At 33.5% G+C, this 57,671-nt stretch carries 61 protein-coding genes, 1 pseudogene and 1 riboswitch (2 of these 63 cut by a window edge); of the genes and pseudogenes, 55 read left to right on the forward strand and 7 right to left on the reverse strand.

Going from position 1 to position 57,671, the window contains the following annotated elements; all coding sequences use genetic code 11:
* The 24 genes from NST10_RS12930 to fabZ form a co-directional block, all read left to right on the forward strand.
* Window positions 1-738, forward strand: the 3' portion of a protein-coding gene (locus NST10_RS12930) for an aldehyde dehydrogenase family protein (protein ID WP_303661679.1). It extends 690 nt beyond the left edge of the window; only the last 738 of its 1,428 coding nucleotides appear in the window; its start codon lies beyond the left edge, outside the window; the stop codon is at window positions 736-738.
* 246 nt (window positions 739-984) lie between these two features.
* On the forward strand, window positions 985-2,301 hold the full coding sequence (rho, locus tag NST10_RS12935; RefSeq protein ID WP_001115101.1) for a transcription termination factor Rho: 1,317 nt from the start codon (window positions 985-987) through the stop codon (window positions 2,299-2,301).
* A gap of 117 nt (window positions 2,302-2,418) precedes the next feature.
* A complete protein-coding gene (locus NST10_RS12940) occupies window positions 2,419-2,673 on the forward strand; it encodes a type B 50S ribosomal protein L31 (protein ID WP_000808968.1) in 255 nt (84 codons plus the stop codon).
* A gap of 346 nt (window positions 2,674-3,019) precedes the next feature.
* Window positions 3,020-3,619 (forward strand): thymidine kinase, encoded by a 600-nt coding sequence (locus tag NST10_RS12945; RefSeq protein ID WP_000273356.1) that lies wholly within the window; start codon window positions 3,020-3,022, stop codon window positions 3,617-3,619.
* The gene (gene prfA, locus NST10_RS12950; RefSeq protein ID WP_000460244.1) at window positions 3,620-4,696 is read left to right on the forward strand and encodes a peptide chain release factor 1; all 1,077 of its coding nucleotides are present in this window, start codon (window positions 3,620-3,622) and stop codon (window positions 4,694-4,696) included.
* Window positions 4,683-5,519, forward strand: coding sequence for a peptide chain release factor N(5)-glutamine methyltransferase (prmC, locus tag NST10_RS12955; RefSeq protein WP_000248730.1), 837 nt, complete (start codon window positions 4,683-4,685; stop codon window positions 5,517-5,519). Before prfA ends, prmC begins: the two co-directional genes overlap by 14 nt.
* Before the next feature lie 83 nt (window positions 5,520-5,602).
* Window positions 5,603-6,649, forward strand: a complete 1,047-nt coding sequence (locus tag NST10_RS12960) for an L-threonylcarbamoyladenylate synthase (RefSeq protein WP_000379892.1) — start codon at window positions 5,603-5,605, stop codon at window positions 6,647-6,649.
* On the forward strand, window positions 6,646-7,065 hold the full coding sequence (locus NST10_RS12965; RefSeq protein ID WP_000697334.1) for a low molecular weight protein arginine phosphatase: 420 nt from the start codon (window positions 6,646-6,648) through the stop codon (window positions 7,063-7,065). The genes NST10_RS12960 and NST10_RS12965 overlap by 4 nt, the downstream gene beginning before the upstream one ends.
* Window positions 7,066-7,171: 106 nt before the next feature.
* Window positions 7,172-7,696: a TIGR01440 family protein gene (locus NST10_RS12970; protein WP_000654191.1), complete on the forward strand. Its 525-nt coding sequence runs from the start codon at window positions 7,172-7,174 to the stop codon at window positions 7,694-7,696.
* 26 nt (window positions 7,697-7,722) lie between these two features.
* Complete coding sequence (gene glyA, locus NST10_RS12975; RefSeq protein ID WP_000120494.1) at window positions 7,723-8,961, forward strand: serine hydroxymethyltransferase; 1,239 nt, start codon at window positions 7,723-7,725, stop codon at window positions 8,959-8,961.
* Between the two features lie 27 nt (window positions 8,962-8,988).
* Window positions 8,989-9,618 (forward strand): uracil phosphoribosyltransferase, encoded by a 630-nt coding sequence (gene upp / locus NST10_RS12980; RefSeq protein WP_000048712.1) that lies wholly within the window; start codon window positions 8,989-8,991, stop codon window positions 9,616-9,618.
* Between the two features lie 23 nt (window positions 9,619-9,641).
* The gene (wecB, locus tag NST10_RS12985) at window positions 9,642-10,772 is read left to right on the forward strand and encodes a UDP-N-acetylglucosamine 2-epimerase (non-hydrolyzing) (protein WP_339212094.1); all 1,131 of its coding nucleotides are present in this window, start codon (window positions 9,642-9,644) and stop codon (window positions 10,770-10,772) included.
* A gap of 63 nt (window positions 10,773-10,835) precedes the next feature.
* A complete protein-coding gene (locus NST10_RS12990) occupies window positions 10,836-11,288 on the forward strand; it encodes an ATP synthase subunit I (protein ID WP_001801518.1) in 453 nt (150 codons plus the stop codon).
* Window positions 11,289-11,308: 20 nt separating this feature from the next.
* Entirely contained in the window at window positions 11,309-12,037 is a 729-nt protein-coding gene (gene atpB, locus NST10_RS12995) for a F0F1 ATP synthase subunit A (protein ID WP_000349655.1), read from the forward strand.
* A 42-nt stretch (window positions 12,038-12,079) separates the two neighbouring features.
* Window positions 12,080-12,292 (forward strand): F0F1 ATP synthase subunit C, encoded by a 213-nt coding sequence (atpE, locus tag NST10_RS13000; RefSeq protein ID WP_001048816.1) that lies wholly within the window; start codon window positions 12,080-12,082, stop codon window positions 12,290-12,292.
* Window positions 12,293-12,490: 198 nt separating this feature from the next.
* Window positions 12,491-13,012 (forward strand): F0F1 ATP synthase subunit B, encoded by a 522-nt coding sequence (locus tag NST10_RS13005; protein ID WP_000140675.1) that lies wholly within the window; start codon window positions 12,491-12,493, stop codon window positions 13,010-13,012.
* Window positions 13,012-13,551: a F0F1 ATP synthase subunit delta gene (locus tag NST10_RS13010; protein WP_000241346.1), complete on the forward strand. Its 540-nt coding sequence runs from the start codon at window positions 13,012-13,014 to the stop codon at window positions 13,549-13,551. Before NST10_RS13005 ends, NST10_RS13010 begins: the two co-directional genes overlap by 1 nt.
* A gap of 21 nt (window positions 13,552-13,572) precedes the next feature.
* On the forward strand, window positions 13,573-15,081 hold the full coding sequence (gene atpA, locus NST10_RS13015) for a F0F1 ATP synthase subunit alpha (RefSeq protein WP_000974881.1): 1,509 nt from the start codon (window positions 13,573-13,575) through the stop codon (window positions 15,079-15,081).
* Window positions 15,082-15,111: 30 nt separating this feature from the next.
* Complete coding sequence (atpG, locus tag NST10_RS13020; protein ID WP_000157603.1) at window positions 15,112-15,978, forward strand: ATP synthase F1 subunit gamma; 867 nt, start codon at window positions 15,112-15,114, stop codon at window positions 15,976-15,978.
* A gap of 21 nt (window positions 15,979-15,999) precedes the next feature.
* Window positions 16,000-17,412 (forward strand): F0F1 ATP synthase subunit beta, encoded by a 1,413-nt coding sequence (atpD, locus tag NST10_RS13025; RefSeq protein WP_000511135.1) that lies wholly within the window; start codon window positions 16,000-16,002, stop codon window positions 17,410-17,412.
* Between the two features lie 19 nt (window positions 17,413-17,431).
* Window positions 17,432-17,836 carry a F0F1 ATP synthase subunit epsilon gene (locus NST10_RS13030; protein ID WP_001094394.1) on the forward strand — a complete coding sequence of 135 codons (405 nt, stop codon included), beginning with the start codon at window positions 17,432-17,434 and terminating at the stop codon, window positions 17,834-17,836.
* 762 nt (window positions 17,837-18,598) lie between these two features.
* The gene (locus tag NST10_RS13035) at window positions 18,599-18,832 is read left to right on the forward strand and encodes a DUF1146 family protein (RefSeq protein ID WP_000384523.1); all 234 of its coding nucleotides are present in this window, start codon (window positions 18,599-18,601) and stop codon (window positions 18,830-18,832) included.
* A gap of 110 nt (window positions 18,833-18,942) precedes the next feature.
* Window positions 18,943-20,208, forward strand: a complete 1,266-nt coding sequence (murA, locus tag NST10_RS13040; RefSeq protein ID WP_000358009.1) for a UDP-N-acetylglucosamine 1-carboxyvinyltransferase — start codon at window positions 18,943-18,945, stop codon at window positions 20,206-20,208.
* Between the two features lie 33 nt (window positions 20,209-20,241).
* On the forward strand, window positions 20,242-20,682 hold the full coding sequence (gene fabZ, locus NST10_RS13045) for a 3-hydroxyacyl-ACP dehydratase FabZ (protein WP_000447678.1): 441 nt from the start codon (window positions 20,242-20,244) through the stop codon (window positions 20,680-20,682).
* Window positions 20,683-20,738: 56 nt separating this feature from the next.
* Here the strand turns inward: fabZ and NST10_RS13050 are convergent, their stop codons facing one another.
* Complete coding sequence (locus tag NST10_RS13050; RefSeq protein ID WP_000846746.1) at window positions 20,739-21,179, reverse strand: YwpF-like family protein; 441 nt, start codon at window positions 21,177-21,179, stop codon at window positions 20,739-20,741.
* A gap of 193 nt (window positions 21,180-21,372) precedes the next feature.
* Here NST10_RS13050 and NST10_RS13055 point away from each other — a divergent pair, with 193 nt between their 5' ends.
* The 7 genes from NST10_RS13055 (at window position 21,373) to yidC (ending at window position 27,265) form a co-directional block, all read left to right on the forward strand.
* Window positions 21,373-21,768 (forward strand): single-stranded DNA-binding protein, encoded by a 396-nt coding sequence (locus NST10_RS13055; RefSeq protein ID WP_000932696.1) that lies wholly within the window; start codon window positions 21,373-21,375, stop codon window positions 21,766-21,768.
* 388 nt (window positions 21,769-22,156) lie between these two features.
* On the forward strand, window positions 22,157-22,852 hold the full coding sequence (sceD, locus tag NST10_RS13060; protein ID WP_000752015.1) for a lytic transglycosylase SceD: 696 nt from the start codon (window positions 22,157-22,159) through the stop codon (window positions 22,850-22,852).
* A gap of 342 nt (window positions 22,853-23,194) precedes the next feature.
* Window positions 23,195-23,297, forward strand: a riboswitch (TPP riboswitch).
* A 79-nt stretch (window positions 23,298-23,376) separates the two neighbouring features.
* The gene (tenA, locus tag NST10_RS13065) at window positions 23,377-24,066 is read left to right on the forward strand and encodes a thiaminase II (RefSeq protein WP_000396068.1); all 690 of its coding nucleotides are present in this window, start codon (window positions 23,377-23,379) and stop codon (window positions 24,064-24,066) included.
* Window positions 24,059-24,889, forward strand: coding sequence for a bifunctional hydroxymethylpyrimidine kinase/phosphomethylpyrimidine kinase (gene thiD, locus NST10_RS13070; RefSeq protein ID WP_000594963.1), 831 nt, complete (start codon window positions 24,059-24,061; stop codon window positions 24,887-24,889). The genes tenA and thiD overlap by 8 nt, the downstream gene beginning before the upstream one ends.
* The gene (gene thiM, locus NST10_RS13075) at window positions 24,873-25,664 is read left to right on the forward strand and encodes a hydroxyethylthiazole kinase (RefSeq protein ID WP_001108496.1); all 792 of its coding nucleotides are present in this window, start codon (window positions 24,873-24,875) and stop codon (window positions 25,662-25,664) included. The genes thiD and thiM overlap by 17 nt, the downstream gene beginning before the upstream one ends.
* Before the next feature lies 1 nt (window position 25,665).
* Window positions 25,666-26,307 (forward strand): thiamine phosphate synthase, encoded by a 642-nt coding sequence (thiE, locus tag NST10_RS13080; protein ID WP_000483150.1) that lies wholly within the window; start codon window positions 25,666-25,668, stop codon window positions 26,305-26,307.
* Between the two features lie 85 nt (window positions 26,308-26,392).
* Complete coding sequence (yidC, locus tag NST10_RS13085; protein WP_000725802.1) at window positions 26,393-27,265, forward strand: membrane protein insertase YidC; 873 nt, start codon at window positions 26,393-26,395, stop codon at window positions 27,263-27,265.
* 156 nt (window positions 27,266-27,421) lie between these two features.
* On the opposite strand, the gene NST10_RS13090 is transcribed toward yidC, so the two are convergent.
* The 3 genes from NST10_RS13090 to cls form a co-directional block, all read right to left on the reverse strand.
* Window positions 27,422-27,721, reverse strand: a complete 300-nt coding sequence (locus NST10_RS13090) for a hypothetical protein (RefSeq protein ID WP_001793952.1) — start codon at window positions 27,719-27,721, stop codon at window positions 27,422-27,424.
* Between the two features lie 156 nt (window positions 27,722-27,877).
* Entirely contained in the window at window positions 27,878-28,525 is a 648-nt protein-coding gene (locus NST10_RS13095) for an HD domain-containing protein (protein ID WP_001187612.1), read from the reverse strand.
* A 27-nt stretch (window positions 28,526-28,552) separates the two neighbouring features.
* On the reverse strand, window positions 28,553-30,037 hold the full coding sequence (cls, locus tag NST10_RS13100) for a cardiolipin synthase (RefSeq protein WP_000571560.1): 1,485 nt from the start codon (window positions 30,035-30,037) through the stop codon (window positions 28,553-28,555).
* A gap of 165 nt (window positions 30,038-30,202) precedes the next feature.
* Between cls and csoR the strand changes: the two genes are divergently transcribed.
* The 4 genes and pseudogenes from csoR to NST10_RS13120 form a co-directional block, all read left to right on the forward strand.
* Window positions 30,203-30,496: a copper-sensing transcriptional repressor CsoR gene (csoR, locus tag NST10_RS13105; protein WP_339210306.1), complete on the forward strand. Its 294-nt coding sequence runs from the start codon at window positions 30,203-30,205 to the stop codon at window positions 30,494-30,496.
* Window positions 30,497-30,507: 11 nt separating this feature from the next.
* Entirely contained in the window at window positions 30,508-30,717 is a 210-nt protein-coding gene (locus tag NST10_RS13110) for a heavy metal-associated domain-containing protein (protein ID WP_000581791.1), read from the forward strand.
* A 127-nt stretch (window positions 30,718-30,844) separates the two neighbouring features.
* A complete protein-coding gene (locus NST10_RS13115; RefSeq protein WP_000828354.1) occupies window positions 30,845-30,982 on the forward strand; it encodes an Lmo0850 family protein in 138 nt (45 codons plus the stop codon).
* 411 nt (window positions 30,983-31,393) lie between these two features.
* Window positions 31,394-32,077, forward strand: a pseudogene (locus NST10_RS13120) (transposase); the annotation flags it as partial.
* Between the two features lie 160 nt (window positions 32,078-32,237).
* Here NST10_RS13120 and NST10_RS13125 read toward each other — a convergent pair.
* On the reverse strand, window positions 32,238-33,440 hold the full coding sequence (locus tag NST10_RS13125) for an FtsW/RodA/SpoVE family cell cycle protein (RefSeq protein ID WP_001109939.1): 1,203 nt from the start codon (window positions 33,438-33,440) through the stop codon (window positions 32,238-32,240).
* Between the two features lie 317 nt (window positions 33,441-33,757).
* Between NST10_RS13125 and NST10_RS13130 the strand changes: the two genes are divergently transcribed.
* From NST10_RS13130 to NST10_RS13145, 4 genes are all read left to right on the forward strand, one after another.
* Window positions 33,758-34,828, forward strand: coding sequence for a D-alanine--D-alanine ligase (locus NST10_RS13130; protein ID WP_339210317.1), 1,071 nt, complete (start codon window positions 33,758-33,760; stop codon window positions 34,826-34,828).
* Between the two features lie 14 nt (window positions 34,829-34,842).
* Window positions 34,843-36,201 carry a UDP-N-acetylmuramoyl-tripeptide--D-alanyl-D-alanine ligase gene (gene murF / locus NST10_RS13135; protein ID WP_000611456.1) on the forward strand — a complete coding sequence of 453 codons (1,359 nt, stop codon included), beginning with the start codon at window positions 34,843-34,845 and terminating at the stop codon, window positions 36,199-36,201.
* 516 nt (window positions 36,202-36,717) lie between these two features.
* Window positions 36,718-38,238, forward strand: a complete 1,521-nt coding sequence (locus tag NST10_RS13140) for a DEAD/DEAH box helicase (protein ID WP_001178940.1) — start codon at window positions 36,718-36,720, stop codon at window positions 38,236-38,238.
* A gap of 290 nt (window positions 38,239-38,528) precedes the next feature.
* Complete coding sequence (locus NST10_RS13145; protein ID WP_000277741.1) at window positions 38,529-40,175, forward strand: IS1182-like element ISSau3 family transposase; 1,647 nt, start codon at window positions 38,529-38,531, stop codon at window positions 40,173-40,175.
* Between the two features lie 333 nt (window positions 40,176-40,508).
* Here NST10_RS13145 and NST10_RS13150 read toward each other — a convergent pair whose 3' ends face one another.
* Window positions 40,509-41,204, reverse strand: a complete 696-nt coding sequence (locus NST10_RS13150) for a response regulator transcription factor (RefSeq protein WP_001190845.1) — start codon at window positions 41,202-41,204, stop codon at window positions 40,509-40,511.
* Window positions 41,204-43,861, reverse strand: a complete 2,658-nt coding sequence (locus NST10_RS13155) for a sensor histidine kinase KdpD (protein WP_000072295.1) — start codon at window positions 43,859-43,861, stop codon at window positions 41,204-41,206. Before NST10_RS13155 ends, NST10_RS13150 begins: the two co-directional genes overlap by 1 nt.
* A 137-nt stretch (window positions 43,862-43,998) precedes the next feature.
* Between NST10_RS13155 and kdpF the strand changes: the two genes are divergently transcribed.
* From kdpF to NST10_RS13235, 16 genes are all read left to right on the forward strand, one after another.
* The gene (kdpF, locus tag NST10_RS13160; protein ID WP_001789641.1) at window positions 43,999-44,109 is read left to right on the forward strand and encodes a K(+)-transporting ATPase subunit F; all 111 of its coding nucleotides are present in this window, start codon (window positions 43,999-44,001) and stop codon (window positions 44,107-44,109) included.
* A gap of 23 nt (window positions 44,110-44,132) precedes the next feature.
* Window positions 44,133-45,809: a potassium-transporting ATPase subunit KdpA gene (gene kdpA / locus NST10_RS13165; protein ID WP_000402645.1), complete on the forward strand. Its 1,677-nt coding sequence runs from the start codon at window positions 44,133-44,135 to the stop codon at window positions 45,807-45,809.
* An 18-nt stretch (window positions 45,810-45,827) separates the two neighbouring features.
* Window positions 45,828-47,855 carry a potassium-transporting ATPase subunit KdpB gene (gene kdpB, locus NST10_RS13170; protein ID WP_217801144.1) on the forward strand — a complete coding sequence of 676 codons (2,028 nt, stop codon included), beginning with the start codon at window positions 45,828-45,830 and terminating at the stop codon, window positions 47,853-47,855.
* A 19-nt stretch (window positions 47,856-47,874) separates the two neighbouring features.
* Window positions 47,875-48,435 carry a K(+)-transporting ATPase subunit C gene (locus tag NST10_RS13175; RefSeq protein WP_001092414.1) on the forward strand — a complete coding sequence of 187 codons (561 nt, stop codon included), beginning with the start codon at window positions 47,875-47,877 and terminating at the stop codon, window positions 48,433-48,435.
* A 208-nt stretch (window positions 48,436-48,643) separates the two neighbouring features.
* Window positions 48,644-49,123 (forward strand): PH domain-containing protein, encoded by a 480-nt coding sequence (locus tag NST10_RS13180; protein ID WP_001287082.1) that lies wholly within the window; start codon window positions 48,644-48,646, stop codon window positions 49,121-49,123.
* Window positions 49,116-50,693 carry a PH domain-containing protein gene (locus NST10_RS13185; protein ID WP_001294646.1) on the forward strand — a complete coding sequence of 526 codons (1,578 nt, stop codon included), beginning with the start codon at window positions 49,116-49,118 and terminating at the stop codon, window positions 50,691-50,693. The genes NST10_RS13180 and NST10_RS13185 overlap by 8 nt, the downstream gene beginning before the upstream one ends.
* Window positions 50,686-51,177 (forward strand): PH domain-containing protein, encoded by a 492-nt coding sequence (locus NST10_RS13190; protein ID WP_001286801.1) that lies wholly within the window; start codon window positions 50,686-50,688, stop codon window positions 51,175-51,177. Before NST10_RS13185 ends, NST10_RS13190 begins: the two co-directional genes overlap by 8 nt.
* A 3-nt stretch (window positions 51,178-51,180) precedes the next feature.
* Window positions 51,181-51,540, forward strand: coding sequence for a holo-ACP synthase (gene acpS, locus NST10_RS13195; protein WP_000581197.1), 360 nt, complete (start codon window positions 51,181-51,183; stop codon window positions 51,538-51,540).
* A 65-nt stretch (window positions 51,541-51,605) separates the two neighbouring features.
* Entirely contained in the window at window positions 51,606-52,754 is a 1,149-nt protein-coding gene (alr, locus tag NST10_RS13200) for an alanine racemase (protein ID WP_001281140.1), read from the forward strand.
* A gap of 84 nt (window positions 52,755-52,838) precedes the next feature.
* Window positions 52,839-53,009 (forward strand): type II toxin-antitoxin system antitoxin MazE, encoded by a 171-nt coding sequence (gene mazE / locus NST10_RS13205; protein WP_000948331.1) that lies wholly within the window; start codon window positions 52,839-52,841, stop codon window positions 53,007-53,009.
* Complete coding sequence (locus tag NST10_RS13210) at window positions 53,006-53,368, forward strand: type II toxin-antitoxin system PemK/MazF family toxin (RefSeq protein WP_000621176.1); 363 nt, start codon at window positions 53,006-53,008, stop codon at window positions 53,366-53,368. Before mazE ends, NST10_RS13210 begins: the two co-directional genes overlap by 4 nt.
* A gap of 349 nt (window positions 53,369-53,717) precedes the next feature.
* Complete coding sequence (locus NST10_RS13215) at window positions 53,718-54,719, forward strand: PP2C family protein-serine/threonine phosphatase (RefSeq protein ID WP_000390829.1); 1,002 nt, start codon at window positions 53,718-53,720, stop codon at window positions 54,717-54,719.
* Window positions 54,720-54,837: 118 nt separating this feature from the next.
* Window positions 54,838-55,164 carry an anti-sigma factor antagonist gene (locus NST10_RS13220; protein ID WP_001052491.1) on the forward strand — a complete coding sequence of 109 codons (327 nt, stop codon included), beginning with the start codon at window positions 54,838-54,840 and terminating at the stop codon, window positions 55,162-55,164.
* A 1-nt stretch (window position 55,165) separates the two neighbouring features.
* Window positions 55,166-55,645 (forward strand): anti-sigma B factor RsbW, encoded by a 480-nt coding sequence (rsbW, locus tag NST10_RS13225; RefSeq protein WP_001190825.1) that lies wholly within the window; start codon window positions 55,166-55,168, stop codon window positions 55,643-55,645.
* Window positions 55,620-56,390 carry an RNA polymerase sigma factor SigB gene (gene sigB, locus NST10_RS13230; protein WP_001041107.1) on the forward strand — a complete coding sequence of 257 codons (771 nt, stop codon included), beginning with the start codon at window positions 55,620-55,622 and terminating at the stop codon, window positions 56,388-56,390. Before rsbW ends, sigB begins: the two co-directional genes overlap by 26 nt.
* A 434-nt stretch (window positions 56,391-56,824) precedes the next feature.
* On the forward strand, window positions 56,825-57,671 hold the 5' portion of the coding sequence (locus tag NST10_RS13235) for a Tex family protein (RefSeq protein WP_339210344.1). Its footprint extends 1,304 nt past the window's final position; the window shows 847 of its 2,151 coding nt (coding positions 1-847); its start codon is at window positions 56,825-56,827; its stop codon lies beyond the right edge, outside the window.

Raw genomic sequence — 57,671 nt, forward strand, 5'->3', positions numbered from 1 at the left:
ATTATGGAAAAAGCTGCTAAAGATTTTAAAAAGGTATCATTAGAGCTTGGTGGCAAATCACCATACATCGTCCTAGATGACGTAGATATTAAAGAAGCGGCTAAAGCAACAACAGGCAAAGTTGTTAATAATACTGGTCAAGTATGTACAGCTGGTACACGTGTTTTAGTGCCTAACAAAATTAAAGATGCATTCTTAGCTGAATTAAAAGAACAATTTAGCCAAGTGCGTGTCGGTAATCCAAGAGAAGATGGTACACAAGTAGGCCCTATCATTAGTAAAAAACAATTTGATCAAGTACAAAATTATATTAATAAAGGTATTGAAGAAGGTGCTGAATTATTTTATGGTGGTCCTGGTAAACCAGAAGGACTTGAAAAAGGATACTTTGCACGTCCGACAATTTTTATTAATGTAGATAATCAAATGACGATAGCACAAGAAGAAATTTTTGGGCCAGTAATGTCAGTTATCACTTATAACGATTTAGATGAAGCGATTCAAATTGCAAATGATACAAAATATGGTTTAGCAGGATATGTTATTGGTAAGGACAAAGAAACATTGCATAAAGTAGCTCGTTCTATTGAAGCAGGTACAGTAGAAATAAACGAAGCAGGTAGAAAGCCAGACTTACCATTTGGTGGCTATAAACAATCTGGTTTAGGTCGTGAATGGGGCGATTATGGTATTGAAGAGTTCTTAGAAGTGAAATCTATAGCTGGCTATTTTAAATAAATTTGATTTTTGAATTAAAAATCGCAATAAAACAGTGCACATGACTAATTAAGTTTTGTGTACTGTTTTAATTTTGCAATTTTTATAAATAGATTTTGTAATTAAAATAAAAATTTGCTATAGTTATTCATGTATTTAAAAGGTTGGGGATTAGCATAATGGGATTGTGCTAGCACAGTTATTTATGCATTGTCATGCCTATCTATTACTTACTAACTAAAAAATAATGAAATGGGTGTAAACTATATGCCTGAAAGAGAACGTACATCTCCTCAGTATGAATCATTCCACGAATTGTACAAGAACTATACTACCAAGGAACTCACTCAAAAAGCTAAAACTCTTAAGTTGACGAACTATAGTAAATTAAATAAAAAAGAACTTGTTCTAGCTATTATGGAAGCACAAATGGAAAAAGATGGTAACTATTATATGGAAGGTATCTTAGATGATATACAACCGGATGGTTATGGTTTTTTAAGAACAGTGAACTATTCTAAAGGGGAAAAAGATATTTATATATCTGCTAGCCAAATTCGTCGTTTTGAAATTAAACGTGGGGATAAAGTAACTGGGAAAGTTAGAAAACCTAAAGATAACGAAAAATATTATGGCTTATTACAAGTTGACTTTGTCAATGACCATAACGCAGAAGAAGTGAAGAAACGACCGCATTTCCAAGCTTTGACACCACTTTATCCAGATGAGCGTATTAAATTAGAGACAGAAACACAAAATTATTCAACGCGCATCATGGATTTAGTAACACCGATTGGTTTAGGTCAACGTGGTTTAATAGTGGCGCCACCTAAAGCAGGTAAAACATCGTTATTAAAAGAAATAGCGAATGCAATCAGTACGAACAAACCAGATGCAAAGCTATTTATTTTGTTAGTTGGCGAGCGTCCTGAAGAGGTAACGGATTTAGAACGCTCAGTAGAAGCTGCTGAAGTCGTTCATTCAACGTTTGACGAACCACCAGAACACCATGTTAAAGTAGCTGAATTATTACTTGAGCGTGCAAAGCGTTTAGTAGAAATTGGGGAAGATGTCATTATTTTAATGGATTCTATAACGAGATTAGCACGCGCTTATAACTTAGTTATTCCACCAAGTGGTCGCACATTATCAGGTGGTTTAGATCCTGCATCTTTACACAAACCAAAAGCATTCTTCGGTGCAGCGAGAAATATTGAAGCGGGTGGAAGTTTAACAATACTTGCAACTGCATTAGTTGATACGGGTTCACGTATGGACGATATGATTTACGAAGAATTTAAAGGAACAGGTAACATGGAGTTACATTTAGATCGTAAATTGTCTGAACGTCGTATCTTCCCTGCAATTGATATTGGCAGAAGTTCAACGCGTAAAGAAGAATTGTTGATAAGTAAATCTGAATTAGACACATTATGGCAATTAAGAAATCTATTCACTGACTCAACAGACTTTACTGAAAGATTTATTCGCAAACTTAAAAGGTCTAAGAATAATGAAGATTTCTTCAAGCAGCTACAAAAGTCTGCAGAAGAAAGTACTAAAACGGGTCGACCTATAATTTAATAAACATTATATAGGGGCTTGCGTTTTGAATTAATTACCTTTATAATTACACAGTATTGGGTAAAAACTCACAAATAACTCTGTTCCAGATGGTTCAGGGCAAAGGAGCTGAAAATAATGAAACAAGGAATTCATCCTGAGTATCACCAAGTAATCTTTTTAGATACTACTACAAACTTCAAATTCTTAAGCGGTTCTACAAAAACATCTTCAGAAATGATGGAGTGGGAAGATGGAAAAGAATACCCAGTTATTCGTTTAGATATTTCATCTGATTCACATCCATTCTACACTGGACGTCAAAAATTCGCTGCTGCGGATGGACGTGTGGAACGTTTCAACAAAAAGTTTGGTCTTAAATCAAACAACTAATATAGTAATCGTTAAGCTGTCTGCTTCCTATAATGGAATTGTAGACAGCTTTTTTATTTATAAGTGTAGTAAGGGTATTTACTTACGACTGTGTTCAAAGAAGTGACTCAATAACATGTTGTTAATACATAATGATAAATTTTCCCCTTTATTAAAGTTTGTATTGAGTAGAAACATCGCACGAATAAGAAGCAACAAAATAGAATGGCTGTATATAAATATGCAAGACAAATTTATAAAATAATTGTTCATGTACAATATCGATATAATTATGAAAAAGACATTTATGAATATTTGAAATATGATATAATAAAGCGATTATGTTTTGAAAAAGGTGGAACTCTCAATGTATGAAACTTACCATTCCGGTTGGATAGAATGTATTACAGGTAGTATGTTTAGCGGTAAATCCGAAGAACTTATAAGACGTTTAAGAAGGGGCATATACGCTAAACAAAAAGTCGTTGTATTTAAACCGGCGATTGATGATCGATATCATAAAGAAAAAGTGGTCTCTCATAATGGTAATGCCATTGAAGCGATTAATATTTCTAAAGCAAGTGAAATTATGACGCACGACTTAACTAATGTTGATGTTATAGGAATAGACGAAGTACAATTTTTTGACGATGAAATTGTAAGTATAGTAGAAAAACTATCAGCAGATGGACACCGTGTTATTGTTGCTGGATTAGATATGGATTTTAGGGGCGAACCGTTCGAACCAATGCCTAAATTGATGGCTGTCAGTGAACAAGTAACGAAACTTCAAGCAGTTTGTGCTGTTTGTGGTTCTTCATCTAGTAGAACGCAACGATTAATAAATGGTAAACCAGCTAAAATCGATGATCCGATTATCTTAGTAGGTGCCAATGAAAGTTATGAGCCACGTTGTCGCGCGCACCATATCGTAGCACCTAGTGATAATAATAAGGAGGAATTATAAGTGTTTGATCAATTAGATATTGTAGAAGAAAGATACGAACAGTTAAATGAACTGTTAAGTGACCCAGATGTTGTAAATGATTCAGATAAATTACGTAAATATTCTAAAGAGCAAGCTGATTTACAAAAAACTGTAGATGTTTATCGTAACTATAAAGCTAAAAAAGAAGAATTAGCTGATATTGAAGAAATGTTAAGTGAAACTGATGATAAAGAAGAAGTAGAAATGTTAAAAGAGGAAAGTAGTGGTATTAAAGCTGAACTTCCAAATCTTGAAGAAGAGCTTAAAATATTATTGATTCCTAAAGATCCTAATGATGACAAAGACGTTATTGTAGAAATAAGAGCAGCAGCTGGTGGTGATGAGGCTGCGATTTTTGCTGGTGATTTAATGCGCATGTATTCAAAGTATGCAGAATCACAAGGATTCAAAACTGAAATAGTAGAAGCGTCTGAAAGTGACCATGGTGGTTACAAAGAAATTAGTTTCTCAGTTTCTGGTAATGGCGCGTATAGTAAATTGAAATTTGAAAATGGTGCGCACCGCGTTCAACGTGTGCCTGAAACAGAATCAGGTGGACGTATTCATACTTCAACAGCTACAGTGGCAGTTTTACCAGAAGTTGAAGATGTAGAAATTGAAATTAGAAATGAAGATTTAAAAATCGATACGTATCGTTCAAGTGGTGCAGGTGGTCAGCACGTAAACACAACTGACTCTGCAGTACGTATTACCCATTTACCAACTGGTGTCATTGCAACATCTTCTGAGAAGTCTCAAATTCAAAACCGTGAAAAAGCAATGAAAGTGTTAAAAGCACGTTTATACGATATGAAAGTTCAAGAAGAACAACAAAAGTATGCGTCACAACGTAAATCAGCAGTCGGTACTGGTGATCGTTCAGAACGTATTCGAACTTATAATTATCCACAAAGCCGTGTAACAGACCACCGTATAGGTCTAACGCTTCAAAAATTAGGGCAAATTATGGAAGGCCATTTAGAAGAAATTATAGATGCACTGACTTTATCAGAGCAGACAGATAAATTGAAAGAACTTAATAATGGTGAATTATAAAGAAAAGTTAGATGAAGCAATTCATTTAACACAACAAAAAGGGTTTGAACAAACACGAGCTGAATGGTTAATGTTAGATGTATTTCAATGGACGCGTACGGACTTTGTAGTCCACATGCATGATGATATGCCGAAAGCGATGATTATGAAGTTCGACTTAGCCTTACAACGTATGTTATTAGGAGAGCCTATACAGTATATAGTTGGCTTTGCCTCATTTTATGGTAGAACGTTTGATGTAAACTCAAATTGTTTGATACCAAGACCTGAAACTGAAGAAGTAATGTTGCATTTCTTACAACAGTTAGAAGATGATGCAACAATCGTAGATATCGGAACGGGTAGTGGTGTACTTGCAATTACTTTGAAATGTGAAAAGCCGGATTTAAATGTTATTGCTACTGATATTTCACTTGAAGCAATGAATATGGCTCGTAATAATGCTGAGAAGCATCAATCACAAATACAGTTTTTAACAGGGGATGCATTAAAGCCCTTAATTAAAGAAGGTATCAAGTTGAACGGCTTGATATCTAATCCACCTTATATAGATGAAAAAGATATGGTTACGATGTCTCCAACGGTTACGAGATTCGAACCACATCAGGCATTGTTTGCAGATAACCATGGATATGCTATTTATGAATCAATCATTGAAGATTTACCTCACGTTATGGAAAAAGGCAGCCCAGTTGTTTTTGAAATTGGTTACAATCAAGGTGAGGCACTTAAATCAATAATTTTAAATAAATTTCCTGACAAAAAAATCGACATTATTAAAGATATAAATGGCCACGATCGAATCGTCTCATTTAAATGGTAATTAAAAGTTATGCCTTTGCTATGATTAGTTAAGTGCATAGCTTTTTGCTTTGTATTATGATAAATAAGAAAGGCGTGATTAAGTTGGATACTAAAATTTGGGATGTTAGAGAATATAATGAAGATTTACAGCAATATCCTAAAATTAATGAAATAAAAGACATTGTTTTAAACGGTGGTTTAATAGGTTTACCAACTGAAACAGTTTATGGACTTGCAGCAAATGCGACAGATGAAGAAGCTGTAGCTAAAATATATGAAGCTAAAGGCCGTCCATCTGACAATCCGCTTATTGTTCATATACACAGTAAAGGTCAATTAAAAGATTTTACATATACTTTGGATCCACGCGTAGAAAAGTTAATGCAGGCATTCTGGCCGGGCCCTATTTCGTTTATATTGCCGTTAAAGCCAGGCTATCTATGTCGAAAAGTTTCTGGAGGTTTATCATCAGTTGCTGTTAGAATGCCAAGCCATTCTGTAGGTAGACAATTATTACAAATCATAAATGAACCTCTAGCTGCTCCAAGTGCTAATTTAAGTGGTAGACCTTCACCAACAACTTTCAATCATGTATATCAAGATTTGAATGGACGTATCGATGGTATTGTTCAAGCTGAACAAAGTGAAGAAGGATTAGAAAGTACGGTTTTAGATTGCACATCTTTTCCTTATAAAATTGCAAGACCTGGTTCTATAACAGCAGCAATGATAACAGAAATACTTCCGAATAGTATCGCCCATGCTGATTATAATGATACTGAACAGCCAATTGCACCAGGTATGAAGTATAAGCATTACTCACCCAATACACCACTTACAATTATTACAGATATCGAGAGCAAAATTGGAAATGACGGTAAAGATTGGTCTTCTATAGCTTTTATTGTGCCGAGTAATAAGGTGGCGTTTATACCAAGTGAAGCGCAATTCATTCAATTATGTCAGGATGACAATGATGTTAAACAAGCAAGTCATAATCTTTATGATGTGTTACATTCACTTGATGAAAATGAAAATATTTCAGCGGCGTATATATACGGCTTTGAGCTGAATGATAATACAGAAGCAATTATGAATCGCATGTTAAAAGCTGCAGGTAATCACATTATTAAAGGATGTGAACTATGAAGATTTTATTCGTTTGTACAGGTAACACATGTCGTAGCCCATTAGCGGAAAGTATTGCAAAAGAGGTTATGCCAAATCATCAATTTGAATCAAGAGGTATATTCGCTGTGAACAATCAAGGTGTTTCGAATTATGTTGAAGACTTAGTTGAAGAACATCATTTAGCTGAAACGACCTTATCGCAACAATTTACTGAAGCAGATTTGAAAGCAGATATTATTTTGACTATGTCGTATTCGCACAAAGAATTAATAGAGGCACACTTTGGTTTGCAAAATCATGTTTTCACATTGCATGAATATGTAAAAGAAGCAGGAGAAGTTATAGATCCATACGGCGGTACAAAAGAAATGTATGTACATACCTATGAAGAACTTGTAAGTTTAATTTTAAAATTAAAAGATATTATTTGCTAGTAGGAATTCTGTATAATTAGTATATGTTAACAGTTAAATAAGTTATAATAGAGGAGTGTAGCACTTTGCTATATTCCTTTTTTATTTTTAGGAAGGGTGGGCTTTTATGAAAGATTTGACAATGTTATTACACGAATTAAAAGATATGTCCTTTTTTAATAAAGGAGATATATGTTTAATTGGATGTTCAACATCGGAAGTCATTGGCGAAAAAATAGGGACTGTCGGTTCGATGGAAGTTGCAGAAACTATTTTTAATGCATTAGATGTTGTGAGTAAAGAGACAGGCGTTACTTTTGCTTTTCAAGGATGTGAACATATCAACAGAGCGATAACAATAGAAAAATCTCAGTTTAATCCATTAACAATGGAAGAAGTTTCCGTCGTTCCAGATGTACATGCTGGAGGGAGTTTGGCAACATACGCTTTTCAGCATATGAAGGATCCAATCGTGGTCGAACATATTACTGTTCCTTGTGGAATTGATATTGGTCAAACGTTAATAGGCATGCATATTAAACATGTATGTGTACCTGTAAGGACTTCAGTAAAGCAAGTAGGACAGGCAATTGTAACTATTGCCACATCTAGGCCGAAAAAGATTGGTGGCGAACGTGCTAAATACCAATAAGTTTTTTTGAAAGAAGGGGAGATTTTATGTCTTATATCACCAAGCAAGATAAAGTTATCGCAGAAGCAATCGAGAGAGAATTTCAGAGACAAAATAGCAACATAGAGTTAATCGCATCGGAAAATTTTGTATCGGAAGCGGTTATGGAAGCACAAGGTTCAGTGTTGACTAATAAGTATGCTGAAGGCTATCCAGGACGCCGATATTATGGTGGCTGTGAGTTTGTAGATGTTACTGAAAGCATCGCAATTGATCGTGCTAAAGCGTTGTTTGGAGCTGAACATGTCAATGTTCAACCACATTCAGGTTCACAAGCGAACATGGCTGTTTACTTAGTTGCATTAGAAATGGGCGACACAGTTTTAGGTATGAATTTGAGTCATGGTGGTCACTTGACACATGGAGCGCCTGTTAATTTTAGTGGTAAATTCTACAATTTCGTTGAATATGGAGTAGATAAAGACACAGAACGAATCAATTATGATGAAGTTCGTAAATTAGCGTTAGAGCATAAGCCTAAGCTTATTGTGGCAGGAGCATCAGCATATTCAAGAACAATTGATTTCAAAAAGTTTAAAGAAATCGCAGATGAAGTAAACGCTAAGTTAATGGTAGACATGGCACATATTGCAGGATTAGTAGCGGCAGGTTTACATCCAAATCCAGTAGAATATGCTGATTTTGTAACAACTACAACACACAAAACATTACGCGGACCACGTGGTGGTATGATTTTATGTAAGGAAGAATATAAAAAAGACATAGATAAAACAATTTTCCCTGGTATTCAAGGTGGACCTCTTGAGCATGTTATTGCAGCAAAAGCAGTTGCTTTTGGAGAAGCGTTAGAAAATAATTTCAAAACGTATCAACAACAAGTGGTTAAAAACGCAAAAGTTCTTGCAGAAGCATTAATTAATGAAGGATTTAGAATTGTTTCTGGTGGTACAGATAATCACTTAGTAGCTGTTGATGTAAAAGGGTCTATAGGACTTACTGGTAAAGAAGCTGAAGAGACTTTAGATTCAGTTGGTATCACATGTAACAAAAATACCATTCCGTTCGATCAAGAAAAACCTTTTGTAACGAGTGGTATACGTTTAGGTACACCTGCTGCAACAACGCGTGGATTTGATGAAAAGGCTTTTGAGGAAGTTGCAAAAATCATCAGTTTAGCATTGAAAAATAGTAAAGATGAAGAAAAATTACAACAAGCTAAAGAACGCGTTGCGAAATTAACAGCTGAATATCCTCTATATCAATAAACATACACAAAGATAGGAGTAATTTTTATGAGTAAAGTACACGTTTTCGATCATCCATTAATTCAACACAAACTAAGCTATATTAGAGACGTAAATACAGGTACTAAAGAATTTAGAGAACTTGTAGACGAAGTTGGTATGTTGATGGCATATGAAGTAACTAGAGACTTAGAGCTTCAGGATGTTGATATTGAAACGCCTGTAACTAAAATGACGGCTAAACGATTAGCTGGTAAAAAATTAGCTATCGTTCCAATTTTAAGAGCTGGTTTAGGTATGACTGATGGTATTTTAAGTTTAGTACCTGCAGCGAGAGTTGGACATATCGGTTTGTATCGAGATCCCGAAACATTAAAGGCTGTAGAGTATTTTGCTAAGTTACCTCAAGATATTACTGAAAGACAAATCATTGTTGTTGATCCTATGTTAGCAACAGGCGCATCAGCAATTGAAGCTATTACTTCATTGAAGAAACGTGGCGCTAAAAATATTCGCTTCATGTGTTTAATTGCAGCACCAGAAGGCGTAGAAAAGATGCATGAAGCACATCCAGATGTAGATATTTATATTGCTGCACTTGATGAAAAGCTAAATGACAAAGCATATATCACACCAGGGTTAGGTGACGCTGGAGATAGATTGTTTGGTACTAAATAGAAGAATCGGAGATAAGTAGTTTGATGAAAAAGATTATGACCATATTTGGAACAAGACCCGAAGCCATAAAGATGGCTCCTTTAGTTAAAGCTTTGGAACAAGAAAAAATGCTCGAGCCAATTGTTGTTGTTACAGCACAGCATAGAGAAATGCTTGATTCAGTATTAAGTACCTTTGAAATCAAACCAAAATACGATTTGAATATTATGAAATCAGGACAGACACTTTCTGAGATAACTTCTAAATCAATCACTCAATTAGAACAAGTGATTCAATTAGAAAAACCAGACATGGTACTTGTACATGGTGATACGATGACGACATTTGCAGGTGGTTTAGCGGCATTTTATAACCAAGTGCCGATTGGACACGTTGAAGCAGGGCTTAGAAGTTATGATAAATATTCACCTTTTCCAGAAGAGGTGAATAGACAATTAGTTGGTGTATTAGCTGACTTACATTTTGCACCTACTAAAAATGCTGCATCGCATTTGTTAAATGAAGGGAAATATTCAGAAAGTGTTGTTGTCACTGGTAATACAGCGATTGATGCTATGAAATATACAGTTGATGACAATTATAAATCTAACATCATGGATAAATACCATGACAAAAAGTTCATTCTTATGACAGCACACCGTCGTGAAAATTTAGGTCAACCTATGGAAAATATATTTAAAGCAGTTAGACGCTTGATAGATGAGTACACCGATTTAGCGTTAGTATATCCAATGCATAAAAATCCAAAAGTCCGAGATGTGGCTCATAAGATTTTAGGGGGGCATGACAGAATTGAATTGATTGAACCCTTAGATGTAATAGACTTCCATAATTTTGCTAAACAATCCTATTTTATTTTGACGGATTCGGGAGGCATACAGGAAGAGGCGCCATCTTTTAATAAGCCTGTCCTAGTATTGCGAAGCGTTACAGAACGACCTGAAGGTGTTGATGCTGGTACGTTGAAAGTTGTTGATACGCATGAACAAGACGTATATCAAGCTGCAAAAGAATTAATCGATGATGAGAGATTATATCATCAAATGTCTGAAGCATCTAATCCTTACGGTGATGGATTTGCTTCAGAAAGAATAGTTAATCATATTAAGTATTATTTGAATTTAATCACTGAAAAACCAAGCGATTTCAATTAAAAAAGACTTTTTGTCTAAATGTGTCTAAATTGTGTCTGAACATGCTTATTTTTTTACAACAATTTGAATAGAATTGACACCACAAATCGCCTATATTATCATTTAGTTTGTATGAGTGGAACGGTTTTCATGATTGATATCAGTCACACGGAGGCATATAAAATGAGTCGTTTCTACAACATTTTTAAACAGTACATTCAATATTATTTGTATTTATTAATAATATTGGGAGGATTATACCTTTTTACACACCATGCATTTATCTTAGGATTAATCATTGGTGTTACTGGTTCTGCAATCAATACTGTTATATTTGAGAGCTACTTAGCCAAAGCTAAAAGACCAGACACTATGCATATTTCAACTGGAAATATGTGGCGATACTTAGTTGCAATTATTGCCTGTATGATTTGGTACTTTAATAAATCGCATGTAAGTATAATCGGTATAATTATTGGTTTAATGATTTCATATGTTGTAGTTATCATACGTCCTTTACTAAAGGTGAGCAAATAAATTAAGAAAGAGGTGAGATTATGGATCACAAATCCCCGCTCGTGAGTTGGAATTTATTCGGTTTTGATATCGTTTTCAATTTATCAAGTATATTGATGATACTTGTTACGGCGTTTCTTGTTTTTCTACTTGCTATCATTTGTACGCGTAATTTGAAAAAAAGACCAACTGGCAAACAAAATTTCGTTGAATGGATTTTTGATTTCGTGAGGGGAATCATTGAAGGTAACATGGCTTGGAAAAAAGGTGGTCAATTCCACTTCTTAGCAGTAACGCTGATTCTGTACATTTTTATAGCTAATATGTTAGGTCTTCCGTTTTCAATAGTAACGAAAGATCACACATTGTGGTGGAAATCACCAACAGCTGATGCAACAGTGACTTTAACGTTGTCTACAACGATAATACTGTTAACTCACTTTTATGGAATTAAAATGCGTGGTACGAAACAATATCTTAAAGGTTATGTACAGCCGTTTTGGCCATTGGCAATTATTAATGTTTTTGAAGAGTTCACTTCAACATTAACGCTTGGTCTGCGTTTGTACGGTAACATATTTGCAGGTGAGATACTATTAACATTACTTGCTGGCTTATTCTTTAACGAACCAGCATGGGGTTGGATTATTAGTATCCCAGGATTAATTGTTTGGCAAGCATTTTCAATATTTGTAGGAACAATCCAAGCATATATCTTTATTATGCTTTCGATGGTTTATATGTCACATAAAGTGGCAGATGAACACTAAAAATTTCAATAATTATATACAATCACAGGAGGAAATTAAATTATGAATTTAATCGCAGCAGCAATCGCAATTGGTTTATCAGCATTAGGAGCAGGTATCGGTAACGGTTTAATCGTTTCAAGAACAGTTGAAGGTGTAGCACGTCAACCAGAAGCACGTGGTCAATTAATGGGTATCATGTTCATTGGTGTAGGTTTAGTTGAGGCATTACCTATCATCGGTGTAGTAATTGCATTCATGACATTTGCTGGATAATTAACAGATAAAAGAGGTCGGGACAAAGCGCATAGGACATAATTCATGATGCCATATATAGTAATATCTTTGAACTTTATTAAATAGTTGAGATATGAACGCACCATGCCTATCGCATAAATTCAGTAGGTCCTAACCTCGTCGTTTTTTTCTATATAACACTAGCGATTATTTTAATGAAAGGAGTGTCATGAACCCGTGACTGAAACAGCTAACTTATTCTTTCTTGGTGCAGCTGGAGGCGTTGAGTGGGGTACTGTGATTGTACAGGTCCTAACTTTCATCGTATTACTTGCGTTACTTAAAAAGTTCGCATGGGGTCCATTGAAAGATGTAATGGATAAACGTGAAAGAGATATTAACAGAGATATCGATGACGCAGAACAAGCTAAGTTAAATGCACAGAAACTTGAAGAAGAAAATAAACAAAAACTTAAAGAAACACAAGAAGAAGTTCAAAAGATTTTAGAAGATGCTAAGGTTCAAGCACGTCAACAGCAAGAACAAATTATTCATGAAGCAAACGTACGTGCAAACGGTATGATTGAAACAGCACAAAGTGAAATCAATAGCCAAAAAGAACGTGCCATTGCAGATATTAATAATCAAGTATCTGAACTATCAGTGTTAATTGCTTCTAAAGTTCTTAGAAAAGAAATTTCTGAACAAGACCAAAAAGCATTGGTTGACAAGTATCTAAAAGAGGCAGGCGATAAATAATGGTAAAAGTAGCTAACAAGTATGCTAAAGCATTATTTGACGTGTCATTAGATACAAATAATTTAGAAACTATTAATGAAGAATTAACAGTTATAAACGAAGCAGTAAAAGATAAAATTGAGCAATTGAAAATGGTTGACAGTAATCCAACTCAAACAGCAGAACAACGTCGTGAGTTGATTAATGGTGTATTTACTGACATTAATCCATACATTAAAAATATGATGTACGTGTTAGCAGATAATAGACATATCTCATTAATAGCTGACGTATTCAAGGCGTTCCAAAGCTTATATAACGGACACTACAATCAAGATTTTGCAACAATTGAGTCAACATATGAATTGAGTCAAGAAGAGTTAGTTAAGATTGTCAAACTAGTAACTCAACAAACGAAGTTATCTAAAGTTATTGTAGATACAAAAATTAATCCAGATTTAATTGGTGGATTTAGAGTTAAAGTCGGCACAACTGTATTAGATGGTAGTGTTAGAAATGATCTTGTCCAATTACAAAGAAAATTTAGAAGAGTTAATTAATTATAAAGAGGAGTGACATAGATGGCCATAAAAGCTGAAGAAATCAGTGCATTACTTCGCTCACAAATTGAAAATTATGAGTCAGAAATGTCCGTAACTGATGTAGGTACTGTATTACAAATTGGTGATGGTATTGCATTAATTCACGGATTAAATGACGTTATGGCTGGTGAGCTAGTAGAATTCCATAACGGCGTACTTGGTTTAGCCCAAAACCTTGAAGAGTCAAACGTGGGTGTGGTTATTTTAGGACCATACACAGGTATTACTGAAGGTGACGAAGTTAAACGTACTGGTCGTATCATGGAAGTACCAGTAGGTGAAGAACTAATCGGAAGAGTTGTTAATCCATTAGGACAACCTATTGATGGACAAGGACCGATTAACACAACTAAAACACGTCCAGTAGAGAAAAAAGCTACTGGTGTAATGGATCGTAAATCAGTAGATGAGCCATTACAAACAGGTATCAAAGCAATTGATGCTTTAGTACCAATTGGTAGAGGTCAACGTGAGTTAATCATCGGTGACCGTCAAACAGGTAAAACAACAATTGCAATTGACACAATTTTGAACCAAAAAGATCAAGGTACGATTTGTATCTATGTTGCTATTGGTCAAAAAGATTCAACAGTAAGAGCAAATGTTGAAAAGTTAAGACAAGCAGGCGCTTTAGACTACACTATTGTTGTAGCAGCATCAGCTTCTGAACCTTCTCCATTATTATATATTGCACCATATTCAGGTGTAACAATGGGTGAAGAATTCATGTTTAACGGTAAACACGTTTTAATCGTATATGATGATTTAACTAAACAAGCAGCAGCTTATCGTGAGTTATCATTATTATTACGTAGACCTCCAGGTCGTGAAGCATACCCAGGTGACGTATTCTACTTACATAGTAGATTATTAGAAAGAGCAGCAAAATTAAACGATGACTTAGGTGGCGGTTCAATTACTGCATTACCAATTATCGAAACACAAGCGGGTGATATTTCAGCTTATGTACCAACAAACGTTATTTCAATTACAGATGGACAAATCTTCTTACAATCTGATTTATTCTTCTCAGGTGTAAGACCAGCGATTAATGCCGGACAATCTGTATCTCGTGTTGGTGGATCTGCACAAATTAAAGCAATGAAGAAAGTTGCTGGTACGTTACGTCTTGACTTAGCGTCATATAGAGAACTTGAATCATTTGCACAATTCGGTTCAGACCTTGATGAATTTACTGCAAGTAAATTAGAACGTGGTAAACGTACTGTTGAAGTCTTAAAACAAGATCAAAACAAACCATTACCAGTTGAACACCAAGTGTTGATTATTTATGCATTAACAAAAGGATATTTAGATGATATTCCAGTTGTAGATATCACACGTTTTGAAGACGAGTTAAACCACTGGGCAGAATCAAATGCTACTGAACTGTTAAATGAAATCAGAGAAACTGGTGGCTTACCAGATGCTGAGAAGTTTGACACAGCAATTAACGAATTCAAAAAAAGCTTTAGCAAATCTGAATAATAAACAAGTTTAGTATAAGGTGGTGAGATAGTGGCTTCTCTTAAAGAAATAGATACTCGAATAAAATCAACCAAAAAAATGAAGCAGATTACGAAAGCGATGAACATGGTATCAAGTTCAAAACTTCGTAGAGCTGAAAAAAATACAAAACAATTCACACCATATATGGATAAAATGCAAGATGCAATTACTGCAGTTGCAGGGGCAAGTAGCAATACAAACCATCCAATGCTAAGACCTCGTAAAATTACTAGAAGTGGATATTTAGTTATCACGAGTGATAAAGGTTTAGCAGGTGCATATAGTGCAAACGTGCTTAAAAAATTGATTACTGATATTGAAGCGAAACATCAAGATAGTAGCGAATACAGTATTGTAGTTTTAGGGCAACAAGGTGTTGATTTCCTAAAAAATAGAGGTTATGACATTGAGTATTCTCAAGTAGACGTACCTGATCAACCTTCTTTCAAATCTGTTCAAGCACTAGCTAACCATGCTATAGACTTATACAGTGAAGAAGAAATTGATGAATTAAATATATACTATAGTCATTATGTCAGCGTTCTTGAAAACAAGCCTACATCTAGACAAGTATTACCATTATCTCAAGAGGATTCTAGTAAGGGACATGGTCATTTGTCTTCTTATGAATTTGAGCCAGATAAAGAATCTATCTTAAGTGTAATCTTGCCTCAATATGTTGAGAGTTTGATTTACGGAACAATATTAGACGCAAAAGCAAGTGAGCATGCAACACGTATGACTGCGATGAAAAATGCCACTGATAATGCAACTGAACTTATTGATGACTTATCATTAGAATATAACAGAGCGAGACAAGCAGAAATTACGCAACAAATTACTGAAATTGTTGGTGGTTCCGCAGCGCTTGAATAATATTTAAAGGAGGAAAATAGCATGGGAATTGGCCGTGTAACTCAAGTTATGGGTCCTGTAATTGATGTTCGATTTGAACATAACGAAGTTCCTAAAATTAATAACGCCTTGGTTATTGATGTGCCTAAAGAAGAAGGTACAATACAACTAACATTAGAAGTTGCGCTGCAATTAGGTGACGACGTTGTTCGTACAATTGCGATGGATTCAACTGATGGTGTCCAAAGAGGCATGGATGTAAAAGATACAGGCAAAGAAATTAGTGTACCTGTTGGTGATGAAACATTAGGTCGTGTATTTAATGTACTAGGTGAAACAATTGACCTTAAAGAAGAAATTAGTGATTCTGTTCGCCGCGATCCTATCCATCGTCAAGCACCAGCATTCGATGAACTTTCAACAGAAGTTCAAATTTTAGAAACAGGTATTAAAGTAGTAGATTTACTAGCACCTTATATTAAAGGTGGTAAAATCGGATTGTTCGGTGGTGCCGGTGTAGGTAAAACAGTATTAATCCAAGAATTAATTAACAACATCGCTCAAGAGCACGGTGGTATTTCTGTATTCGCCGGTGTAGGTGAACGTACTCGTGAAGGTAACGATTTATACTTCGAAATGAGTGATAGTGGTGTAATTAAGAAAACAGCCATGGTATTCGGGCAAATGAATGAGCCACCTGGTGCACGTATGCGTGTTGCATTATCTGGTTTAACAATGGCTGAATATTTCCGTGACGAACAAGGTCAAGACGTATTATTATTCATCGATAACATTTTCAGATTTACACAAGCTGGTTCTGAGGTATCTGCATTATTAGGTCGTATGCCTTCTGCAGTAGGTTACCAACCAACACTTGCTACTGAAATGGGACAATTACAAGAACGTATTACGTCTACAACAAAAGGATCAGTAACTTCTATTCAAGCGGTATTCGTACCTGCCGATGACTATACTGACCCAGCGCCAGCGACAGCGTTTGCCCATTTAGATGCAACTACAAACTTAGAACGTAAATTAACTGAAATGGGTATTTATCCAGCCGTGGATCCATTAGCGTCTACATCAAGAGCATTGGAACCATCAATTGTAGGTCAAGAACATTATGAAGTAGCTCGTGATGTACAATCAACACTTCAAAAATACCGTGAATTACAAGATATCATTGCTATCTTAGGTATGGACGAATTATCTGATGAAGATAAACAAACAGTTGAACGCGCACGTAGAATTCAATTCTTCTTATCTCAAAACTTCCACGTAGCGGAACAATTTACTGGTCAAAAAGGTTCTTATGTACCTGTTAAGACAACAGTTGCAAACTTTAAAGATATCTTAGATGGTAAATATGACCATATTCCAGAAGATGCATTCCGTTTAGTTGGTAGCATGGATGATGTTATTGCAAAAGCTAAAGATATGGGTGTTGAAGTATAACAATTAGGAGGAATGGATAATGAATACATTAAACCTAGATATTGTCACTCCTAATGGTTCTGTTTACAATCGTGATAATGTTGAACTCGTTGTTATGCAAACAACAGCTGGTGAGATAGGTGTCATGAGTGGACATATTCCAACTGTAGCTGCTTTAAAAACAGGCTTTGTAAAAGTGAAATTTCACGATGGAACTGAATATATTGCTGTAAGCGATGGCTTTGTTGAAGTTAGAAAAGATAAAGTTTCAATCATTGTTCAGACTGCAGAAACTGCAAGAGAAATTGATGTTGAAAGAGCTAAATTAGCTAAAGCAAGAGCAGAGTCTCACTTGGAAAATGATGACGACAATACTGATATTCATAGAGCCGAAAGAGCTTTAGAGAGAGCAAATAACCGTTTGCGTGTGGCTGAATTAAAATAGTAAATAAAGGGTCGAAGATGTGATTTCATATCTTCGACCCTTTTTTGAATTATATTAATTTAAAGATACAAAACATGAGAGTGGGGAAGGAATTGATAAAGAACCATTAAAGATTTATGATGTAGTGGTTCTTTATCATTAAACACAGCTAATGTGTATTTAAAAATAGGAATGGGAGTGGGACAGAAATGATATTTTCGCAAAATTTATTTCGTCGTCCCACCCCAACTTACATTGTCTCTAGAAATTGGGAATACAATTTCTCTTTGTTGGGGCCCCACCGGCAAGGTTGACTAGAATTGAAAAAAGCTTGTTACAAGCGCATTTTCGTTCAGTCAACTACTGCCAATATAACTTCGTAGAGCATAGAACATTGATTTATGTCCCAGCCTGATAAGAAATACTAATTTCTAAAGAAAAAGTATTTCTTTATGTTGGGGCCCCGTCAACTACTGCCAAATATAACACTATAGAGTCTAGACATCGATTTATGTTCGACTCCCAAGAATAGTTTTACTTTTTACAATCATTAATAGATTGCTAAAATCAAAATTTCCTTTCACCACTATCTACAGTCGACGTTTCTTTTTTTGAAAGTAGCTACATTTTTCCATGCCAAGATACTTTATAGTTATGATATTTATGTAAAAAGAATTATATAGTAAGTTAGCTTAAACTTTACTAAAAACGGGTATTAAACTTTGTATCATTATTTAAATTTTTCATGTACAATGTAATACAGTAATCTTATGAGGTGATAAAATGGATTATATCGGACAATATGCAGTTATCCATTTAGTGTTACATGTTGTATGTATTTGTATTGCCTATTGGGCTTTACAATCAATTAGATTAGATCAATTTTTTAAAAAAGGATATGCCACTCAATTACAAGTGTGTATGATATTTGTTGCTATTTTATTAGGCACTGCAGTAAGCAATTTTATTGTAGATTTGTTACAATACTCGACGCAGGTAAAATATTTAATAAAATAAGTCTAACTCTATGATTTGTAATCAAAACTAGATATAATTAAATAATGACTTAAAATAATTTTAAAATAGGGAAATGTAAAGTAATAGGAGTTCTAAGTGGAGGATTTACGATGGATAAAATAGTAATCAAAGGTGGAAATAAATTAACGGGTGAAGTTAAAGTAGAAGGTGCTAAAAATGCAGTATTACCTATATTAACAGCATCTTTATTAGCTTCTGATAAACCGAGCAAATTAGTTAATGTTCCAGCTTTAAGTGATGTAGAAACAATAAATAATGTATTAACAACCTTAAATGCTGACGTTACATACAAAAAGGACGAAAATGCTGTTGTCGTTGATGCAACAAAGACTCTAAATGAAGAGGCACCATATGAATATGTTAGTAAAATGCGTGCAAGTATTTTAGTTATGGGACCTCTTTTAGCAAGACTAGGACATGCTATTGTTGCATTGCCTGGTGGTTGTGCAATTGGAAGTAGACCGATTGAGCAACACATTAAAGGTTTTGAAGCTTTAGGCGCAGAAATTCATCTTGAAAATGGTAATATTTATGCTAATGCTAAAGATGGATTAAAAGGTACATCAATTCATTTAGATTTTCCAAGTGTAGGAGCAACACAAAATATTATTATGGCAGCATCATTAGCTAAGGGTAAGACTTTAATTGAAAATGCAGCTAAAGAACCTGAAATTGTTGATTTAGCAAACTACATTAATGAAATGGGCGGTAGAATTACTGGTGCTGGTACAGACACAATTACAATCAATGGTGTAGAATCATTACATGGTGTAGAACATGCTATCATTCCAGATAGAATTGAAGCAGGCACATTACTGATCGCTGGTGCCATTACTCGTGGCGATATTTTTGTACGTGGTGCAATCAAAGAACATATGGCTAGTTTAGTGTATAAATTAGAAGAAATGGGCGTTGAATTGGAATATCAAGAAGATGGTATTCGTGTACGTGCTGAAGGAGATTTACAGCCTGTTGACATCAAAACATTACCGCATCCTGGTTTTCCAACCGATATGCAGTCACAAATGATGGCATTATTATTAACAGCAAACGGACATAAAGTAGTAACTGAAACTGTATTTGAAAATCGTTTTATGCATGTTGCAGAGTTCAAACGTATGAATGCTAATATCAATGTAGAAGGTCGTAGTGCTAAACTTGAAGGTAAAAGTCAATTGCAAGGTGCACAAGTTAAAGCGACTGATTTAAGAGCAGCAGCAGCCTTAATTTTAGCTGGATTAGTTGCTGATGGTAAAACAAGCGTTACTGAATTAACGCACCTAGATAGAGGCTATGTTGACTTACACGGTAAATTGAAGCAATTAGGTGCAGACATTGAACGTATTAACGATTAATTCAGTAAATTAATATAATGGAGGATTTCAACCATGGAAACAATTTTTGATTATAACCAAATTAAACAAATTATACCTCACAGACAGCCATTTTTATTAATTGATAAAGTTGTTGAATATGAAGAAGGTCAACGTTGCGTGGCTATTAAACAAGTATCAGGAAACGAACCATTCTTTCAAGGGCATTTTCCTGAGTATGCGGTAATGCCAGGCGTATTAATAACTGAAGCGTTAGCTCAAACAGGTGCGGTAGCTATTTTAAATAGTGAAGAAAATAAAGGTAAAATCGCTTTATTTGCTGGTATTGATAAATGTCGTTTTAAACGTCAAGTAGTACCTGGTGATACTTTAACGTTGGAAGTAGAAATCACTAAAATTAAAGGACCAATCGGTAAAGGTAATGCTAAAGCTACTGTCGATGGTCAACTTGCTTGTAGTTGTGAACTTACATTTGCAATTCAAGATGTAAAATAAAACAAAAAACATTCAAAGATTTAATGTGTTGGCATAATCTTTGAATGTTTTTTATTTTACTCTTCTAATTTTTCATCCTTTAACTTTGGTTTAGACTGCATCATTCGATTAAATGATTTTTTTAATTCTTCACCAGATAATCCATCATCAATAAGTTGTTCTAATAAACTTTCAGCATACTGTTGACGTAAAGTGTAAATATGACATTCAAATACGATAGACATTGTTGTTTTAAAATTTTTAATACTTTTCACAGTAGATTCAAATAAAGCTGGATCATTGGCTGGACGCGTGATGACGACACGAATATCCAATAACTGTTCATTGTCTTGATATTCCTTAAATGTTTCATAATGCTCATTAGAAATGACAATTTCAAGCAGCCAACCCGTGCCACTTTCCTCTTTATTAATTATTACGCCATCTTCTAATTCATATTCTATAATTCTGCCGTGTTCATTCACAATTTGAAACCTTACTGCTTTAAAAGTTTTCATATTCCCACATCCCATTAGTTTAATATTTATGATTTTTGAATTATTTAGAAGATTTAAGGTCATTTCATGACTAATTTCTTTAAATATAACAAATAACGAGATGCTATAGCTATTAATTATATAAAATTTGCCATTTTGACCATTTTTAAGCTAGTAATTAAGATATAGGCATAGGAGGTGAATCACACACTACATGCTAAATAAAATCGTAATTGTCGGGAGACTGACGAAAGACGCACAAATATTTGAAAAGGAGGATAGAAAAATTGCAACGTTTTGTGTTGCAACGCACCGAAATTATAAAGATGAAAATGGAGAAATCGTCTGTGATTACTTATTCTGTAAAGCATTTGGCAAGTTAGCTTCTAATATAGAAAGATACACTAATCAAGGTACATTGGTTGGTATAACTGGTCAAATGAGATCAAGAAAGTATGATAAAGACGGACAAACACACTTTGTCACTGAATTATATGTTGAAACAATAAAATTTATGTCCCCTAAATCCCAAAATAATGAAATTCTCTCAGATAGTATTTTAGATATTGACTCTCAAAATATAGATAATCATGACTTATTAGAAATTTAAATCCAATTATCCTAAACATCCTTAATATACATTTAATCCATCCTAAATTTTTTATAGATCTAATTAACTTGAAATATACTCACTTAAAAACGACTTACATGACTAGTACTGTTGTGTAGGTCGTCTTTTTGTGTAGTTTTTCTAATAGAAAATAGACATAGATTGCAAAACGATTACATAAAAAATTGCAAATTAAAAACATTTTTACTGTCATGACAATTCTCGATAGAATCATATCTGAAATTATGGAGGATTCCGTTGTAATCACTGTGTAAAAAACAAGGCTATTTTTTTATTTTGTTGTAACCTGCACGGATTTTACAGATGTTACAGTAGTCTCTGTAAAACTTTTAGAGAAACAAATTACTTGTAGGAGGATTTTAAGATTATGAAGAAAACATTACTCGCATCATCATTAGCAGTAGGTTTAGGAATCGTAGCAGGAAATGCAGGTCACGAAGCCCAAGCAAGTGAAGCGGACTTAAATAAAGCATCTTTAGCGCAAATGGCGCAATCAAATGATCAAACATTAAATCAAAAACCAATTGAAGCTGGCGCTTATAATTATACATTTGACTATGAAGGGTTTACTTATCACTTTGAATCAGATGGTACACACTTTGCTTGGAATTACCATGCAACAGGTGCTAATGGAGCAGACATGAGTGCACAAGCACCTGCAACTAATAATGTTGCACCATCAGCTGATCAATCTAATCAAGTACAATCACAAGAAGTTGAAGCACCACAAAATGCTCAAACTCAACAACCACAAGCATCAACATCAAACAATTCACAAGTTACTGCAACACCAACTGAATCAAAAGCATCAGAAGGTTCATCAGTAAATGTGAATGATCATCTAAAACAAATTGCTCAACGTGAATCAGGTGGCAATATTCATGCTGTAAATCCAACATCAGGTGCAGCTGGTAAGTATCAATTCTTACAATCAACTTGGGATTCAGTAGCACCTGCTAAATATAAAGGTGTATCACCAGCAAATGCTCCTGAAAGTGTTCAAGATGCCGCAGCAGTAAAACTATATAACACTGGTGGCGCTGGACATTGGGTTACTGCATAAGCCATTTATGCATAGCTAACCAATAGTTATATAAGTAACTTTTAGATTGGAATATATCGGGGAATTCTCGATATGTTCCGGTCTTTTTTATTTCGCAAATATATATAATTGTACAGGCTGGGACATAAATCAATGTTCTATGCTCTACGAAGTTATATTGGCAGTAGTTGACTGAACGAAAATGCGCTTGTAACAAGCTTTTTTCAATTCTAGTCAACCTTGCCGGGGTGGGACGACGAAATAAATTTTGCGAAAAAATCATTTCTGTCCCACTCCCAACTGAGCAACAATAATTGAAAATGTTGAAACCGTTTGCTAAGATTAATTTGCAATTGAATACTAAGGAACTACTAGGGGAGCCTAATGATATGGCTGAGATGAACTGTTCAGACCCTTATGACCTGATTTGGTTAGTACCAACGTAGGAAAGTAGTTATTGAAGTGATGGGGCTAGTATAGCAACATTGCCATCAAACTACTTTCATGTTGGAAGTAGTTTTTTTATTTAGGGAGGATTTTTTACAATGGAATTTTCACAAAAATTGTACCAAGCTGCAAAGCCAATCATTAATGATATTTATGAGGATGACTTTATTCAAAAAATGTTATTAGGCAATATACAAGCTGATGCATTACGTCATTATTTACAAGCTGATGCAGCTTATTTAAAAGAATTTACAAACTTATATGCTTTGTTAATTCCAAAAATGAATAGCATGAATGACGTAAAATTTTTAGTAGAGCAAATAGAATTTATGGTTGAAGGTGAAGTACTTGCGCATGATATTTTAGCGCAAATTGTTGGTGAATCATACGAAGAAATCATTAAAACAAAAGTTTGGCCTCCAAGTGGCGACCATTACATAAAACATATGTATTTCCAAGCGCATAGTCGTGAAAATGCTATTTATACAATTGCTGCAATGGCACCTTGTCCATATATTTATGCAGAATTAGCTAAGCGCTCTCAAAGTGATCATAAGCTTAATAGAGAAAAAGATACGGCAAAATGGTTTGATTTTTATAGTACTGAAATGGATGACATAATTAACGTATTTGAGTCATTAATGAATAAATTAGCCGAATCAATGTCTGACAAGGAATTGGAACAAGTAAAGCAAGTATTTTTAGAAAGTTGCATACATGAGCGTCGATTTTTCAATATGGCTATGACACTAGAACAATGGGAATTTGGAGGAAAAGTAAATGATTAAACCTAAAATAGCATTAACCATTGCAGGTACTGATCCAACAGGTGGTGCCGGCGTAATGGCTGATTTAAAATCATTTCATTCATGTGGTGTATATGGTATGGGCGTCGTTACAAGTATTGTTGCTCAAAATACATTGGGCGTACAACATATTCATAATTTAAATCATCAATGGGTAGATGAACAACTTGATAGTGTCTTCAATGATACCTTACCGCATGCTATTAAAACGGGGATGATTGCTACAGCAGATACTATGGAAACGATTCGTCATTATTTAATGCAACATGAATCTATTCCGTATGTAATTGATCCTGTTATGTTGGCGAAAAGCGGTGATTCATTAATGGATAATAACACAAAGCAAAACTTGCAACATACGTTATTGCCATTAGCTGATGTAGTAACACCGAATTTACCAGAAGCTGAAGAAATAACGGGACTAACCATTGATAGTGAAGAAAAAATTATGCAGGCTGGCCGCATCTTTATTAATGAGATTGGTAGTAAAGGTGTCATCATTAAAGGCGGTCATTCAAATGATGCTGATATAGCAAAAGATTATTTATTTACTAAAGAAGGTGTTCAAACATTTGAAAATGAACGATTTAAAACAAAACATACGCATGGAACAGGGTGTACATTTTCAGCAGTTATAACGGCAGAACTTGCAAAAGGTAGACCATTATTTGAGGCTGTACACAAGGCTAAAAAGTTTATTTCAATGAGTATACAATATACGCCTGAAATCGGCCGTGGTAGAGGTCCAGTGAATCATTTTGCATATTTAAAGAAAGAGGGATTAGACGATGAATTATCTAAATAACATACGTATTGAAAACCCATTAACAATTTGTTATACAAACGATGTAGTTAAAAATTTTACAGCGAATGGTTTATTAAGTATTGGTGCGAGCCCTGCAATGAGTGAAGCTCCCGAAGAAGCTGAAGAATTTTACAAAGTTGCACAAGCGCTATTAATCAATATCGGTACTTTAACAGCCCAAAATGAACAAGATATTATTGCGATTGCTCAAACGGCAAATGAGGCAGGCTTACCTATTGTATTTGACCCTGTAGCTGTTGGTGCTTCTACATATCGAAAGCAATTTTGTAAATTATTATTGAAATCAGCGAAAGTATCAGTAATTAAAGGCAATGCATCTGAAATATTAGCGTTGATTGATGATACAGCAACTATGAAAGGTACAGATAGTGATGCTAATCTTGATGCGGTTACAATAGCGAAAAAGGCTTACGCAATATATAAAACTGCAATAGTAATCACAGGTAAAGAGGACGTTATTGTTCAAGGTGATAAAGCAATCGTATTAGCTAATGGATCTCCATTATTAGCACGAGTAACTGGAGCTGGTTGTTTATTAGGAGGCATTATTGCTGGATTTTTATTTAGAGAAACAGAACCAGACATAGAAGCGTTAATTGAAGCGGTAAGCGTATTTAATATTGCTGCTGAGGTAGCTGCTGAAAATGAAAATTGTGGTGGTCCTGGTACGTTTTCACCATTGTTGCTTGATACGTTATATCATTTAAATGAAACAACCTATCAACAACGGATTCGCATTCAAGAGGTGGAATAATATGTTTAACCAATCGTATCTAAATGTGTATTTTATTTGTGGAACCTCCGATGTTCCGAGTCATCGAACTATTCATGAAGTATTAGAAGCAGCATTAAAGGCAGGGATTACACTTTTCCAATTTCGAGAAAAGGGTGAATCAGCTTTAAAAGGAAACGATAAACTTGTATTAGCTAAAGAATTACAGCATCTCTGTCATCAATATGATGTGCCTTTTATCGTTAATGATGATGTATCCTTGGCAAAAGAAATTAACGCGGATGGTATACATGTCGGTCAAGATGATGCGAAAGTCAAAGAGATAGCACAATATTTCACTGATAAAATTATTGGATTTAGTATTAGTGATTTAGATGAGTATGCAAAATCTGATTTAACTCATGTTGATTATATAGGTGTTGGACCAATCTATCCTACGCCGTCGAAGCATGACGCGCATACACCAGTAGGTCCAGAAATGATTGCAACATTTAAAGAAATGAATCCGCAACTACCGATTGTAGCCATTGGCGGTATAAATACTAGTAACGTGGCGCCGATTGTAGAAGCAGGTGCCAATGGAATTTCAGTCATTTCAGCCATTTCTAAAAGTGAAAATATTGAAAAGACTGTTAATCGATTCAAAGATTTTTTTAATAATTAGTTAAATTTTTCCACTTATTGTTTCATACGTACTCATTAATGTGATAGAATAAATCCTATGTGAATATAATGATAGAGGTGGAAAAATGAAGAAAAAAGCGTTACTACCATTATTTTTAGGTATTATGGTCTTTTTGGCTGGTTGTGACTATTCTAAACCTGAAAAACGTAGTGGGTTTTTCTACAATACATTCGTAGATCCAATGAAAAATGTATTGGATTGGTTGGGAAATAACTTATTAAACGACAATTATGGTTTAGCTATTATTATTCTTGTATTGGTAATTCGTATTATTTTATTACCATTCATGTTGTCAAACTATAAAAATAGTCATATGATGCGTCAAAAAATGAAAGTTGCAAAGCCAGAAGTTGAGAAAATTCAAGAAAAAGTGAAGCGTGCGCGTACACAAGAAGAAAAAATGGCTGCAAACCAAGAATTAATGCAAGTATATAAAAAGTATGACATGAACCCGATTAAGAGTATGTTGGGTTGTTTACCAATGCTAATCCAATTGCCAATCATCATGGGATTATACTTTGTACTTAAAGACCAACTTGTAGATGGTTTGTTTAAATATCCACACTTCTTATGGTTCGATTTAGGACGTCCTGATATTTGGATTACAATTATTGCCGGTGTTTTATACTTTATCCAAGCATATGTATCAAGTAAAACGATGCCAGACGAACAACGTCAAATGGGTTACATGATGATGGTCATTTCACCAATTATGATTATCTGGATTTCATTAAGCTCAGCATCAGCACTTGGTTTGTACTGGTCAGTCAGCGCGGCGTTCCTTGTAGTTCAAACACACTTTGCGAACATTTATTATGAAAAAGTCGCTAAAAAAGAAGTACAGCCTTTCATTGAAGCGTATGAAAGAGAGCACAACGGCGGCAGCAATAAAAAAGGCAAAAACACACAAGTAGTGTCTAAAAAGAAAAAGAAATAACCTTAGCAAGTCCAAATAATGTGCCCCCTAAAAGTTGAAGATAATTTTAACTTTATAGGGAGCACATTATTTTTCGCTTCAATAGCGAAACTTAGTGTCACATTATACAATATGTGATAAATAGAAACAGCACTAAGATGATTTCAAATGTGAAAGTCATCCTACTGCTGTTTTTATTTGAAATAATATTAACGAGATTTCACCATGTAAAAAGTGGTTAATAACAGAGTTGCTATTCTTCATTGCAATGTCATCTTGACACAATGATTCATCAGTGTAGCAGTATATGTCGCAACATTTCCACAGCAATTCACAAATACATGTAACAGTGTGAAATAATAACGTCACAACGGCATAATACACATTGCAACGTCCCAACGACATATCATAGAATTGTAACGGCATGGCATCAATACCACGGGCTATGCCACCCATAACACCGCAACGCCACATCATAGCACTACATCAAGACGCATCGTGGTACTAGCACATCAAAGTAGCATGGCATCAACACCAAGCTCCCACAACAACACATCAAAGTAACATGGCATGACACCAAGCTTCCACAACAACACGCTATTACATCGCATCATCATACTACAACTCCAATGTCTAGTCGTGATAATTCCATTCCGTTAAAAACTGTTTCAAGTACATCATCATAAAGTCGTGACGTTCTTTAGCAATCATCTTCGCCGTATCTGTATGCATTAAAGATTCTAACTTAAGTAATTTTTCAAAGAAATGTTTAATTGCAGATGGTGGCAACTGTTCAACTAAATCATCATTAATCTTATCTAGTGACATTTGTTCTGTCCACATAGGTTCACCAAAGTGTCCTGCAAATTGAAATGTTCGTGCAACACCTATAGCGCCTATAGCATCAAGACGATCTGCATCCCTGACAATTTGACCTTCTAAAGATAAAGTGACATGATCGTTTTTACCATTGCGATAGCTCATATTATTAATAATAAATAAAATGTGCTCTTGATCTTCGGTTGATAGTGATAAAGAAGATAAAAATGACTTCAATTCAACATATTGTTTGTTAGCATCTACAACTTTTTCGTCAACGGTATCATGAAGTAAACATGCGAGTTCAATGACTAAAGTATCATTAACACCTTCATTTTCAGCGATTGATTTAGCTAAAGCAGTGACACGATATACATGCGCAATATCATGGCCTGTAAAATCATTTTGATGAATAGATTCCATATATTTTTTGGCTGCACTAATGATGTCTGATTGTTGCATTAAAGTTACACTCCTCATATTTCTATTTTATAAGATAGGTGACAATAATTGTGAAATACCTTCTTTAAATTTAATCCAAAGACTTCGCTTAGCATAACGTGCTTTTGTTAATTCAGAAGATACTGCTAAATCATCTATAAAAGCTTGTTTTAATTTTTTGGCAATTTGTTGGTCATAAATAAAGGCGTTGACTTCGAAATTCAACGTGAAACTGCGATGGTCCATATTAGCTGTTCCAACACTTGCAATTTCATCATCTATAACAAGTGTTTTTGAGTGTAAAAAGCCATTGTCGTAGTGAAATACTTTAACACCGGCATCTAATAAGGATGCTGCATTTTTTAAAGTAGCCCAAAAAACAAACGGATGGTCAGGTTTATTAGGAATCATGATATTGACATCAACACCACCTAATGCCGCAATTTTAATAGAATCTAAAAAGGCTTGATCAGGTATGAAATAGGGAGATTGAATATAAATCGATTTTTTAGCAGATGAAATCATTTTCAAGTAACCATATTTAATCTGTTCCCATTCTTCGTCAGGACCACTAGAAGCTATTTGTACGCCAATCGTTCCGCCAGAATTTACATCTGGGAAATAACGATCATCATAGGAGATGTGGTCACGTGTGGCTTGTGAATTCCAATCTAGAATAAATCGTAATTGCAATGCATTCACTGCATCCCCGACAATTCGTAAATGCGTATCTCGCCAATAGCCGAATTTTTTTGATTTACCTAAGTACTCATCACCAACATTAAAACCACCAACATATCCAATTTGTCCATCTATTACAACAATTTTTCGATGGTTTCGATTGTTCATACGCAAGTTAATTAAAGGTAATTTTGATGGGAAAAATGCTTCAGCATGTCCACCTTTATTGCGAAACGGGTGTAAGCCTTTTTTACGCAGTCCACGAGAACCCATGTCATCATAAAGAATTTTAACTTCTACACCTTGTTCCGCTTTTTTTCCAAGTTCATTTAAAATGGTACGACCTAATTCATCATTTTGAATAATATAGTACTGAAAATGAATATAATCAGTAGCATTACGGATGTCTTGTATTAAGTCATCAAATTTTTCTTGGCCGTCTGTGTATACTTTTAAATCGTTGTCTGTTGTTAAAAATGCTGCGTTATTATATAACAACATTTGAATCATTTCTTTAAATTTTACAATTTGATAATTGGAATTTGAAAAGTTTTCATTTTTTAAAGCGGCTAATTGCTCATCAACGATTAACTCTAATCCTTTTTTATCTTCCTTATCAATTTTGAAAATTTGGTCGCGTTGAATTTGTCGTCCTAATAGTAAGTATAAAATGAAGCCGAATAAAGGCAAGAAAACTAAGACTAGTAACCAAGCCCAGATAGAATTGGCAGAACGTCTTTCCATGAAAATAATGGTAAAGGCGAATAATAAGTTTAAAATAAATGCACCAATAAATATGGAATTTAAAATAATATTAGAATGCTTGAGTGCAATGGATAATAACTCTATCATTTGAAACCTCCCATCGAAAATCTTAAACGAGTAGTATATCTTATTAATTGTATCATGAAGCAATTTAAATATCATGACAATTTAGTTTGAAAAACACACTTTGTGTTGACGTTGTGTTTTATGGGATATAGTATAGTAAGGAATGTAAATGAAGGAGTGAATGCTATGACTGAACAAGATAATGCACATCATTCTGAACAAATAAAAACGAATCTTAAATCACGTTTAAATCGAATTGAAGGACGAGTGAGAGCGATTAATCGCATGATTGAAGAAGATGTCTATTGTGATGATGTCCTTACGCAAATAAGAGCGACACGTTCGGCGTTAAACAGTGTTGCGACAAAGTTATTAGAACAACATATGAAAAGTTGTATTATGAATAAAGTTAATCAAGGTGCTCAGGAAGAGGCAATGGAAGAGTTATTAGTGACTTTTCAAAAATTGATTAAAGACTAAAGGAGTTTAAGATGATACATCAAAATACGATTTACACAGCGGGAATTGAAACAGAAGAACAAGTAAGTCAATTGACAGAACGCATTTCAAATATGATAGGTGTTCATCAAGTGATTATTAATATAATAGACGGTCAGGTAACTGTAGCGTATGAGACACCAGCAAATTTGAATAGTATTGAAAAAGAAATCTATGATGAAGGATACAAAATTGTATTTTAGGGTATAATGTAGAGTGCGCTATAGATTTTAATTTTGAAAATAAATTAAAAATTTTGTAAATGATGTAGTAAAGGTATGTCGAATAGGGTAAGATAATATTGAAAGCGATCCAAACGAGGTGATAATAATGAAACGTCCTGAAAAGATTCAAAATGTAGTCAAACTATTGTCATCATTAGGTGTGAATATTAAAAAAACTAAATCTCGTTTAGACATTATTAATACTTTGCCAGCATCTAATAAAGTAAGTCACGAATTAAAATAATTGACTGTGATTGTGAATCACACACCGTTAAAGCTATCGTCGGACTATTCGATGATAGCTTTTTTGACTGGATTTACTAAAATGAAAGCAAGTAGTATATAACAAAATCCCTCTATAGAGAGGCTGGGACATAAATCCCTAAAAAAACAGCAGTAAGATATTTTTCAATTAAAAAATATCTTACTGCTGTTCTCTATTTATACAATACTTCGTATTGAATGGCTTCGCTTTCCTAGGGTGCCGTCTCAGCCACCCCAACCGGCACATTGTTGTAAGCTGACTATATGTCAGCTTCTGTGTTGGGGCCCCTGTCTTCGACTGGCACTGCTCCCTCAGGAGTCTCGCCATTAATACTACGTATTAACATGTAATTTTACTTTTAAATACTTTAAAAAAATAAGACACTTTGCCCAACTTAAGTCAGGATACAATTTACAAATAGCGACAAATTCTCAATTTGTTTTATCCTATGACCTATTTCAAAACCCAACAGATACTAGAACATTAATTCCGTTTTTAACAATGATTCAAAATCCCTTCGTTATTTACCAGAGTATATTGTAGTTGATGCAGGTTATGGTAGTGAGCAAAACTATATGGCTATTATAGATGATTTTAATAAAACGCCACTTATTACGTATGGCATGTTTATTTAAGATAAAACTAGAAAGTTTAAAAGTGACATTTTCAACACTCAAAATTGGAAATATGACGAACTTAATGATGAATTTATATGTCCTAATAACAAAAGAATAGGTTTTAAAAGATATGCATACCGTAATGATAGATATGGTTTTAAACGAGACTTCAAACTATATGAATGTGATGACTGTTCATCATATTCTTTGAGACATCAATGCATGAAGCCAAATTCGAAATCCAATAAGAAAAATTGATGTAGAGCCTGTTTTTGGATTTATGAAAGCTATTTTGGGTTTCATTCGTATGTCAGTTCGAGGAATAAATAAAGTTAAACGAGAGCTAGGTTTTGTATTAATGGCACTTAATATAAGGAAAATAGCAGCTCAACGAGCTGTACATTATAAAATACATATCAAAAAAGCTAATTTCTATCAAATAATTAATAGAAATTAGCTTTTTTACATTGCCTAAGAACTTAATGTCTCAAGCACTTCAAAGAGGGATTGTTATTATCGAGTAATATCTATATATGACATTTTAAATCGACGACGCAAATAGACTATATAACGTCATCTTGAAAAGTTATGATATTTGAAACTCAAAATAGTTTAAATTAATTACTTTTTGGATGGTATAAATCTACATATCGTTTTGGTTCATGATAATAAATTGATAAGACTATACCTATTCCAGTCATCATACTCCATAGCGCACTACCACCATAACTAATAAATGGTAATGGAATACCAGTGATTGGTAACAACTGAATTGTCATACCAATATTTTGTAAAATATGGAACACAAGTAAAGTGACGAAACCAACGATAAAGATTTTGTTAAATTGATCTTCAATTTTCGCAGCTAATCTTATTAGATGGAAGATTAAAAATAAAAATATTAAGATCAATATGACAGAACCGATAAAACCAAGTTCCTCTCCAATCACTGAAAAGATAAAGTCAGTATGATTTTCAGGTATATAAACCTCACCGTGATTGTATCCTTTACCTAGTAACTGTCCTGAACCGATAGCTTTAAGTGATTCAGTTAAATGATAGCCATCACCACTACTATATGTATAGGGGTCAAGCCATGAATTGATTCGTCCCATTTGATACAGTTGGACACCTAATAAATTTTCAATTAATGCGGGTGCATATAGAATACCTAAAATGACTGTCATTGCACCAACAATACCTGTAATAAAGATAGGTGCTAAGATACGCCATGTTATACCACTTACTAACATCACACCTGCAATAATTGCTGCTAATACTAATGTAGTTCCTAGGTCATTTTGCAGTAATATTAAAATACTTGGTACTAACGAGACACCAATAATTTTGAAAAATAATAACAAATCACTTTGGAATGATTTATTAAATGTGAATTGATTATGTCTAGAAACGACACGCGCTAATGCTAAAATTAAAATAATTTTCATGAATTCAGATGGCTGAATACTGATAGGGCCAAACGTGTACCAACTTTTGGCACCATTGATAATAGGTGTAATAGGTGACTCAGGAATAACGAGCAATCCTATTAATAATAGACAGATTAAGAAATACAATAAATATGTATAATGTTTAATCTTTTTAGGTGAAATAAACATGATGATACCTGCAAAAATTGCACCTAAAATGTAATAAAAAATTTGTCTGATACCGAAATTAGCACTGTATTGACCACCGCCCATTGCCGAGTTAATAAGCAGAACACTGAAAATTGCTAAAACAGCTATAGTGGCTACTAATACCCAGTCTACTTTGCGAAGCCAATGCTTATCCGGCTGTTGACGAGATGAATAATTCATTGCAAACTCCTTTTATACTCACTAATGTTTATATCAATTTTACATGACTTTTTAAAAATTAGCTAGAATATCACAGTGATATCAGCTATAGATTTCAATTTGAATTAGGAATAAAATAGAAGGGAATATTGTTCTGATTATAAATGAATCAACATAGATACAGACACATAACGCCTCGTTTTTAAAATGCAAAACAGCATTAAAATGTGATACTATTAAGATTCAAAGATGCGAATAAATCATTTAACAATTGGACTAAATCAATATTAATTTATATTAAGGTAGCAAACCCTGATATATCATTGGAGGAAAACGAAATGACAAAAGAAAATATTTGTATCGTTTTTGGAGGGAAAAGTGCAGAACACGAAGTATCGATTCTGACAGCACAAAATGTATTAAATGCAATAGATAAAGACAAATATCATGTTGATATCATTTATATTACCAATGATGGTGATTGGAGAAAGCAAAATAATATTACAACTGAAATTAAATCTACTGATGAGCTTCATTTAGAAAATGGAGAGGCGCTTGAGATTTCACAGCTACTGAAAGAAAGTAGTTCAGGACAACCATACGATGCAGTATTCCCATTATTACATGGTCCTAATGGTGAAGATGGCACGATTCAAGGGCTTTTTGAAGTATTGGATGTACCATATGTAGGAAATGGTGTATTGTCAGCTGCAAGTTCTATGGACAAACTTGTAATGAAACAATTATTTGAACATCGAGGGTTACCACAGTTACCTTATATTAGTTTCTTACGTTCTGAATATGAAAAATATGAACATAACATTTTAAAATTAGTAAATGATAAATTAAATTACCCAGTCTTTGTTAAACCTGCTAACTTAGGGTCAAGTATAGGTATCAGTAAATGTAGTAATGAAGCGGAATTTAAAGAAGGTATTAAAGAAGCATTCCAATTTGACCGTAAGCTTGTTATTGAACAAGGCGTTAACGCACGTGAAATTGAAGTAGCAGTTTTAGGAAATGACTATCCTGAAGCGACATGGCCAGGTGAAGTCGTAAAAGATGTCGCGTTTTACGATTACAAATCAAAATATAAAGATGGTAAGGTTCAATTACAAATTCCAGCTGACTTAGACGAAGATGTTCAATTAACGCTTAGAAATATGGCATTAGAGGCATTCAAAGCGACAGATTGTTCTGGTTTAGTCCGTGCGGATTTCTTTGTAACAGAAGACAACCAAATATATATTAATGAAACAAATGCAATGCCTGGATTTACGGCTTTCAGTATGTATCCAAAATTATGGGAAAATATGGGCTTATCTTATCCAGAATTGATTACAAAACTTATCGAGCTTGCTAAAGAACGTCACCAGGATAAACAGAAAAATAAATACAAAATTGACTAACTGAGGTTGTTATTATGATTAATGTTACATTAAAGCAAATTCAATCATGGATTCCTTGTGAAATTGAAGATCAATTTTTAAATCAAGAGATAAATGGAGTCACAATTGATTCACGAGCAATTTCTAAAAATATGTTATTTATACCATTTGAAGGTGAAAATGTTGACGGTCATCGCTTTGTCTCTAAGGCATTACAAGATGGTGCTGGGGCTGCTTTTTATCAAAAAGGCACACCTATAGATGAAAATGTAAGCGGGCCTATTATATGGGTTGAAGACACATTAACGGCATTACAACAATTGGCACAAGCTTACTTGAGACATGTAAACCCTAAAGTAATTGCCGTCACAGGGTCTAATGGTAAAACAACGACTAAAGATATGATTGAAAGTGTATTGCATACCGAATTTAAAGTTAAGAAAACGCAAGGTAATTACAATAATGAAATTGGTTTACCTTTAACTATTTTGGAATTAGATAATGATACTGAAATATCAATATTGGAGATGGGGATGTCAGGTTTCCATGAAATTGAATTTCTGTCAAACCTCGCTCAACCAGATATTGCAGTCATAACTAATATTGGTGAGTCACATATGCAAGATTTAGGTTCGCGTGAGGGGATTGCTAAAGCTAAATCTGAAATTACAATAGGTCTAAAAGATAATGGTACGTTTATATATGATGGCGATGAACCATTATTAAAACCGCATGTTAAAGAAGTTGAAAATGCAAAATGTATTAGTATTGGTGTTGCTACTGATAATGCATTAGTTTGTTGTGTTGATGATAGAGATACTACAGGTATTTCATTTACGATTAATAATAAAGAACATTATGATCTGCCAATATTAGGAAAGCATAATATGAAAAATGCGACGATTGCCATTGCGGTTGGTCATGAATTAGGTTTGACATATAACACAATCTATCAAAATTTAAAAAATGTCAGCTTAACTGGTATGCGTATGGAGCAACATACATTAGAAAATGATATTACTGTGATAAATGATGCCTATAATGCAAGTCCTACAAGTATGAGAGCAGCTATTGATACACTGAGTACCTTGACAGGGCGTCGCATTCTAATTTTAGGAGATGTTTTAGAATTAGGTGAAAATAGCAAAGAAATGCATATCGGTGTAGGTAATTATTTAGAAGAAAAGCATATAGATGTGTTGTATACGTTTGGTAATGAAGCGAAGTATATTTATGATTCGGGCCAGCAACATGTCGAAAAAGCACAACACTTCAATTCTAAAGACGATATGATAGGAGTTTTAACAAGCGATTTAAAAGCGCATGACCGTGTATTAGTTAAAGGCTCACGTGGTATGAAGTTAGAAGAAGTTGTAAATGCTTTAATTTCATAGAGATTAGTCGAGCGACCTTTTACTTATAAAAATGATTTGAATTAATACTAAAAGATTACAAAGATGAGGTGGTTTTGTGTGTAAATACAAAATTGCCTTTTTCTTTTTATGTTAAATCTATAAATTTGAAACTAAATCAAGGTTAATTCTATGTACACACTATATATAGGAAGTAGTTTGAATGTTTATATAATATTTTACAAAAAGATGTAGTATTATAATGTCTAATTTCACATGTGTTTCAGTAAAATTTGTTGTGGAATGTTAACGATATACGTATTTTATAAAATTTTTTTTATAATGATTATTCGAATGATGCGTAACGCTTACATCTTATCTAATGCTAGCTTTTTGACAAAAATATGACAATCAATTAATGTGATTCTAATAAATATTCGCAAATTGCTTTATTGCGATTAAATTTTTTTGGTGGTACTATATAGAAGTTGATGAAATATTAATGAACTTATATGCAAAAGTATATTGAGAAATAAACAGGTAAAAAGGAGAATTATTTTGCAAAATTTTAAAGAACTAGGGATTTCGGATAATACGGTTCAGTCACTTGAATCAATGGGATTTAAAGAGCCGACACCTATCCAAAAAGACAGTATCCCTTATGCGTTACAAGGAATTGATATCCTTGGGCAAGCTCAAACCGGTACAGGTAAAACAGGAGCATTCGGTATTCCTTTAATTGAGAAAGTAGTAGGGAAACAAGGGGTTCAATCGTTGATTTTAGCACCTACAAGAGAATTGGCAATGCAGGTAGCTGAACAATTAAGAGAATTTAGCCGTGGACAAGGTGTCCAAGTTGTTACTGTATTCGGTGGTATGCCTATCGAACGCCAAATTAAAGCCTTGAAAAAAGGCCCACAAATCGTAGTCGGAACACCTGGGCGTGTTATCGACCATTTAAATCGTCGCACATTAAAAACGGACGGAATTCATACTTTGATTTTAGATGAAGCTGATGAAATGATGAATATGGGATTCATCGATGATATGAGATTTATTATGGATAAAATTCCAGCAGTACAACGTCAAACAATGTTGTTCTCAGCTACAATGCCTAAAGCAATCCAAGCTTTAGTACAACAATTTATGAAATCACCAAAAATCATTAAGACAATGAATAATGAAATGTCTGATCCACAAATCGAAGAATTCTATACAATTGTTAAAGAATTAGAGAAATTTGATACATTTACAAATTTCCTAGATGTTCATCAACCTGAATTAGCAATCGTATTCGGACGTACAAAACGTCGTGTTGATGAATTAACAAGTGCTTTGATTTCTAAAGGATATAAAGCTGAAGGCTTACATGGTGATATTACACAAGCGAAACGTTTAGAAGTATTAAAGAAATTTAAAAATGACCAAATTAATATTTTAGTCGCTACTGATGTAGCAGCAAGAGGACTAGATATTTCTGGTGTGAGTCATGTTTATAACTTTGATATACCTCAAGATACTGAAAGCTATACACACCGTATTGGTCGTACGGGTCGTGCTGGTAAAGAAGGTATCGCGGTAACATTTGTAAATCCAATTGAAATGGATTACATTAGACAAATTGAAGATGCTAATGGTAGAAAAATGAGCGCACTTCGTCCACCACATCGTAAAGAAGTACTTCAAGCACGTGAAGATGACATCAAAGAAAAAGTTGAAAACTGGATGTCTAAAGAGTCAGAATCACGCTTGAAACGCATTTCTACAGAGTTGTTAAATGAATATAACGATGTTGATTTAGTTGCTGCACTTTTACAAGAGTTAATAGAAGCGAACGATGAAGTTGAAGTTCAATTAACTTTTGAAAAACCATTATCTCGCAAAGGCCGTAACGGTAAACCAAGTGGTTCTCGTAACAGAAATAGTAAGCGTGGTAATCCTAAATTTGACAGTAAGAGTAAACGTTCAAAAGGATACTCAAGTAAGAAGAAAAGTACAAAAAAATTCGACCGTAAAGAGAAGAGTAGCGGTGGAAGCAGACCTATGAAAGGTCGCACATTTGCTGACCATCAAAAATAATTTATAGATTAGAGTCTGGGACATAAATCCCTAAAAAAACAGCAGTAAGATATTTTCTAATTGAAAATTATCTTACTGCTGTTCTCTATTTATACAATACTTCGTATTGAATGGCTTCGCTTTCCTAGGGTGCCGTCTCAGCCTTGGTCTTCGACTGGCACTGCTCCCTCAGGAGTCTCGCCATTAATACTACGTATTAACATGTAATTTTACTTTGAAATACTTTAAAAAAATAAGACACTTTCGTATAATTTAATAAATACCACTAAACTAAATTAACGAGGTGCCTTATGTATAAAAATTATAACATGACCCAACTTACACTACCAATAGAAACTTCTGTTAGAATTCCTCAAAATGATATTTCACGATATGTTAATGAAATTGTTGAAACGATACCTGATAGCGAATTCGATGAATTCAGACATCATCGTGGCGCAACATCCTATCATCCAAAAATGATGTTAAAAATTATCTTATATGCATACACTCAATCTGTATTTTCTGGTCGTAGAATAGAGAAATTACTTCATGACAGTATTCGAATGATGTGGTTAGCTCAAAATCAAACACCTTCTTATAAAACTATTAATCGTTTTAGAGTAAATCCTAATACTGATGCATTAATTGAATCTTTATTTATTCAGTTTCATAGTCAATGTTTAAAGCAAAATCTTATTGATGATAATTCAATTTTTATTGATGGTACAAAAGTAGAAGCTAATGCCAATAGGTATACATTTGTGTGGAAGAAAAGTATTCAAAATCACGAATCGAAATTGAACGAAAATTCAAAAGCATTATATCGTGACTTAGTTGAAGAAAAAATAATACCAGAGATAAAAGAAGATGGAGATAGCGATTTAACAATAGAAGAAATAGATTTAATTGGTAGTCATTTAGATAAAGAAATCGAAGATTTAAATCATTCTATTCAGAACGAAGATTGTACTCAAATTAGAAAACAGACCCGTAAAAAAAGAACTGAGATTAAGAAGTTCAAAAAGAAATTTGATGATTATTCCGAAAGAAAAAGTAAATATGAAGAACAAAAATCGATTCTTAAAGATAGAAATAGCTTTTCTAAAACTGATCATGATGCAACTTTTATGAGAATGAAGGAAGACCATATGAAAAATGGCCAACTTAAGCCAGGATACAATTTACAAATAGCGACAAATTCTCAATTTGTTTTATCCTATGACCTATTTCAAAACCCGACAGATACTAGAACTTTAATTCCATTTTTAACAATGATTCAAAATACCTTCGGTTATTTACCGGAGTATATTGTAGCTGATGCAGGTTATGGTAGTGAGCAAAACTATATGGCTATTATAGATGATTTTAATAAAACGCCACTTATTACGTATGGTATGTTTATTAAAGATAAAACGAGAAAGTTTAAAAGTGACATTTTTAACACTCAAAACTGGAAATATGACGAACTTAATGATGAATTTATATGTCCTAATAACAAAAGAATAGGTTTTAAAAGATATGCATACCGTAATGATAGATATGGTTTTAAACGTGACTTCAAACTATATGAATGCGATGACTGTTCAGCATGTTCTTTGAGGCAACAATGCATGAAGCCAAATTCGAAATCCAATAAGAAAATCATGAAGAATTATAATTGGGAATACTTTAAAGCCCAAATTAATCAAAAGCTTTCTGAACCAGAAACGAAAAAAATCTATAGTCAAAGAAAAATTGATGTAGAGCCTGTTTTTGGATTTATGAAGGCTATTTTGGGTTTCACTCGAATGTCAGTTCGAGGAATAAATAAAGTTAAACGAGAGCTAGGTTTTGTATTAATGGCACTTAATATAAGGAAAATAGTAGCTCGACGAGCTGTATATTATCAAATACATTTAAAAAAAGCTGATTTCTATCAAATAATTAATAGAAATCAGCTTTTTTACATTGCCTAAGAACTTAATGTCCCAAGCTCTTTTGTTTTCAATAACTGATTCTATGTAGATATCAAAATACTAACATTTTAAAGGTTAAATATTTAATTGGATTGAGAGCTGTGTGCGGTTATATCATTCTGTTTAAATATAAATATGAATCTAGAATATAACAACCACTAAAACTAAGAATAATTGACCAAAAATAAATTTTATGAAAGTAATTTCGGTATCATGTGCTTGTAAAAAACAATAGGGCATTTTGCTGACACTAGTGCGCAATAAATAATAAGTTGAATATAAAAAAGATCACTGCCAATCATTCGTTTAATGGCAGCGATCTTTTTTATTTAATTATTTCTCTTTCCACTGCAACATTTGATAACCAATGCGTGGATGTGTTTTAATAATATCTTTTGCGTCCTCGTGACATTGTGAAAGTTTTTGTCTTAATGATGTCATATGCACTCTTAAACTAGGCATTTCAGTCTTATTAACATAGCCATATATTCGTTTTAATATCATCTCATAAGTGAGTACTTTTCCTTTATGATTTGACAATAGTTCTAACAAGCTAAATTCATTTGGTGTCAAATGTACCTCCTGATTATTAATAACAACAGATTTGGAGCCAAAGTCGATGCTTAACAAACCGTTAGTAAATACAATGTTAGTTTCTTGATGTGACTTAGCGATTCTTTCGATGACTCGAATTCGTGCCCGAAGCTCATCAACATTAAAAGGCTTAGTCATATAGTCATTCGCACCGTTATCTAAAGCTTGAATAATTGTTTGTTCTTCTTGTCTTGCACTTATTACAATGATAGGAATGTCAGTATGTTGCCTGATTTCTGAAATCAAACATAATCCATCTTTATCTGGTAAACCTAAATCTAATAAAATGACATCTGGTTTATCAATTTGAATTTTAAAGTGTGCTTGTGTGGCATTTTCGGCTGTAGTTACATTGTAATAATCTAAAGTTAATGCAACATCAAGTAAATGTGTGATTGCGTGATCATCTTCAATTATCAATATTTTAGATTGCATTATATGTCTCCTTCATTAAAGTCTGTATCTATATTGAAATAGAATATACTGCCATGTGGTTGGTTCGGTTTATATTGTAGGTTTGATTGATGTTTGTGTAGGATAGTCTGTACTAAATATAAGCCTAGTCCCATGCTTTCTTTTTGGTTATCTTTAAAATATTTATTTGACCCTGTGTAAAAAGGCTCGAATATCTTTTGTTGTTCTTCTATACTAATTCCAGGTCCTTCGTCTATAACAGCAAATTCGATTTGTTCATCGCTAGCATAACGAATAGATAAATTGATTTTGGTGTCAGTAGAAGTGTGTTTAACTGCATTTTCAATCAAATTGAATAAAGCTTGTAAAATCAACTTACTGTCAATGTGTATAAACTGTAAATCTACTGAGGATGATACAGTTATACGCTTTTTTAAATGGCGACGTTCTAAAATCATATCGATTTCTTCTACTAATTCACTAACGAGATAAGGTTGCAATTTTATCTGAACATTTGATGACTGTAATTTTGTTAATGATAAAATATTTGTCACTAATAGATATAAATACTGACTTTCTTGAAAACTATGCACAAGTAATTGTTCCTTTTCTATGATAGACATATCTTTACTATGTGACACTAAAATATCTAAATTTCCCATAATTGTTGTTAACGGTGTACGTATGTCATGCGAAATTGATCTTAAAAAATTTGAATGTGTCAGTTGACGTTCAGCCTGTAACATGGATTCTCTTGTTTGTTTAAGCAACGTCACATTTTCAACGGCGAGAGAAAGTTCATTTAACATTGATTCTAATATTGATGCATCATATGGATTAATCACTTGAGAACTTTGGTAATCAATGGCTAGAATGCCTTTAATCGGAGATGTGCCAATTGGTATCAACCATTTATTAATGCCTGGAAATGTATCTGTTGTTGCACCAGCTTGTCTTTCATTTTTAATTACCCAGCTTAATGCTTGTTCATGCTGTTGAGTCTTATTATCGATATGGTTTTGCAATGGTATTGTTTTAATTACTTTGGATTGATTGATAACGTATATAGTAATTGATTGTTGCAATAATTGATTAATTTGGTATCCAGCATTTATTAGTAAGTTTTCAACTGTATAAGTTTGTTTAATCGAATCATTAAATTGAAATAATAAATCTGTACGATAAAGTTGCTTTTTAGTAATGGCGTATTGGAATTTAATTTGTTTTAATAAAGCACTCGTTAAAATACTTGTTAAAATGCTGACGATAAATGTAATAGGATAGTCAAAGCGGTATACTTCAAATGTATATCTAGGTTCCGTAAAAAAATAATTAAAAACAAATACGTTAATAATTGCTGCTAAAAAGCCAATGATGTAGGACCGCGTCCAAATGGATAACAAAATGATGCCGATGAGAAAAATCATTAAAATAATCGTACTAGACTCATGCTTATCAAGTTGATAAATCCACAGTCCCATCATTACACAAATTATTTGAATCAGAATCATTTTTAACATATCTATGGCGAACCGTTTGCCTTTAGGACGATAGGGTGATTTGTTCATTTTCAATTCAACAGGTATTTGTTTGATTGGAACGATTTCGATTTTATAGCTATGTTCAAAGGACATTAAATGGTCAATTAAAGGTTTATTGAAAAAGTCTCGCCGCTTATTTCTAATATGTTGTCCGATAATTAATTTGGTTACATCTTGATTTTTACACCATTCGTCTAATCCTAATGCAACGGTTTGGCTATAAACTACTTTTACTTTTGCTCCTAAAGATTTTGCAAGCATGAGATGTTGATGCACTTGCTTTTGACTATCTTTATATTGCCTGCTTTTTTCGAATACATCTATATAAATAGCAGTGAATTTTGCATGTTCTTTTTGAGCAATATGGAATGCCTCTTTAATTACTGCTTCATTATAAATACTCCCACTAATTGCCACAGCAATATGAGGTTTGAGTGACGTTTTATGATTGTGTCGGACTTTTTCTTTATCACTCATCAAGTCGGCAACTGTTCTTAACGTCAATGTACGCAGTTCGCTTAGGTGGGCATACGTAAAGAAATTACTAAATGCTACATCTAGCCTATCCTTTTTATATACCTTGCCAGCTTTTAAGCGTTTAATTAATTGTTCAGGTGAGATATCTACGACTTCTAATACATCGGCGCTCATTATGAAATAGTCGGGTACACGTTCTTTAACATGTACACCGGTCATCAGTTCAATTTGACTACTTAAACTTTCAATATGTTGAATGTTCAAAGTAGTATGAACATCGATACCATGATTTAAAATTTCTTCAATATCCATATATCGTTTCTCATGACGATCTCTAGAAATGTTCGTATGTGCTAACTCATCGATAAGTACTATTGTCGGCGATTCTTCGATTATGCGGTCGACATCTAAATATTGAAAATGATGACTACCATGTTTAGTAAAATTGGTTGCGATTTTAGGTAATTGTTCAGCTAATGCATTTGTTTCATCACGTTGATGCGGTTCAATATATCCTAGTTTAATATCAACGTTACTTTGAAATAGTTCAATGGCATTTGAAAGCATCTCAAATGTTTTACCAACACCTGGACTGTAACCGATGTAAATTGTTAAAGATCCACGCTTTTTTCCTATGTTTAGCGATTCAGTGTTTGACATAACCTTCACCTCGATAGCAATATCATAATATTCTTCACAATTAAATGCTATAAAATTTATTTCTGCATACACATCTTAATGATTTCTTGATAACTAAGTTTGAAAATTAATGTTTCTCTCATAAACAAGTTGTTACGATGTTGTTGTGTTGTAAGGAGGTTATGGCAATGCTCATCGTTTTATTATTGGTAGTTATTGCATTAGTTTTGTATTTATTTTATGCCTTAATTCGTAGTGAAAAATTTTAGAAATATATTAAGTGAGGGTTATCATGGAAATAATTTTGTTTCTAACAATGATGGTTATGATTGCATATGTTTTTAGTGGATATCTATATCGCGTAGCATTGGTGCAATCGTCAAGAGTAGATTTAATATTTACTAGATTTGAAAATATGTGTTTTAAAATTATCGGCACAGATTTAGAACACATGTCAGCTAAAACATATGTCAAACATTTTCTGGCATTTAATGGATTTATGGGGGTTATAACATTTGTATTGCTAATAGTTCAGCAATGGCTTTTTTTAAATCCAAATCATAATTTAAACCAATCGATAGATTTAGCGTTTAATACAGCAATATCTTTTTTAACAAATAGTAATTTACAACACTATAACGGTGAATCAGGTGTGACATATTTAACGCAAATGATTGTAATGACATATTTAATGTTTACATCTAGTGCATCAGGTTACGCCGTTTGTATAGCGATGTTGAGACGTTTAACCGGATTGACTAATATCATTGGTAATTTTTATCAAGATATTGTTCGGTTTATTGTCCGAGTGCTTTTACCATTATCATGTTTAATTAGTATTTTATTGATGACTCAAGGTGTACCACAAACGTTGCATGCTAATTTAATGATTCGGACTTTAAGCGGACATATTCAACATATTGCATTTGGACCTATTGCATCACTTGAATCAATAAAACATCTTGGTACGAATGGTGGAGGATTTTTAGCAGGAAATTCTGCAACACCTTTTGAAAATCCAAATATTTGGAGCAATTTTATAGAAATGGGCAGTATGATGTTACTTCCTATGTCAATGTTGTTCTTATTTGGTCGCATGTTAAGTAGACATGGTAAACGAGTACATCGTCATGCGCTGATATTATTTGTCGCAATGTTTTTCATTTTTATAGCAATTCTTACATTAACTATGTGGAGTGAGTATCGTGGTAATCCAATACTAGCAAATTTAGGAATTCATGGAGCGAATATGGAAGGTAAAGAGGTACGGTTTGGAGCAGGTTTGTCAGCACTATTTACAGTTATTACGACGGCATTTACAACGGGTTCTGTTAATAACATGCATGATAGCTTAACGCCTCTAGGTGGATTAGGACCAATGGTATTAATGATGCTAAATGTTGTATTTGGTGGCGAAGGCGTAGGACTCATGAATTTATTGATATATGTCTTACTGACAGTGTTTATATGCAGTTTGATGGTTGGTAAAACGCCAGAATATTTAAATATGCCAATTGGCGCCCGTGAAATGAAATGTATTGTCTTAGTCTTTCTCATACATCCAATTTTAATTTTAGTATTTTCAGCACTTGCTTTTATGATTCCTGGAGCAAGTGAAAGTATAACGAATCCGTCTTTTCATGGTATCTCACAAGTTATGTATGAAATGACATCAGCTGCTGCGAACAATGGATCAGGGTTTGAAGGACTGAAAGATGATACAACATTCTGGAATATCTCTACAGGAATCATTATGTTGCTTTCTCGTTATATACCAATTATTTTGCAATTAATGATTTCATCAAGTTTAGTGAATAAAAAATCATACCACCAAGATAAACATACAATAGCGATTGATAAACCTTATTTTGGTGTATCACTAATCGTATTTATCGTTTTACTAAGTGGTTTGACATTTATTCCAGTACTATTACTTGGTCCTATTGGTGAATTTTTAACTTTAAAATAAAGTAAAGGGATGGAAAAAATGCATCATGTAAATAAATATTTCAATCAAACAATGGTGATAGAAGCTTTGAAAATGAGTTTTTATAAGCTGAATCCTAAACAATTAATAAAAAATCCGATAATGTTTGTCGTCGAGGTTGGAATGCTTTTAACGTTGATATTAATATGTTTTCCTGACATATTTGGAACTAGCTATCTATCGCGAGGTTATTTGATTACAATTTTTATCATATTATTAATAACTATATTGTTTGCTGATTTTTCAGAAGCCTTTGCTGAAGGTCGTGGAAAAGCGCAAGCTGATAGTTTAAGACAAGCACAATCAAATTTAACTGCTCGATTGATAGAAGAAAATGGTGCGTATCGGATAGTGAACGCCACAGAGTTAAAAGCCGGACAAAATATTCGGGTAGAAAATGGAGAAACAATCCCTGCTGATGGCGTTGTAATAAATGGATTAGCAACCGTTGATGAATCTGCAATTACTGGTGAGTCTGCACCTGTGATAAAAGAATCAGGTGGCGATTTTGATGGAGTCATTGGCGGTACACTTGTAACATCTGATTGGTTAGAAATACGTGTTGAGAGTGAAGCGGGTACATCTTTTTTAGATAAAATGATTGCCTTAGTTGAAGGGGCGGAAAGAAATAAAACACCAAATGAAATTGCACTTTTTACATTATTAACAACGTTAACAATTATATTTTTAGTCGTTATTGTAACATTATATCCAATAGCATCTTACCTGCATTTAATTTTACCTATTGCGATGCTCATTGCGTTAACAGTATGTTTAATACCAACGACAATCGGTGGTTTGTTATCGGCGATTGGTATTGCAGGCATGGATCGTGTTACTCAATTCAATGTATTAGCGAAAAGTGGGCGTGCTGTAGAAGTATGTGGAGATGTCGATGTAATGATTTTAGACAAGACAGGCACAATCACTTATGGCAATCGAATCGCTAGTGAATTTTTACCAGTGAATCAACAAATGATGGAAAAATTGATAGTCGCTGCTTATATGTCATCAATTTACGATGATACGCCAGAAGGAAAAAGTATTGTGCGATTAGCGAAGCAGATGTATATAAATGAGCTGCCTAAAGACATTGATGGCACATATAAGCCTTTTACAGCTGAAACTAGAATGAGCGGAATCATTACAAATGAAATATCGGTATTCAAAGGTGCACCTAATAGTATGATAAATCTTGTCAAACAACAACAAGGCAATATTCCTCTTAATATTGAGTCTATCTGTATGGATGTATCGAGTAAAGGTGGCACACCATTAATAGTCATTGAAAACAACGTCATGCTTGGCGTGATTTATTTAAAAGATGTGATTAAAGATGGTCTTGTAGAACGATTTGCTGAATTGAGAAAAATGGGCATTGAAACAGTTATGTGTACGGGCGATAATGCTCTAACAGCAGCTACAATTGCAAAAGAAGCGGGTGTTGATAGATTTGTTGCAGAGTGTAAACCCGAAGATAAAATTAAAGTCATCAAAGATGAACAAGCGAAAGGCCATATTGTTGCGATGACAGGAGATGGTACAAATGATGCACCTGCGCTAGCACAAGCGAATATAGGATTAGCTATGAACTCAGGGACAATTAGTGCTAAAGAGGCGGCCAATCTAATTGATTTAGATTCGAATCCTACAAAGTTAATAGAGGTTGTAAAAATAGGCAAACAACTATTAATGACGAGAGGTGCATTAACGACATTTAGTTTGGCTAATGACGTAGCAAAATACTTTGCAATTTTACCTGCACTAATGATGTCAACGATTCCTGAAATGACTTCACTAAATATTATGCATTTATCGTCACCTAAATCTGCAATTATATCAGCTTTGATATTCAATGCATTAATCATTGTTGCCTTAATTCCAATTGCCATGAAAGGTGTAAAAGTAAAGGGTTACAGCATTGATAGAATTTTTATAAATAATATGTTGATTTATGGATTAGGTGGATTAATCGTCCCGTTTTTAGGCATTAAATTAATAGATATGATTGTACAATTTTTTGTGTGAAGAGGAAGGAGTCTGTACCATGAATACGATAAGAAATAGTATTTGTTTAACGATAATAACTATGGTATTGTGTGGATTTTTATTCCCGTTAGCTATCACGTTAATTGGTCAAATATTTTTTTATCAACAAGCAAATGGTAGTTTAATTACGTATGATAATCGTATAGTTGGATCAAAATTGATTGGACAGCACTGGACAGAGACACGATATTTTCACGGGAGACCGAGTGCAGTTGATTATAATATGAATCCTGAAAAATTATATAAAAACGGCGTATCATCAGGTGGAAGTAATGAATCGAATGGAAACACCGAATTAATAGCACGCGTGAAACATCATGTTAAATTTGATAATTCAAATGTAACAATAGATGCTGCAACAAGTTCTGGGTCGGGCTTAGATCCGCATATTACGGTTGAAAATGCATTGAAGCAAGCACCTCGTATTGCTGATGCTCGTCATATATCTACTTCAAGAGTGGCCGACTTGATTCAACATCGTAAGCAGCGTGGTGTGTTAACAAATGATTATGTGAATGTGCTTGAACTAAATATTGCTCTTGATAAGATGAAAGATTGAATATAGATGAAAGACATCATGTTGATAAAATTATAACATGGTGTCTTTTTTAGGTATTCAAGTACTTTCTGCTTAACTAAATTTTTAGATGTACCTTTAGGAAGAATAAATTAGCATGAAATATTCCATATGCTATAATTATCAACATATAAAAATAAAATGAAATAGATTATAAATCCGTATAATTTTTATTTGGGGAGAGGGGTATATGTCAGATTATACTAAGTTATCTAAGAGTCCTAAGTCAGCATTGTTGTATTACTACATTACGAATGGCTTAGAATTTATATTGAGTGTAGCTGTGTATGTCATTTTTTATTTTATATGGTTAAGATTTGAATGGCCTCAGTACTTAATTTATATTTTATTTGTTTTATGTACTTTGACTGTTTTAAAATTAATCATTAAGCCTTTATGGCAATATCACTGTCGCTTTTATCAAGTTGATCAACTCAGTGTACAATATCGTACATCATTTTTAATATATAAAGAAGAAACGAGTCGAATTGAACGTTTACAATACTTGTCGATTAAATCTAATCCAATTAGTAAAGTGCTTAATTTGTATAAAGTTGGATTTATGACTGCAGGTCATACTATTTATTTACCGATGATGTCTCATGACGATGTTAAAATAATCGAAGCGAGAACTATGTCGAATTTGAGAGGGGTTGAAAGTGATGTCTGAACCTCAAAAATTACATCCGATTTCATATTTTAATGGCATAATCAATGCTATCAAACAAAACATAGTCGTCTTTTTTATTTTCGTTATCTTTCAATTGAAAGATTTTGATTATACGAATCCCGAATCATATTTATGGATAGGTATTGTATTTGTATTCTTTTTAATATCATACATTTCTCAAATTGTCGGAATTATGAACACGCGATATTGGATTGAGGATAATTATTTCATTTTAACAACAGGTATTTTTAATAAAAAGCGTAAAGAATTAAATATAAAACGTATTCAGTCCGTTGATATGACTCAAGGGGTCGTCAATCAAATGATAGGTGGCGTGGATTTACAAATCAAAACGCCAAGTGATGGTATTGTCTTAAGTGTTATTTCGAAAAAGCAAGGTGAATATCTTGAACGATATATTGATCAATTGCAAACAGAGTTGAAGACAGAAGTGGCGCAAAAGTCTAGTACTGAGAAGAATGACAACTGTAATCATGACATTGAAGGTAATGTGGAAGACATCGCAGAAGGTCGCTTAGATGAAGTGCAGAACACTGATAGTATGCTAAATCAGAAAAATAAACGCATTCCTATATATCAGATGAATTTTAAAGAATCACTATTTATGGCAATGACCAGTGGCGCCATTGGTGTAACGTTAGCAGCTTTAGTACCGATTTACGGCGCTGTAAGAGAATTGATCCCATGGTCGAAGCTAAATCATGAAATTAGTCAATGGGTTCAAATTGTAAGTATTTCAGTATTAATTATCATTTTACTAGTATTAATAGCGGCATATATTATTGGAACGATTATAACGATGATAAGATTTTATGGCTTTTCGGTGATGCTTGAAAATGAGCAACTTAAAATTGAATATGGACTCTTTAACAAGATGAAAGTGACTGTACCAACGAAACGATTGCAAGCTGTTGTTGAACGTCAGTCATATATACGAAGATTATTTGGCTACACTGCAATACATTTTATCATCACAAGTGATTTTGAAAATAAAAAAATCGAAGATGATGACAATGATTCAGGTAGTGTGCCGATATTGCCGTTTATTAAACGAGACAAAGCATATCAAATTATCCAGAATCTAGTACCAGATTTATCTTATCAGCAAGTCAATGAAGGTATGCCTTTGTCAGGTTTCCACAGACACTTTTTAATACCTAGTATTATTGTCATAGCTATGGCAGGAATTGGCTGTTACTTTTGGAATCAATTATTATTGTTATTTACGATTATAACAGTAGTCATTATTGGTTTATTTGTAATCAAAGGATATCTTTATGTCAAACATGCGGGTTTTAAAATGACAGATGAACAAATTACTATCCAGAATTTCGTGCTATTGAAACGAAATATTTATTATTTTAAAGCGCAACACATTATAGGATTTGACACTTGGCAACATACATTACTTAAACGCAACAATTTAAATAATTTTAGTTTTATTGTTGCTAAAGGTGTGGGAGCCCAATCGATTAACTTAAAATACGCAAGTAGCAAAGATGTGCAAATATTGAAGTCGTGGTATTTGAGAGGTGAAAATGATGAGTGATTATAAGTTTATGTCACCACATGCTAAAAAAGTGATGAGGTTAAGTGCTGTGCTGTTTTGGATACCAATAGCGTTTGTACTTTTAATAGCATTTAATATTTTGAACTGGCTATTTTGGGAGATATTAGATAACTATATATCTATTGTTAGTAGTGTGATTATAATATTACTTGTTGCTATTTTCACGCTTGTCATAGCGCCAGTCTATCGATATAAGCACTGCAGATATGCATTTGAAAAACACCATTTGCGTGTACGAAACGGCATTTTATTTTTGGATGAAAAAGTAATACCATATTTTCGTATTCAAAATATTGATATCGATGTTGGTCCTATAATGAGACGCTATCGATTAGCAACTTTGACACTTTATACAGCGGGTGGTCAAGCTGAAATTGAATTAATAGATAGAAGTGAAGCACGTAGATTGAAACGCTGGTTAAATAACGAGAGACATATAGAAAACAATAAAAATGAGGAATAATCAATGATACATGGAATTGGTGTAGATTTAATCGAAATAGATCGAATAAAAGTGTTATATAGTAAGCAACCAAAATTGGTTGAGCGGATTTTAACTAAAAATGAACAGCACAAATTCAACAATTTCACACATGAGCAACGTAAAATTGAATTTTTAGCTGGCAGGTTTGCTACAAAAGAAGCGTTCAGTAAAGCATTAGGCACAGGCTTAGGAAAACATGTCGCATTTAATGATATAGATTGTTACAACGACGAACTTGGCAAACCAAAGATCGATTACGAAGGGTTCATCGTACATGTTAGTATCTCACACACTGAGCATTATGCGATGAGCCAAGTTGTTTTAGAAAAGTCAGCATTTTAAATTTGTTATACAATGATAATTAAAATCTAGTTTTAAAACGTGTGGGAATTACAGGAGGAAGTAATATGTCAGATAAATATTATAGATCTGCGTATATGAATGTAGATTTAAACGCTGTTGCATCAAATTTCAAAGTATTCAGTACATTGCATCCAAATAAAACAGTGATGGCTGTCGTTAAAGCCAATGCCTATGGACTAGGTAGTGTTAAAGTAGCACGTCATTTAATGGAAAATGGTGCCACATTTTTTGCTGTAGCAACGTTAGATGAAGCGATAGAACTTAGAATGCATGGGATTACTGCTAAAATTTTAGTCTTAGGTGTGTTACCAGCTAAAGATATTGATAAAGCGATACAACACCGAGTTGCCTTAACGGTTCCGTCTAAACAGTGGTTGAAAGAAGCAATTAAAAACATTTCTGGTGAGCAAGAGAAAAAGTTATGGTTGCATATTAAATTAGATACAGGAATGGGACGTTTAGGTATTAAAGATACTAAAACGTATCAAGAAGTGATTGAAATCATTCAACAATATGAGCAACTTGTATTTGAAGGCGTGTTTACACACTTTGCCTGTGCTGACGAACCAGGAGATATGACAACTGAACAATATCACCGTTTTAAAGATATGGTCAATGAAGCAATTAAACCTGAATATATACATTGTCAGAACTCAGCAGGTTCTCTATTAATGGATTGCCAATTCTGTAATGCAATAAGACCAGGAATTTCCCTTTATGGATATTATCCATCAGAGTATGTACAGCAAAAAGTTAAAGTACACCTTAAACCAAGTGTGCAATTAATTGCTAATGTAGTTCAAACAAAGACGCTACAAGCGGGTGAGTCTGTAAGTTATGGTGCAACTTATACAGCTACTGATCCAACAACAATAGCATTGTTACCTATTGGATATGCAGATGGCTATTTACGCATTATGCAAGGTAGCTTTGTAAATGTAAATGGTCATCAATGCGAAGTTATTGGTCGCGTATGTATGGATCAGACAATTGTAAAAGTGCCAGATCAAGTTAAAGCTGGAGATTCGGTGATTTTAATAGATAATCATAGAGAAAGTCCACAGTCGGTAGAGGTGGCAGCTGAAAAGCAACATACTATTAATTATGAAGTGCTTTGTAACTTGTCGAGACGTTTGCCGCGAATCTATCATGATGGTGATCAACGTTTTGTAACAAATGAATTGTTAAAATAATATGGTCAGTGCATATAAAATTTGTTATCATTAGAGTAATTAAAGGTCATTTAATAACTTTTGGAATCAATTGGAGGTTCTCATATGTTATCTTTTAGTCAAAATAGAAGTCATAGCTTAGAACAATCTTTAAAAGAAGGATATTCACAAATGGCTGATTTAAATCTCTCCCTAGCGAACGAAGCTTTTCCGATAGAGTGTGAAGCATGCGATTGCAACGAAACATATTTATCTTCTAATTCAACGAATGAATGATTAGACGAGGAGATGTTTATTTAGCAGATTTATCACCAGTACAGGGATCTGAACAAGGGGGAGTCAGACCTGTAGTCATAATTCAAAATGATACTGGTAATAAATATAGTCCTACAGTTATTGTTGCGGCAATAACTGGTAGGATTAACAAAGCGAAAATACCGACACATGTAGAGATTGAAAAGAAAAAGTATAAATTGGATAAAGACTCAGTTATATTATTAGAGCAAATTCGTACACTTGATAAAAAACGATTGAAAGAAAAACTGACATACTTATCCGATGATAAAATGAAAGAAGTAGATAATGCACTAATGATTAGTTTAGGGCTGAATGCAGTAGTTCATCAGAAAAATTAGGCGTCTATTATATGTATTTTTCAGAGATAAATAAAATATTGATATAAAAGACAATAACTTTATAATAATTATAACTATTTCTAAATTCTGTACGAAGAAATTTCTTATAAACAAAGATTTTAGCAAATACCAGTTATGATATTCATATTTTTTATTATAAAAGGATGTCTTAAGTTTTTTAGGCTTTAGGTATTCCATCCTAAAGTTTTTTTTAGCTTAAAAGTATCATCTACAGCAAAATTGCAAACGACAAAATTGATAAGTGCAATTAAATAAATGTTAGTAAGTGAATCATAATTATCCTTGCTTAAGCATTTGCTTTGTAAGGGAAGTGAGGAGGCAACTAATCGTGGAAGAATTTAAGCAACATTATAAGGGTTTAATTGATGAAAGTTTAACGTGCCAAGATAAAGTAGAATTGATAAAAAAGTGTGAGAAATACACTGACGAAGTGATTCGTAAGGACGTCTTGCCTGAAGACATTGTCGATATTCACAAAAACTATATATTGACGTTAAACTTAACGCGTGAAGATGTGTTCAAGACATTAGATGTCTTACAAGAAATCGTTAAAGGCTTTGGTTATAGTTATCGAGATTATCAAAGATTGGTAGATAAACTTCAAGTTCACGATAAAGAGATAGACTTAGCTTCTAGCTTACAACAAACAATGCTTAAAACAGATATTCCACAATTTGATAGTATTCAAATTGGCGTTATTTCAGTGGCGGCACAAAAAGTAAGTGGAGATTATTTTAATTTAATTGACCATAACGATGGCACAATGAGCTTTGCTGTTGCAGATGTCATTGGAAAAGGTATACCAGCTGCTTTAGCAATGAGTATGATAAAGTTTGGCATGGATTCTTATGGACACTCACAATTACCGAGTGATGGCTTAAAACGTTTAAATCGTGTTGTTGAAAAGAATATTAATCAAAATATGTTCGTCACAATGTTTTATGGTTTATATGAAGAAATGAACCATTTATTATATTGTAGTTCAGCTGGTCATGAGCCTGGATATATTTATCGCGCTGAAAAAGAAGAGTTTGAAGAAATTTCAGTTAGAGGTAGAGTGTTAGGAATCAGTTCACAAACACGATATCAACAACAAGAAATTCCAATATACCTTGATGATTTAATTATCATTTTAACGGATGGTGTGACTGAAGCTAGAAATAGTGAAGGTACCTTTATAGATAAACAAAAACTTTTAGAATATATTAAAAAACATAAACATATGCACCCACAAGATATTGTTCAAATTATCTATGAAGCAATTTTAAAACTTCAAAACCCAAATAAAAAAGATGATATGACTATTTTGATTATAAAAAGAGTAAATTAATTTAAAAAAGAAGATTAGAAATTATTTCGATGGGTATATAATAATTTGAAATATAAATATGGTGGATACAGCGCTTAAAATGAAGATAAATATTTTTAATAAGTAGGAGTGTAATGAAATGAATCTTAATATAGAAACAACCACTCAAGATAAATTTTACGAAGTTAAAGTCGGTGGAGAATTAGATGTTTATACTGTGCCTGAATTAGAAGAGGTTTTAACACCTATGAGACAAGATGGAACTCGTGATATTTATGTTAATTTAGAAAATGTGAGTTATATGGATTCGACAGGTTTAGGTTTATTCGTAGGTACATTAAAAGCATTAAACCAAAATGATAAAGAGCTATACATTTTAGGTGTGTCAGATCGTATCGGTAGACTATTTGAAATTACTGGTCTTAAGGATTTAATGCATGTTAATGAAGGAACGGAGGTCGAATAACATGCAATCTAAAGAAGATTTTATCGAAATGCGCGTGCCAGCATCGGCAGAGTATGTAAGTTTAATTCGTTTAACACTTTCTGGCGTTTTTTCGAGAGCTGGTGCTACATATGATGATATTGAAGATGCCAAGATTGCAGTTAGTGAAGCTGTGACAAATGCAGTTAAACATGCATACAAAGAAAAAAACAATGTGGGCATTATTAACATATATTTTGAAATTTTAGAAGATAAAATTAAAATTGTTATTTCTGATAAAGGTGACAGTTTTGATTATGAAACAACTAAATCAAAAATAGGTCCTTACGATAAAGATGAAAATATAGACTTTTTACGTGAAGGTGGCCTAGGTTTATTTTTAATCGAATCTTTAATGGATGAAGTGACAGTATATAAAGAATCTGGTGTGACAATCAGTATGACTAAGTATATAAAAAAAGAGCAGGTGCGAAATAATGGCGAAAGAGTCGAAATCAGCTAATGAAGTTTCACCTGAGCAAATTAACCAATGGATTAAAGAACACCAAGAAAATAAGAATACAGATGCACAAGATAAGTTAGTTAAACATTACCAAAAACTAATTGAGTCATTGGCATATAAATATTCTAAAGGACAATCACATCACGAAGATTTAGTTCAAGTTGGTATGGTTGGTTTAATAGGTGCCATAAATAGATTCGATATGTCCTTTGAACGGAAGTTTGAAGCCTTTTTAGTACCTACTGTAATCGGTGAAATCAAAAGATATCTACGAGATAAAACTTGGAGTGTACATGTTCCGAGACGTATTAAAGAAATTGGACCAAGAATCAAAAAAGTGAGCGATGAACTAACCGCTGAATTAGAGCGTTCACCTTCTATCAGTGAAATAGCTGATCGATTAGAAGTTTCAGAAGAAGAAGTGTTAGAAGCAATGGAAATGGGACAAAGTTATAATGCGTTAAGTGTTGACCATTCCATTGAAGCTGATAAAGATGGTTCAACTGTTACGCTATTAGATATTATGGGACAACAAGATGACCATTATGACTTAACTGAAAAACGTATGATTTTAGAAAAAATATTACCTATATTATCTGATCGCGAACGAGAAATCATACAATGTACGTTTATTGAGGGTTTGAGTCAAAAAGAGACAGGTGAGCGTATCGGTTTAAGTCAAATGCATGTTTCCAGACTTCAAAGAACGGCAATTAAGAAATTACAAGAAGCAGCACATAAATAGAATTTGCTTATTAATAATGCGTTTTATAATGAAAAATCCATATAATTATCCCTTGATTATTAAATTGAAATCGAGGGATATTTTTAATTTAATTAAGATTTTCGAATTAATACATTATTAACGTAGTTTAATGTGTATCCACATAAATGTCGCGATATAGTATTAATAATTTAAGTGAAGAAGATATCTAATTGTCAGTTTAATTAAGTGGATTGCTATTAGAATAAAAAAAGTAGGTTTAGATTATGAAATTTAGGAAATGATGGTGTGTCATTTTCAATAATCTTAGTGCGTTTTAAGATATAGTATGACCTAATAATTCGTTTTTAAAGTTTTGGAAGTTAAAATTGCATTAAGTATCATACCTTAATAGAAGTATTTTAGAATATGTTAAAATAAATGAGTAAATTTAAGAAAAAGTGTGGGTTAAGTAAATGGACAATCAATTGATTAATTCAATCATAGAGAAATATCAATTTAGTAAAAAACAAATTGAAGCAGTGTTAACACTGCTTGAAGAAAAAAATACAGTACCATTTATTGCGAGGTATCGAAAAGAGCAAACTGGTGGACTAGATGAAGTTCAAATAAAGCAAATTGATGACGAATACCAATATATGGTCAATTTACAAAAACGTAAAGAAGAAGTTATCAAAAATATAGAACAGCAAGGATTACTTACTGAGGAATTAAAGAAAGATATTTTAAAACAGAACAAATTACAACGTGTTGAAGACCTATATAGACCTTTTAAACAAAAGAAAAAGACTAGGGCGACTGAGGCGAAACGTAAAGGATTAGAACCATTAGCGATATGGATGAAGGCACGTAAACATGAAGTATCAATTGAAGAAAAAGCACAACAATTTATAAATGAAGAAGTGCAATCGGTTGAAAATGCTATCAGAGGTGCGCAAGATATTATTGCTGAACAAATTTCAGATAATCCTAAATATAGAACAAAAATTTTAAAAGATATGTATCATCAAGGTGTGTTAACTACATCTAAAAAGAAAAATGCTGAAGATGAAAAAGGTATTTTTGAAATGTACTATGCATATAGTGAGCCAATTAAACGCATTGCTAATCATAGAGTTTTAGCTGTGAATCGTGGCGAAAAAGAGAAAGTATTATCTGTAAAGTTTGAATTCGATACGACAGCAGTAGAGGACTTCATTGCACGTCAAGAAATCAATCATAATAATGTAAATCGCAGTTATATTTTAGAGGCGATTAAAGATAGCTTGAAACGCTTAATTGTCCCTTCGATAGAGCGTGAAA

The organism is Staphylococcus sp. FSL W8-0305, from assembly GCF_037966415.1.
Lineage (GTDB): Bacteria > Bacillota > Bacilli > Staphylococcales > Staphylococcaceae > Staphylococcus > Staphylococcus aureus.

Excerpts from the sequence above, each read along its gene's own strand:
- yidC (WP_000725802.1), top strand. The coding sequence starts at position 26,393 with ATGAAGAAAAAAGCGTTACTACCATTATTTTTAGGTATTATGGTCTTT.
- NST10_RS13210 (WP_000621176.1), top strand. The coding sequence starts at position 53,006 with ATGATTAGACGAGGAGATGTTTATTTAGCAGATTTATCACCAGTACAG.
- kdpF (WP_001789641.1), top strand. The coding sequence starts at position 43,999 with ATGTTGTTGTGTTGTAAGGAGGTTATGGCAATGCTCATCGTTTTATTA.
- tenA (WP_000396068.1), top strand. The coding sequence starts at position 23,377 with ATGGAATTTTCACAAAAATTGTACCAAGCTGCAAAGCCAATCATTAAT.
- NST10_RS13190 (WP_001286801.1), top strand. The coding sequence starts at position 50,686 with ATGAGTGATTATAAGTTTATGTCACCACATGCTAAAAAAGTGATGAGG.
- kdpB (WP_217801144.1), top strand. The coding sequence starts at position 45,828 with ATGCATCATGTAAATAAATATTTCAATCAAACAATGGTGATAGAAGCT.
- kdpA (WP_000402645.1), top strand. The coding sequence starts at position 44,133 with ATGGAAATAATTTTGTTTCTAACAATGATGGTTATGATTGCATATGTT.
- NST10_RS13115 (WP_000828354.1), top strand. The coding sequence starts at position 30,845 with ATGAAACGTCCTGAAAAGATTCAAAATGTAGTCAAACTATTGTCATCA.
- NST10_RS13055 (WP_000932696.1), top strand. The coding sequence starts at position 21,373 with ATGCTAAATAAAATCGTAATTGTCGGGAGACTGACGAAAGACGCACAA.
- atpD (WP_000511135.1), top strand. The coding sequence starts at position 16,000 with ATGGGAATTGGCCGTGTAACTCAAGTTATGGGTCCTGTAATTGATGTT.
- NST10_RS13185 (WP_001294646.1), top strand. The coding sequence starts at position 49,116 with ATGTCTGAACCTCAAAAATTACATCCGATTTCATATTTTAATGGCATA.
- murA (WP_000358009.1), top strand. The coding sequence starts at position 18,943 with ATGGATAAAATAGTAATCAAAGGTGGAAATAAATTAACGGGTGAAGTT.
- NST10_RS12945 (WP_000273356.1), top strand. The coding sequence starts at position 3,020 with ATGTATGAAACTTACCATTCCGGTTGGATAGAATGTATTACAGGTAGT.
- thiE (WP_000483150.1), top strand. The coding sequence starts at position 25,666 with ATGTTTAACCAATCGTATCTAAATGTGTATTTTATTTGTGGAACCTCC.
- sceD (WP_000752015.1), top strand. The coding sequence starts at position 22,157 with ATGAAGAAAACATTACTCGCATCATCATTAGCAGTAGGTTTAGGAATC.
- fabZ (WP_000447678.1), top strand. The coding sequence starts at position 20,242 with ATGGAAACAATTTTTGATTATAACCAAATTAAACAAATTATACCTCAC.
- wecB (WP_339212094.1), top strand. The coding sequence starts at position 9,642 with ATGAAAAAGATTATGACCATATTTGGAACAAGACCCGAAGCCATAAAG.
- NST10_RS13150 (WP_001190845.1), bottom strand. The coding sequence starts at position 41,204 with ATGCAATCTAAAATATTGATAATTGAAGATGATCACGCAATCACACAT.
- NST10_RS13145 (WP_000277741.1), top strand. The coding sequence starts at position 38,529 with ATGTATAAAAATTATAACATGACCCAACTTACACTACCAATAGAAACT.
- mazE (WP_000948331.1), top strand. The coding sequence starts at position 52,839 with ATGTTATCTTTTAGTCAAAATAGAAGTCATAGCTTAGAACAATCTTTA.
- atpE (WP_001048816.1), top strand. The coding sequence starts at position 12,080 with ATGAATTTAATCGCAGCAGCAATCGCAATTGGTTTATCAGCATTAGGA.
- NST10_RS13050 (WP_000846746.1), bottom strand. The coding sequence starts at position 21,179 with ATGAAAACTTTTAAAGCAGTAAGGTTTCAAATTGTGAATGAACACGGC.
- NST10_RS13175 (WP_001092414.1), top strand. The coding sequence starts at position 47,875 with ATGAATACGATAAGAAATAGTATTTGTTTAACGATAATAACTATGGTA.
- thiM (WP_001108496.1), top strand. The coding sequence starts at position 24,873 with ATGAATTATCTAAATAACATACGTATTGAAAACCCATTAACAATTTGT.
- alr (WP_001281140.1), top strand. The coding sequence starts at position 51,606 with ATGTCAGATAAATATTATAGATCTGCGTATATGAATGTAGATTTAAAC.
- NST10_RS12940 (WP_000808968.1), top strand. The coding sequence starts at position 2,419 with ATGAAACAAGGAATTCATCCTGAGTATCACCAAGTAATCTTTTTAGAT.
- rsbW (WP_001190825.1), top strand. The coding sequence starts at position 55,166 with ATGCAATCTAAAGAAGATTTTATCGAAATGCGCGTGCCAGCATCGGCA.
- NST10_RS13095 (WP_001187612.1), bottom strand. The coding sequence starts at position 28,525 with ATGCAACAATCAGACATCATTAGTGCAGCCAAAAAATATATGGAATCT.
- NST10_RS13035 (WP_000384523.1), top strand. The coding sequence starts at position 18,599 with ATGGATTATATCGGACAATATGCAGTTATCCATTTAGTGTTACATGTT.
- NST10_RS13090 (WP_001793952.1), bottom strand. The coding sequence starts at position 27,721 with ATGATGTGGCGTTGCGGTGTTATGGGTGGCATAGCCCGTGGTATTGAT.
- atpB (WP_000349655.1), top strand. The coding sequence starts at position 11,309 with ATGGATCACAAATCCCCGCTCGTGAGTTGGAATTTATTCGGTTTTGAT.
- NST10_RS13010 (WP_000241346.1), top strand. The coding sequence starts at position 13,012 with ATGGTAAAAGTAGCTAACAAGTATGCTAAAGCATTATTTGACGTGTCA.
- murF (WP_000611456.1), top strand. The coding sequence starts at position 34,843 with ATGATTAATGTTACATTAAAGCAAATTCAATCATGGATTCCTTGTGAA.
- NST10_RS12965 (WP_000697334.1), top strand. The coding sequence starts at position 6,646 with ATGAAGATTTTATTCGTTTGTACAGGTAACACATGTCGTAGCCCATTA.
- upp (WP_000048712.1), top strand. The coding sequence starts at position 8,989 with ATGAGTAAAGTACACGTTTTCGATCATCCATTAATTCAACACAAACTA.
- atpA (WP_000974881.1), top strand. The coding sequence starts at position 13,573 with ATGGCCATAAAAGCTGAAGAAATCAGTGCATTACTTCGCTCACAAATT.
- prmC (WP_000248730.1), top strand. The coding sequence starts at position 4,683 with ATGGTGAATTATAAAGAAAAGTTAGATGAAGCAATTCATTTAACACAA.
- sigB (WP_001041107.1), top strand. The coding sequence starts at position 55,620 with ATGGCGAAAGAGTCGAAATCAGCTAATGAAGTTTCACCTGAGCAAATT.
- NST10_RS13030 (WP_001094394.1), top strand. The coding sequence starts at position 17,432 with ATGAATACATTAAACCTAGATATTGTCACTCCTAATGGTTCTGTTTAC.
- csoR (WP_339210306.1), top strand. The coding sequence starts at position 30,203 with ATGACTGAACAAGATAATGCACATCATTCTGAACAAATAAAAACGAAT.
- glyA (WP_000120494.1), top strand. The coding sequence starts at position 7,723 with ATGTCTTATATCACCAAGCAAGATAAAGTTATCGCAGAAGCAATCGAG.
- NST10_RS12970 (WP_000654191.1), top strand. The coding sequence starts at position 7,172 with ATGAAAGATTTGACAATGTTATTACACGAATTAAAAGATATGTCCTTT.
- NST10_RS13110 (WP_000581791.1), top strand. The coding sequence starts at position 30,508 with ATGATACATCAAAATACGATTTACACAGCGGGAATTGAAACAGAAGAA.
- thiD (WP_000594963.1), top strand. The coding sequence starts at position 24,059 with ATGATTAAACCTAAAATAGCATTAACCATTGCAGGTACTGATCCAACA.
- NST10_RS13125 (WP_001109939.1), bottom strand. The coding sequence starts at position 33,440 with ATGAATTATTCATCTCGTCAACAGCCGGATAAGCATTGGCTTCGCAAA.
- acpS (WP_000581197.1), top strand. The coding sequence starts at position 51,181 with ATGATACATGGAATTGGTGTAGATTTAATCGAAATAGATCGAATAAAA.
- cls (WP_000571560.1), bottom strand. The coding sequence starts at position 30,037 with ATGATAGAGTTATTATCCATTGCACTCAAGCATTCTAATATTATTTTA.
- NST10_RS13155 (WP_000072295.1), bottom strand. The coding sequence starts at position 43,861 with ATGTCAAACACTGAATCGCTAAACATAGGAAAAAAGCGTGGATCTTTA.
- NST10_RS13130 (WP_339210317.1), top strand. The coding sequence starts at position 33,758 with ATGACAAAAGAAAATATTTGTATCGTTTTTGGAGGGAAAAGTGCAGAA.
- NST10_RS13180 (WP_001287082.1), top strand. The coding sequence starts at position 48,644 with ATGTCAGATTATACTAAGTTATCTAAGAGTCCTAAGTCAGCATTGTTG.
- rho (WP_001115101.1), top strand. The coding sequence starts at position 985 with ATGCCTGAAAGAGAACGTACATCTCCTCAGTATGAATCATTCCACGAA.
- NST10_RS13220 (WP_001052491.1), top strand. The coding sequence starts at position 54,838 with ATGAATCTTAATATAGAAACAACCACTCAAGATAAATTTTACGAAGTT.